Raw genomic sequence first — 56,059 nt, forward strand, 5'->3', positions numbered from 1 at the left:
GCGGTGAGCATCCCATTCATCGAGGTGCACCTATCCAACGTGCACAAGCGCGAACCCTTCCGCCACCACTCCTACTTTTCCGACGTGGCGGTCGGGGTCATCTGCGGGCTCGGCGCCAGTGGCTACCGCCTGGCGCTGGAAGCCGCCTGCGAACAGCTCGCCAACCGCAGCTGAGCGCGACCTGATTCTCTAGAACATCATCAAGAACCCGAGGGGAGAGCCAACGCCAATGGACATCCGTAAAGTCAAGAAACTGATCGAGCTGCTGGAAGAGTCCGGTATCGACGAGCTAGAAATCCGCGAAGGCGAAGAATCCGTCCGCATCAGCCGCAACACCGGCCGTGGCCAGGGCATGCAGACCGTCTACGCCGCCGCACCCGCTCCGGTCGCCGCCCCGGCTCCGGCTGCCGCTCCGGCCGCTGCTGCTCCCGCCGCCGAAGCCGCCGCTCCGCAACTGACCGGTAACGTGGCGCGTTCGCCCATGGTCGGCACCTTCTACCGTGCTTCCTCGCCCACCACCCCGCCCTTCGTCGAAGTCGGCCAGCAGGTGAAGAAAGGCGACATCCTGTGCATCGTCGAAGCCATGAAGATGATGAACCACATCGAAGCCGAAGCCAGCGGCACCATCGGCCAGGTGCTGGTCGAGAACGGTCAGCCCGTCGAATTCGACCAGCCGCTGTTCACCATTGTCTAAGCCCGTGGAGCCCACGATGCTGGAAAAAGTCCTGATCGCCAACCGCGGGGAAATCGCCCTGCGCGTGGTGCGTGCCTGCAAGGAGCTGGGCATCAAGACGGTGGCGGTTCATTCCACCGCCGACCGCGAACTGATGCATCTGTCCCTCGCCGACGAATCGGTGTGCATCGGCCCGGCCCCCTCGCCCCAGTCCTACCTGAACATCCCGGCCATCATCAGTGCCGCGGAAGTCACCGGCGCCACCGCCATCCACCCCGGCTACGGCTTCCTCGCCGAGAACGCCGACTTCGCCGAGCAGGTGGAGCAGTCTGGTTTCGCCTTCGTCGGCCCCACCGCCGACGTGATTCGCCTGATGGGCGACAAGGTGTCCGCCAAGAACGCCATGAAGCAGGCCGGCGTCCCCACCGTTCCGGGCTCCGACGGCGCCCTGCCGGATGACGAGGCCGAGTGCCTGCGCATTGGCCGCGAAGTCGGCTATCCGGTGATCATCAAGGCCGCCGGTGGCGGTGGTGGTCGCGGCATGCGCGTGGTCGAGGACGAGGCCGAGCTGATCAAGTCGATCAAGCTGACCCAGACCGAAGCCGGCGCCGCCTTCGGCAACTCCATGGTCTACATGGAGAAGTTCCTCGGCAATCCGCGTCACGTGGAAGTCCAGGTGCTCTCCGACGGCCAGGGCAACGCCGTGCACCTCTACGACCGCGACTGCTCGCTGCAGCGTCGTCACCAGAAGGTCATCGAGGAGGCGCCTGCGCCCCAGATCGACGAGAAGGCCCGCGAAGAAGTCCTGGCCCGCTGCGTCAAGGCCTGCATCGACATCGGCTACCGCGGCGCCGGCACCTTCGAGTTCCTCTACGAAGACGGCCGCTTCTACTTCATCGAGATGAACACCCGCGTGCAGGTGGAGCATCCGGTGACCGAGATGATCACGGGCGTCGACATCGTCAAGGAGATGCTCAGCATCGCTGCGGGCAACAAACTGTCGATCAAGCAGGAAGACATCAAGATCACCGGTCACGCCATCGAGTGCCGGATCAATGCCGAAGATCCCAAGACCTTCATGCCCTCCCCGGGCCTGGTCAAGCACTACCATGCACCGGGCGGCAATGGCGTGCGGGTGGATTCGCACCTGTACAGCGGCTACAAGGTTCCGCCGAACTACGATTCGCTGATCGCCAAGCTGATCACCTGGGGCAAGACCCGCGACGAGGCCATGGCCCGGATGCGCAACGCCCTGGACGAACTGATCGTCGACGGCATCAAGACCAACGCCGATCTGCACCGGATGCTGACCCGCGACCAGGCCTTCGGCCAGGGCGGCGTGAACATCCACTACCTGGAGAAGAAGCTCGGCCTGCGCCACTAAAAACGTGACGGCTGCGCGTCGGCCAGGCTGCGTTGGAAACCGCCTGGATCGCCAGCCCGGTCGGAATGCCCATTTACCCTAGGTGAAATGGGCTTCCTCGGCGATTTCCGCCTTGCCTGACCTATAGCTTGCTCGTCCCGCCGGCTTCTTACCCAAAAGACGGGCTGCCCTCGGGCAGCCCGTTTTCATTTACCCTCCCCGCTTTGATCCGATTCAGGTAGCCCACCATGTCCTGGCTGCAAGTCCGCCTCGCCCTCACCCCCGCCCAGGCGGAAACCTACGAAGACCTCATGCTCGAACTGGGCGCTGTCTCGGTGACCTTCATGGACGCCGAGGATCAGCCGATCTTCGAGCCGGACCTGGGCACCACGCCGCTGTGGTCCCAGACCCATCTGCTGGCCCTGTTCGAAGGCGACACCGACGCCGCGGCCCTGGAGCAGCGCGTGCAGCTACTGGCCAACGGCCTGACCTACGAAGTGGAACGCCTGGAAGACCAGGAATGGGAACGCAGCTGGATGGACAACTTCCAGCCCATGCGCTTCGGCCAGCGGCTGTGGATCGTGCCCAGCTGGCACGAAGCACCGGAGCCGGACGCGGTCAATCTGCTGCTGGACCCGGGCCTGGCCTTCGGCACCGGCACCCATCCAACCACCGCGCTGTGCCTGCAGTGGCTGGACGGCGAGCCGGTCGCGGGTCGCCAGGTACTGGACTTCGGCTGCGGCTCGGGGATTCTCGCCATCGCCGCCCTGCTGCTGGGCGCCGAGCGCGCGGTGGGCACCGACATCGACGTCCAAGCCTTGGAAGCCTCGCGGGAGAATGCCAACCGCAACGGCATCGATCCGGCACGCTTCCCCCTCTATCTGCCCGCCGACCTGCCGGCGGAACCGGCCGACGTGGTGGTAGCCAATATCCTCGCCGGTCCGCTGGTCGGCCTGGCCGAGCAGATCACCCGCCTCACCCGCATCGGCGGTCGCCTGGCTCTGTCCGGCATCCTTGCCGAGCAGGCCGAGGACGTCCGCGCCGCCTACGCCGGCTGCTTCGACCTGGAGCCCACCGCCACCCTCGACGGCTGGGTGCGCATCAGCGGTACCCGCCGCCGCTAAGCGGTTGTCCCACCGCCAAGCCGCTCACCCGGCGGCCTGGCGGAGGCGCTTCTTTCGCCAGGGCCTTCGGGTACACTAGCGCGCTTAAATTCCCTGGCTGTCGCCTCGCCATGACCGATTCTCTCGTCGCCCAGTGCCCGCATTGCCATACTCGCTTCCGCGTCACCCAGGAACATCTGGCCGCTGCGGACGGTGACGTGAGGTGCGGCGTCTGCCTGGAAGTGTTCAACGCCACCAACCAAGCAGCGCCCCTGACCGCGCCGGAAGCGACGCCTGCCAGAGGGGCGACGCCCGCGCCAACGGCGGCACCCTCCCCCCGCGAAGCCAACTGGCCGCACGACGAACTCGACCTGAGCCATCTGGAACTGGACGCCGAGGTCGCCCGCCTGGGTGCGCTGGAGGAGCAACGCCGGACGCCTCCGGCCGAGCCAGCACCCGCATCCGCACCCGCCGTGACGACCCCGCAGGAAGAGCCCGCGCCTGAGCCAGGCCTGGCCGCGCGGCGCCCGCAGGACGACGAAGAGCTGCTCGAGCTGCCCGCCCTGGGTGCGGTCACCGCCGAGCGGGAGCCCGAACCGGAACCCCTGGGCCTGCACGCGGAGCCCGAACGACTGCCCGCAGACGAGCCCTCTTTCGAAGCCACTCGCGAAACCGAGTCCCGGCGCGAACCCATCGGGGCGCCCGAGCCAATCGCCGAACCGGCAGTACTCGCCGCGCCTCGCGCCCCCTTGCGCCCTGCGCCCGCCCCACCGCCTGCCCCCCTGACCGCGCCGCCGCACGAACGCCAGGAGCCGGCGCTCGGACGGGTCGATGCCGACGAAGATGACCGGGCCGAGCCCGGACTGGGGCGCCTGGACGACTGGCAGGAGCCCGCCGTCGAGCCGCTCAGCGCCGATCGCGACGGCGAAGATGACACCGTGACAGCCAAGCCGGCGGCCGCCCTGCGCAGCGAACCGGAATGGCAGGACGATCCCCTGGTCGATCTGCACGACGACCCCTTGCAGCTGGATACGTATCGCGAACGCCCGCGCTGGGGCCGGCGCCTGCTGTGGATCTTCCTCTGCCTGCTGGCGCTGCTCGCCCTGGCCGGCCAGTACGTCTACTACCACTTCGACGAGCTGGCGCGGCAGGACGACTATCGACCGCTGTTCGTCCAGGCCTGCGCCAGCCTGGGCTGCAAGGTGCCCTCCAGGGTCGATGTCTCGCAGATCCGCAGCAGCAACCTGGTGGTGCGCAGTCATCCGCAATTCTCCGGCGCCCTGCGCGTCGATGCCATCCTCTACAACCGGGCGCCCTTTTCGCAGCCCTTTCCGCTGCTCGAATTGCGCTTCGCCGACCTCAATGGCCAACTGATCGCCAGCCGCCGCTTCAAGCCGAGCGAATACCTGAGCGGCGAGCTCAAGGGCCAGGACGAGATGCCGCCGCAGACGCCGATCCACATCGCCCTGGACATCCTCGACCCCGGTCCGCGAGCGGTGAACTACAGCCTGAGCTTCTTCTCGCCGGAGTGAGCCCAGGGGCGAATTGCTCATAAACTAGCCAACTCGCGCTTTATCCCGAGGCGGCGAGCGGGTATCATTCCCAACCCTTTTCAAGCACAGCAGCCCCTGTCCGCGGCCGGTTCCCGGCGCAGGCGGAACAGGCGCCTATTCGCCAGGGAAAAAGATATGTCGATGGTACGCATCGGCCCTTATACCTTGCCCAATCCGCTGATCCTCGCGCCCATGGCCGGGGTCACCGACCTGCCCTTCCGTCGACTGTGCCTGGCACTCGGCGCAGGCATGGCCGTGTCGGAAATGGTGACCAGCGACGTGCGTCTCTACGACAGCCGCAAATCCCGGCTGCGCCTGATCCACGCCAGCGAGCAGGAGCCGCGCTCGGTACAGATCGCCGGCGGCGATCCGGCGATGCTGGCCGAAGCGGCCCAGCGCAACGTCGAACTGGGTGCCCAGATCATCGACATCAACATGGGCTGCCCGGCCAAGAAGGTCTGCAACAAGGCCGCCGGCTCGGCGCTGATGAAGGATGAGACCCTGGTGGCCGAGATCCTCGCCGCCGTGGTGGCCGCGGTGGACGTGCCGGTGACGCTGAAGATCCGCACCGGCTGGAACCCCGAGAATCGCAATGGCCTGCGCATCGCGCAGCTGGCCGAAGCCGCCGGCATCCAGGCCCTGGCCGTGCATGGCCGGACCCGGGACGATAGATTCCTCGGCACGGCCGAGTACGACACCATCGCCGCCATCAAGCAGGCGGTCGGCATCCCGGTGTTCGCCAATGGCGACATCGACAGCCCGGAAAAGGCCCGCGCGGTGCTCGAGCATACCCGCTGCGACGGCCTGCTGATCGGCCGCGCGGCCCAGGGCCGCCCCTGGATCTTCCGCGAGATCGCCCACTACCTGGCGACCGGCGAACACCTGCCGGCTCCCAGCGATGCCGAGGTGGCAACCATCCTGCTGGAGCACCTGGACGCCCTGCACGCCTTCTATGGCCCGGAGATGGGTGTCCGCATCGCCCGCAAGCACGTCGGCTGGTACCTGGCCGATCGTCCCGGCGCAGCGGAATCGCGCGCCCTGTTCAATCGTTTGCAAGACGCGGACGCGCAGCACGCCAGCATTCGCGCCTTCTTCGCGCAGCCCCCGATCGGGAAGCAGGTGGCATGAATTCGATGACCGAGACCTCTTTGACTGGAATAGCGCCCGTGAGCGACAACGGCGATCTCAAGCAGCATCTGACCGCCCCCCTGCAGGAGGGCCAGACGCTGCGCGACAGCGTGGAAAAGGCGCTGCGCAACTACTTCGCCCATCTCGATGGGCAGCCGGTGACCGACGTCTACAACATGGTGCTCTGCGAAGTGGAAGCACCCCTGCTCGAAAGCGTGATGAATTACGTCAAGGGCAACCAGACCAAGGCCTCGGAAATGCTCGGGCTCAATCGCGGCACCCTGCGCAAGAAGCTCAAGCAGTACGACCTGCTCTGATCCGCCTCCTCGCCGGCGGGCCAGGAGGCTCGACCGGCGGTCTCTCTTCTCCTGATGGACATGACCATGACCGACCAGACCTCTCGCCTCCCCGTCCGCCGTGCGCTGATCAGCGTGTCCGACAAGACGGGCGTCGTCGACTTCGCCCGTGAACTCGCGGCCATCGGCGTGGAAATCCTGTCCACCGGCGGCACCTACAAGCTGCTGCGCGACGAAGGCATCCCGGCCGTGGAAGTCGCCGACTACACCGGCTTTCCGGAAATGATGGACGGTCGCGTCAAGACCCTGCACCCGAAGATCCATGGCGGCATCCTCGGCCGGCGTGGCGTCGACCATGAGGTGATGAGCGAGCACGGCATCCGTCCCATCGACCTGGTCGCGGTCAACCTCTACCCCTTCGCCGCCACCGTGGCCAAGCCCGGTTGTAGCCTGGCCGATGCCATCGAGAACATCGACATCGGCGGTCCGACCATGGTCCGCAGCGCGGCCAAGAACCACAAGGACGTCGCCATCGTGGTCAATGCCAGCGACTACGCGTCCATCATCGACGACCTCAAGGCCGGCGGCCTGACCTACGCCCAGCGTTTCGACCTGGCGCTCAAGGCCTTCGAGCACACCGCCGCCTACGACGGCATGATCGCCAACTACCTGGGCAGCATCGACCAGCAGGCCGAGACCCTGTCCACCGAGGGCCGCGCCGCCTTCCCGCGCACCTTCAGCGCCCAGTTCATCAAGGCGCAGGACATGCGCTATGGCGAGAACCCCCACCAGCAGGCGGCCTTCTACGTCGAGCACGCCAGCGAAGCCTGCGTGGCCACCGCCGTCCAGTTGCAGGGCAAGGAGCTGTCCTTCAACAACGTCGCCGACACCGACGCCGCCCTGGAAACCGTGAAGAGCTACGCGGAGCCGGCCTGCGTCATCGTCAAGCACGCCAACCCCTGTGGCGTGGCCGTGGCCGGCGACCTCCGCCAGGCCTACGAGCTGGCCTATGCCACCGACAGCGAATCGGCCTTCGGCGGCATCATCGCCTTCAACCGCGAGCTGGACGCCGAGACCGCCCGCGCCATCGTCGAGCGTCAGTTCGTCGAGGTGATCATCGCCCCGCGCGTCAGCGCCGAGGCCCGTGAAGTCGTCGCGGCCAAGGCCAACGTCCGTCTGCTGGAGTGCGGCGAGTGGCCCGCCGAGCGCAAGCCCGGCCTGGATCTCAAGCGCGTCAACGGCGGTCTGCTGGTGCAGAGCCGCGACATCGCCATGATCACCGCCGCCGACCTCAAGGTGGTGACCCAGCGCGCGCCCAGCGAGCAGGAGCTGCAGGACCTGATCTTCGCCTGGAAGGTGGCCAAGTTCGTCAAATCCAATGCCATCGTCTACGCCAAGGGCCAGCAGACCGTGGGCATCGGCGCCGGCCAGATGAGCCGCGTCAACTCGGCGCGTATCGCCGCCATCAAGGCCGAGCACGCCGGCCTCGCCGTGGCCGGTGCGGTCATGGCCTCGGACGCCTTCTTCCCCTTCCGTGACGGTATCGACAACGCTGCGGCCAACGGCATCACTGCGGTGATCCAGCCGGGCGGCTCCATGCGCGATGCCGAAGTCATCGCCGCCGCCGACGAAGCGGGCATCGCCATGGTCTTCACCGGCATGCGCCACTTCCGCCACTAAGGCCCGCCGCGGCGAGGGCCAGGGGGTCTTCGCCGTCGATACCACTTTGCGTGGCGGATGCTCCTGGTGTCCGCCCAGAGGAAAGCCTCATGAACGTACTCATCATCGGCAGCGGTGGTCGTGAACACGCCCTGGCCTGGAAGGTCGCCCAGGACACCCGGGTCACCAAGGTCTATGTTGCCCCCGGCAACGCCGGCACCGCCACCGAAGCCAAGTGCGAGAACGTCGCCCTCGACGTCCTGGCCCTGGAGCAACTGGCCGACTTCGCCGCCGCCAACGTCGAGCTGACCATCGTCGGTCCCGAGGCGCCCCTGGTGGCCGGGGTGGTCGACCTGTTCCGCAGTCGCGGTCTGCCCTGCTTCGGCCCCACCGCCGCCGCCGCGCAATTGGAAGGCTCCAAGGCCTTCACCAAGGATTTCCTGGCGCGCCACAACATCCCCACCGCCGCCTATGCCAACTTCACCGAGGTGGAGCCGGCCCTGGCCTACCTGCGCGAACAGGGTGCGCCCATCGTCATCAAGGCCGACGGCCTGGCCGCCGGCAAGGGCGTTATCGTCGCCATGACCCTGGCCGAAGCCGAGGACGCGGTACGCGACATGCTCTCCGGCAATGCCTTCGGCGACGCCGGCGCGCGGGTGGTGATCGAGGAATTCCTCGACGGCGAGGAAGCCAGCTTCATCGTCATGGTCGACGGCAAGAATGTGCTGCCCATGGCCACCAGCCAGGACCACAAGCGCGTCGGCGACGGCGACAGCGGCCCCAACACCGGCGGCATGGGCGCCTATTCGCCGGCGCCGGTGGTGACCCCCGAAGTCCACGACCGCGTCATGCGCGAAATCATCGAGCCCACCGTGGCCGGCATGGCCAGCGAAGGCAACGTCTATACCGGCTTCCTCTATGCCGGCCTGATGATCGATGCCAGCGGTGCGCCCAAGGTCATCGAATTCAACTGCCGTTTCGGCGATCCCGAGACCCAGCCGGTCATGCTGCGCCTGCAATCCAGCCTGGTATTGCTGGTGGAGGCCGCCCTGGCCGAGGCGCTGGACAAGATCGAAGCCTGCTGGGATCCGCGACCGAGCCTGGGCATCGTCCTGGCGGCCGGTGGCTACCCGGGCGACTACGCCAAGGGCGATGCCATTGGCGGACTCGACGCCGCCGCGGCCTTGCCGGGCAAGGTGTTCCATGCGGGCACCGCGCTGCGCGACGGTCAGGTGGTAACCGCCGGCGGTCGGGTGCTGTGCGCCACGGCATTAGGTGATACGGTTTCCGCTGCGCAGCAGAACGCCTATGCCCTGGCTCACGAAATTTCCTGGAATGGCTGTTTCTTCCGTAGCGACATCGGCTACCGTGCCATCGCCCGCGAACGACAGTGACGTTCGCCCAGCGGCAGGCCGCCTTGACGTAACGTTAACGACCCAGGCGGTCTGTTCTATACTCGATATCTGTATCCGCGAAGGGAACTCTCGTGCACAGGCTTTGGATCGCCCTAGGCTTTGTGGTCACCTGGCTAGCGTTGCTGCTGGTGGCCAATTCCGTGCAAGCCGAGAGTCCGCCGGATGCGGGTTGGGCGCAATACGAAGATGCCACAGGCGAATTCCGGCTCGACGACGTCCGTGATCGTCTCTCCGCCTTCAAGCCGCTGATCGCCAACAAGACCCACCGCCCCGCCGGGCCTGGTGCGCTCTGGCTGCACACCCGCATCCAGCCCGCCGCCCAGCAGCGCCTGCTGCGCATCGTTTCGCCCAATGTCGCCTATCTGGACTTCTACGCCTACAGCGACAATCAGCTCATCAGTGAGATTCGCGACGGCCTGGCCAGGCCGCTGCTGACGCCCCAGCAGATCAGCCGCGACTTCGTCTTTCCCGTGCCGCCCAGCAATGAGACGCTGGACCTGTTCCTCCGCTTCGAATCGCCCCAGCCGATGCGTATCTCGCTGACGCTGAGCAACAGTGCCGAAGCCGAGGTCACCCATCGCCTGGTGATGTTCGGCGTCCTGCTCGGCTGTCTCGCCATGCTGGCGCTGTACAACGGCGTACAGCTGTTCTACTACCGCAGCCGAGCCACCAGCGCCCTTACCCTGCTGCTGGTGATGCTGGTCTGCGTGGCCATGAACCTGTTCGGCCTGAGCAAATTCCTGCTCGGTGCCTTCAAGGGACAGGCGCCGCTGATGACCGATCTGTCCGTCCTCGCCTGTAGCGCCGCGGGCCTCAATCTGATCGGTGCCTTCTTCGGCTGGCTAAGGCTACCGGTCTGGACCCGCCGCCTGATCAAGGGGTTGCTGGTGCTGATCGGTCTGGCCGCCCTGGTGCGGATCGCCGCGGGCGACGTCTACCTGGGCGACTGGCTGATGGCGGTCAATGCTCTGGTCCTGCTCGCCTGCCTGGTCATCGCCGTCGAACGCTGGCACCAGGGGGCCCGCTATGCCCGCCTGCTGATGGCGAGCTGCGCCCTGCTGGGGCTGTCCTGCCTGATCGCCCTGCCGATCCTGGCCGGCTACGCCAACGCCCCCATCTGGCTGGGTCGCGCCCTGATCAGCAGCTGCATGCTCAGCGGCATCCTGCTGACCCTGGCGCTGGAAGAACGGCGCCGTTACCTGCGCGAAGAGCATTTCGCCAAGACCCGCGATCGCGCTGCCAACCACGCCGAACTCAAGGGCAAGGCCGAATTCCTCTCGCGCATCAGCCACGAGATCCGCACGCCCATGAACGGCGTGCTGGGCATGACCGAATTGCTGCAGGGCACGGCGCTGTCGGCCAAGCAGCGCGACTACGTGCAGACCATCCACAGCGCCGGCGCCGAACTGCTCAACCTGATCAACGAGATCATCGACATCACCCGCCTGGAAAGCGGCCAGATCGAACTCGAAGAGGTGACCTTCGACCTCAACGCCCTGCTCGACGACTGCCTGGACATCTTCCGACCCCGCGCCGAAGAGCACCGGGTCGAGTTGCTCAGCTTCATCCAGCCCCAGGTACCCCGCCGCTTCATCGGCGATCCCACGCGCCTGCGCCAGATCCTGCTCAACCTCTTGGAGAACGCCTTCCAACGCACCGAGGAAGGCGAGATCCTGCTGGTGATGTCCCTGGAAGAGGCCACCGGCCAGGCGCCCCGGCTGCGCATCGCGGTCCAGGACAGCGGTACGCCATTGGACGCGACCCTGAGTCGTCAATTGCTGTCCAGTCACCTCAACAGCCGGGACTTCCTCACCGGCGACACCGACAGCCTGGACTTCGGCCTGATCATCGCCCGCCAGCTGGTGCTCTTGATGCAGGGCGAATTCGGTATCCAGAACAACTCCGAAGGGGGTTCCAGCTTCTGGATCAGCCTGCCCATCCCGGCCCAGGCGCTGGTGCTCTCCCGCGGTGACAGCGACTATCCCCTGCAGGACGTGCGGGTGCTGGTGGTGGACGACAATGAACTCTGCCGCAAGGTCTTGCAGCAGCAGTGCAGCGCCTGGGGCATGCAGGTGGTCACCGCGGCCTCGGGTCGCGAGGCCCTGGCGCTGCTACGTACCCAGTCACACCTGCGCGAGTACTTCGACGTGGTGCTGCTCGATCAACAGATGCCGGGCATGACCGGCATGCAGCTCGCTGCCCGCATCAACGAAGACGAGAATCTCAACCACGACCTCTTGCTGATCATGCTCACCGGCCTGAGCAACGCCCCGAGCAAGGTCATCGCCCGCAACGCCGGCATCAAGCGCATCCTGGCCAAGCCCGTGGCTGGCTATACCCTGAGGGCGACCCTCGCCGACGAACTGTCCCGGCGCGGCCAGCGCATCAACGAGCCAGAGCCCCAGGAACAGCCCAGCGGCATCCCGGCCGATTTCCGGGTGCTGGTGGCCGAGGACAACAGCATCTCGGTCAAGGTGATCCGCGGCATGCTCAAGAAGCTTGGCGTGGACCCCGACACCGTGAGCAATGGCCTGGAAGCCTTCGAGAAGATCCAGCAGAACAGCTACGACCTCATCCTGATGGATTGCGAGATGCCCCTGCTGGACGGCTTCGGCGCCACCCGCCGGTTGCGGGCCTGGGAGCAGCAGAACCACAGGTCGCGTACCCCGGTGGTGGCCCTGACCGCGCACATCCTCGCCGAGCACAAGGATCGCGCCCAGGAGGCCGGCATGGATGGCCACATGGGCAAGCCGATCGAACTCTCGCAACTACGCGAACTACTGCTCTACTGGGCCGAGCGACGTCGTCTGGACGTGACCGCCACGGGACTCAGGGCGAATCCTTGAACCTGTCCTTGACGTAGGTGATCTCCGTCTTGCCATGCGGGACGGGATTGCCCGCTTCGTCCAGGTTGACGAAGACGATCTTGTCGATGGTGAGGATGCTCTTGCGGGTGATCTTGTTGCGCACCTCGCACCTCAGGGTGATGGAGGTACGCCCGAATTCGGTGGCCGTGATACCCAGTTCGATGATGTCGCCCTGGCGCGAGGCGCTGATGAAGTTGATCTCCGAGATGTACTTGGTCACCACCTTGGGATTTTCCAGCTGGACGATGGCGTAGATCGCCGCCTCTTCGTCGATCCACTTCAGCAGGCTGCCACCGAACAGGGTGCCATTGGCGTTGAGGTCCTCGGGTTTCACCCATTTGCGGGTATGGAAGTTCATCAGGACTCCTTGAGTATCCAAGCGGTTGGAACATCTGATCAGGGTACGCGCGGGAGATTCCGGTCGACATGAGGCACAGCGCCACCCTTTGGGTTTATCGCGATCCTCGTTATACTGCCCGCGCACCGCGGCCACCAGGCCGCCCCGCCTTCCGTTCGAGGGGCGCTGCAGCACGCTGCGTTATCCCATCCTAGCCGACCCGCCGCAGGCGCGGACAGTCGGCGGGCATGACGCCAGACGTTGTCAGGCTCGAGCGGAGCGTCATCAGAACGCATCAACGGCGCCCATTCGCACCTAACGAATGGAGACTCTTCAATGAGCGCTGTCCTCACGCCTGCCGCTTTCAACGATTTCAAGGTCGCCGACATCTCCCTGGCCGCCTGGGGTCGTCGCGAAGTCATCATCGCCGAATCGGAAATGCCCGCCCTGATGGGCCTGCGCCGCAAGTACGCCGGCGAGCAGCCCCTGGCTGGCGCCAAGATCCTCGGCTGCATCCACATGACCATCCAGACCGCCGTGCTGATCGAGACCCTGGTGGCCCTGGGCGCGGAAGTGCGCTGGTCCAGCTGCAACATCTTCTCCACCCAGGACCAGGCCGCCGCCGCCATCGCCGCCGCCGGCATCCCGGTGTTCGCCTGGAAGGGCGAGACCGAGGCCGAGTACGAGTGGTGCATCGAGCAGACCATCCTCAAGGACGGCCAGCCCTGGGACGCCAACATGGTGCTGGATGACGGCGGTGACCTGACCCAGATCCTGCACGACAAGTACCCCCAGGTACTGGAGCGCGTGCACGGCATCACCGAAGAGACCACCACCGGCGTGCATCGCCTGCTGGACATGCTCAAGGACGGTACCCTGAAGGTTCCGGCGATCAACGTCAACGACTCGGTCACCAAGAGCAAGAACGACAACAAGTACGGCTGCCGCCACAGCCTCAACGACGCCATCAAGCGCGCCACCGACCACCTGCTCTCCGGCAAGCAGGCGCTGGTGATCGGCTACGGCGACGTGGGCAAGGGCTCGGCCGCCTCGCTGCGCCAGGAAGGCATGATCGTCAAGGTCTCGGAAGTCGACCCGATCTGCGCCATGCAGGCCTGCATGGACGGCTACGAGCTGGTCTCGCCCTACGTCGACGGCCTGAACGACGGCAGCGAAGCCTCCGTCGACCGCGCCCTGCTGGGCAAGATCGACCTGATCGTGACCACCACCGGCAACGTCAACGTCTGCGACGCCAACATGCTCAAGGCGCTGAAGAAGCGCGCCGTGGTGTGCAACATCGGTCACTTCGACAACGAGATCGACACCGCCTTCATGCGCAAGCACTGGGGCTGGGAAGAGGTGAAGCCGCAGGTACACAAGATCCACCGTACCGGCGTGACCGTCGATCCGGCCAACGACGACTACCTGATCCTGCTGGCCGAAGGCCGGCTGGTGAACCTGGGCAACGCCACTGGCCACCCCAGCCGCATCATGGACGGCTCCTTCGCCAACCAGGTGCTGGCGCAGATTCACCTGTACCAGGAGAAGTTCGCCGACCTGCCGGTCGCCGAGAAGACCGCCAATGTCACCGTCATGGTCCTGCCGAAGAAGCTCGACGAAGAAGTGGCGCTGGAAATGGTGAAAGGCTTCGGTGGCGTCGTCACCCGTCTGACCCCGGCCCAGGCCAGCTACATCGGCGTGACCCAGGACGGCCCCTTCAAGCCGGACAGCTACCGCTACTGATGGCCAGCCCCGCCCGCGAGGGCGGGGCTGCTGACGAGAGAGACGACGTGAAACCCAGTCTGAGTTTCGAATTCTTTCCCTGCAAGACCGAGGCCGGGCACGAGAAGCTGATCGCCACGGCGCGGGAACTGGCGGGCCATGGGCCGGAGTTCTTCTCCTGCACCTACGGCGCTGGCGGCTCCACTCGCGATGGTACCTATCGCACCGTGCGCCAGCTCAACGACGAGGTCGGCGTACCGACCGCGCCGCACCTGTCCTGCGTGGGTGACAGCAAGGCCAAGCTGCGTGAACTGCTGCAGCAGTACCGCGAAGCCGGCATCAACCGCATCGTCGCCCTGCGTGGCGATCTGCCCTCTGGTATGGGCCTGTCGGGCGGTGGCGAGTTGCGCCATGCCAGCGACCTGGTCGCCTTCATCCGCGAGGAAACCGGCGATCACTTCCATATCGAGGTCGCCGCCTATCCGGAAACCCATCCGCAGGCGCGCAGCTTTACGGACGACGTGCGCAATTTCGTGTACAAGATGCAGGCCGGTGCTGACCGTGCGGTCACCCAGTATTTCTTCAACGCCGACTGCTACTTCCATTTTGTGGAACGTGTCCGCAAACTGGGAGTCGAAGCTCCAGTGATTCCTGGCATCATGCCGATCACCAACTACAGCAAGTTGGCACGTTTTTCCGACGCCTGCGGTGCAGAATTGCCTCGCTGGCTGCGGAAGCAACTGGAAGCCTATGGGGACGATACCCAGAGCATCCAGGCCTTCGGCGAAGAAGTCATGACCGCCCTGTGCGAGCGTCTGCTCGAAGGCGGGGCACCCGGTGTGCACTTCTATACCCTGAACCAAGCGGAGCCTTGTATCGCCATTTGGCGAAATCTTGGCTTTTGAGGCTCGTCATACCTAAGGGTGGCGGCTTCAACCAATCGTGATTACCGCTTCCGGTCATCGCCCGGCTCTTCATCCAGCGCAGGATGACGAGTGCGGGCGAGACGCTCGGATCTTCCGGGCGTCAACCAGGAGCGCAACCGCGCCCCCACGTCGGCGGGACGCCGACAGAGACAGGAACCCCGCATGTCCTTCATTTCCCTCGGTCTCTCCGAGGCCCTTGCCCGCGCCGTGGAAGACGCCGGCTATGTGACGCCTACCCCTGTTCAGCAACGTGCCATCCCGGCCGTCCTGCAGGGTCGTGACCTGATGGTGGCCGCCCAGACCGGCACCGGCAAGACCGGCGGCTTCGCCCTGCCGGTACTCGAGCGACTGTTTCCCAACGGCCATCCCGATGGTCGTGGCTACGCCGCCAAGCAGCCTCGCGTGCTGGTGCTGACGCCGACCCGCGAACTGGCCGCTCAGGTCCATGACAGCTTCAAGGTCTATGCCCGCGACCTGCCCATGCGCAGCGCCTGCGTCTTCGGCGGCGTCGGCCTCAAGCCGCAGGTCACCGCGCTGGCCAAGGGCGTCGACATCCTGGTCGCCTGCCCGGGCCGCCTGCTGGACCTCGCCGGTCAACAGAGCGTCGATCTGTCCGCCGTGGAAATCCTGGTGCTGGACGAAGCCGACCGCATGCTCGACATGGGCTTCATCCATGACGTGAAAAAGGTCCTGGCCCGCCTGCCGGCCCAGCGCCAGAACCTGCTGTTCTCGGCCACCTTCTCCAAGGACATCACCGACCTCGCCGGCAAGCTGCTGCAAGATCCCGAGCGAATCGAGGTCACCCCGCCGAACACCACCGTCGAGCGCATCGAGCAACGGCTGTTCCGCATTCCGGCCAACCAGAAGCGGGCCCTGCTCGCTCACCTGATCACCCTGGGTGCCTGGGAACAGGTGCTGGTGTTCACCCGCACCAAGCACGGTGCCAACCGCCTGGCCGAGTACCTGAACAAGCATGGCCTGCCGGCCGCGCCCATCCATGGCAACAAGAGCCAGAACGCGCGCACCAAGGCCCTGGCCGACTTCAAGAGCAACGACATCCGGGTGCTGGTGGCGACCGACATCGCCGCCCGCGGCCTGGACATCGATCAGCTACCCCATGTGGTCAACTTCGAGCTGCCCAACGTCGAAGAAGACTACGTGCACCGCATCGGCCGTACCGGCCGGGCCGGCCGTAACGGCGAGGCCATCTCGCTGGTGGCGCCGGACGAAGAGAAGCTGCTCAAGGCCATCGAGCGCCTGACCAAGCAGAGCATCCCCGACGGCGACATGCAGGGCTTCGACCCCGCCAGCGTGCCGCCGGAGCAACCGGAAGTGCGCGCGCCGCGCGAACCCCGTGGCAAGCCGCAGCAGAATCGCCAGAAGAAGGCTGACAAGCCGGCGCGCAGCGAAGGTCAGAGCCAGGGCGTAGGCCAGGGCAAGCCCAGCAACAAGGGTGACCAGGCCGCCGCGCAGCCCCAGGGCGAGCGCAAGGGCCGCACCCGCAACCGCCGTAATCGTCGTGACCGCGATGACGTGGGCCAGGACAAGGCCGCCGTGCAACCCGGCCAGGCCGTCGCCCAGCAGCCGCGCAATCGTGATCCGGAAGAATTCCTGGACGACGATTACGACAACTTCGGCAACAGCGTCGACTACGTCAGCCCCTACCAGGGCAAGGGCCGCAACGGTCAGCGTCGTGGCAACAGCGGCAATGGCGCCCGTCCGGCCGCTGCCGCCGGCAACGGCCAGCCCCGCCAGGGTCAAGGCCAGGGTGCCGGTGCCGCCCGTGGTCCTCGCGGTCAGCAACAGCAGCAGCCTGGCAAGCGCCGCGGCCAGAACGGTCAGCCCCGTGCCGCGCGTCCCTACGAAGCGGCACCGAACGAGGCGCGCTCCTATGCCGCCGAGGAGCGGGCACCGAGCAAGCCGCAGCCGAAGATCGTGCACAAGCCGTCGCGCGCCGATCGCCTGCCGACCCTGGAGCAGCTGGAAGAGCTGCCAAGCCGTCCGCGCAGCGAGAAGCCCGCGCTGCTGACGCGCAACCGCGAAGCCTGATGGATCACGGGCCGCTCCGGCGGCTCGTTTTCCAGGCAAAAATAAACCCCGCCATGGCGGGGTTTATTTTTGCCCTGTCGAAAAGCTCACCGACCAGGGCCGGCACCTTTCAGACAGTGCCAGAACTCAGGCATGAGCGGCGCGCAGGGCATCGATATACGGCTCGGCCTGGCGATGGCTGCGGATCAGTTCGATGAAATCTTCGCCGTCGGCATTGCGCGCATCGAGGTCATAGCCCGCTTCGACGAAGAAGCCGACGAAGCGCTCGAAGTCATCGGGGCGCAGCCCGCGATAGGCCTTGACCAGCTTGTGCAGAGACGCTGGGGTATCGTCGGCCGGCTCGACATCGAGGAACAGCTTGATCTGCTCGTCGCTGATCTCTTCACCGATGACCTGCTTTTTATCCTTGCGCATCCTTTAGCTACCTGTGCTGGGGGATTTTTTGAAAAAAAGACGAGGGCCGATTCTAACTCCGCCCTTCGCCAGGTAGCCAGTGACAATACCGTGTCGATACCGCGAAACCGACCGGAAGTTCAATCGAATTGAGCGCGCAGCCAGGCGTGATAGCGGGGGGCATCGGCCGTCCCTTCCAGCGGCGCCCACGCCGGTCGCTCGCCTTCGCCCAGGGGGACGAAAGGACCGGCCTTGCATTCGAAGAACAGGCAATCGCCGCCCAGGGCGACCAGGGCGTGGTAGTGCCCCGGCGCGAGATCGACGCCCAGGCAGCCGGCTGCCTGGGACAACTCCTGGCGCTGCAGCACGCCCCCCTGCTCATCGAAACTCAGCAGGCCCAGCCGGCCTTGCAGGACCAGCAGGCTCTCGGCCTTGTGCGGGTCCAGATGGCGATGGGGCGGCACGTAGCTGTCTGCGCACATGCCGACCACCAGGCGATGGCAGGGCTCGTCCATGGCGTGCAGGTTGTGATGGGCCCGTCGCCGTGGGCTGAGCGCCGCCTGCCGCAGCAGGTCGGCGAACAGCGCCTGATCGAACAGCCTCAGGCTCACAGGCCCTTCACGGCATAGATGCCGGGCGCGTTGCGCCAGTAGCCCTTGTAGTCCATGCCGTAGCCGAAGATGTAGCGATCGATGCAGGGCAGGCCCACGTAGGTGGCCTCCAGGCCCTTGACCTTGCGGTCATGGGTCTTGTCGATCAGCACCGCGGTATGCACCTGGCGGGCGCCGGCGTGGCGGCAGAAGTCGATGATGGCCTTGAGGGTATGGCCCTCGTCGAAGATGTCGTCGACGATCAGCACATCGCGGTCGATGAAGGACACCTCCGGCTTGGCCTTCCAGAACAGCTCGCCGCCGGTGGTCTCGTTGCGATAGCGGGTGGCGTGCAGGTAGGACATCTCCAGCGGGAAATTCAGCCGGGTGGCCAGCTTGCCGGTAAAGATCAGGCCGCCGTTCATCACGCAGAACACCACCGGATTGCGTTCGGCAAGATCAGCGGTGATCGCCGCGGCGACCTGGTCAATGGCCGCTTCGACCTGGGCTTCGTCATAGAGGCAGTCGGCCTCCTGCATGACCTGGCGGATATGGGCGAGATCGGCGGACATGGGGCTTCTCCGGGAATTGGGGCGCCAGCCTCGCGGGCGGCGCGGATAAAAGGCGGCAAAGGTACAGACACCGCCCGCCGATCTCAAGCGCCACCAGGCGGCTAGTCTGGTCAGACTACTGCCCAGTCGAGGTCGGATGCTTTAATGTACCGCGATTTTTTTGTGGCCCGCCCCTTGGCGGCCACCCTTGGGGCCGTCGGTCGTACCCCTGCATCCTCGTTCGCGGCGATCCGCTGCCCCACCGTCTTTGGAGAACCCCATGCCCGTCCATGAAATCCGCCATCCGCTCATCCGCCACAAGCTGGGTCTGATGCGTCGCGCCGACATCAGCACCAAGAATTTCCGCGAGCTGGCCCAGGAAGTGGGCGCCCTGCTTACCTACGAGGCGACCCAGGATCTGCCGGTGGAGACAGTGGACATCGAAGGCTGGTGCGGCACCGTGCAGGTGGAAAAGATCTCCGGCAAGAAGGTCACCGTGGTGCCCATCCTACGCGCCGGTATCGGCATGCTCGACGGCGTGCTCAGCCTGATCCCCAGTGCCCGGGTCAGCGTGGTGGGCCTCGCCCGCAACGAATCCACCCTGCAGGCCCACACCTATCTGGAAAAGCTGGTGGGTGAACTGGACCAGCGTCTGGCCATGATCATCGATCCGATGCTGGCCACCGGCGGCTCCATGATCGCTACCATCGATCTGCTGAAGAAGGCCGGCGCCAAGGAAATCCGCGCCCTGGTGCTGGTCGCCGCGCCCGAGGGCATCGCCGCGGTCGAGCAGGCTCATCCAGACGTGCGCCTCTATACCGCCTCCATCGACGAACGCCTCAACGAGCACGGCTACATCCTGCCGGGGCTGGGCGATGCCGGTGACAAGATCTTCGGCACCAAGCAGAAGGACGCCTGAGCGTGGTCGCCAAAGAACCCCTCTGGCGGGAAATCCTCGTCGGCGCCCAGATGCTCTTCGTGGCCTTCGGCGCCCTGGTGCTGATGCCGCTGATCACCGGCATGGATCCCAATGTGGCGCTGTTCACCGCGGGCTTCGGCACCCTGCTGTTCCATCTGGTCACCGGGCGCCAGGTACCGGTATTCCTGGCGTCGAGCTTCGCCTTCATCGCCCCCATCATCGCCGCCAAGGCCGAATTCGGCCTGCCGGCGGTGCTCGGCGGCGTGGTGGCGGCCGGCTTCGTCTACACCTTCCTGGGCCTGGCGGTGAAGCTACGCGGCGTGGGCTTCATCGACCGGCTGCTGCCGCCGGTGGTGATCGCCCCGGTGATCATCTCCATCGGCCTAGGCTTGTCGCCGGTGGCGGCCAACATGGCCATGGGCAAGGCCGGTGACGGCAGTGCCCAGCTGGTGCCCTACGCTACCGCCATGCTGATCTCCATGCCGGCGCTGATCACCACCCTGCTGGTGGCCATCTATGGCAAGGGCATGTTCCGCCTGGTGCCCATTCTCGCCGGGGTGTTCGTCGGCTACGCGCTGGCCTTCGTCTTCGGCATCGTCCATACCGAGAGCATAGGTGCCGCGCCCTGGCTGGCGATCCCGGCCTTCGTCGCCCCGGAATTCCACTGGGGCGCCATCCTGTTTATGGTCCCGGTGGCCCTGGCACCAGCCATCGAGCACGTCGGCGGGGTGATCGCGGTGGGCGGGGTGACCGGTAAGAATTACCTCAAGCAACCCGGTCTGCACCGCACCCTGCTGGGCGACGGCCTGGCCACCTCCTCCGCGGGGCTGTTCGGTGGTCCGCCCAACACCACCTACGCCGAGGTGACCGGCGCGGTGATGCTGACCAAGAACCACAATCCGCGGGTCATGCTGTGGGCGGCGGGCTTCGCCATGGTGCTGGCCTTCGTCGGCAAGTTCGGCGCGGCGCTGCAGACCATCCCGGTGCCGGTGATGGGCGGTATCCTCTGCCTGTTGTTCGGCTCCATCGCGGTGGTGGGCCTGAACATCCTGATCCGCCACCAGGTGGACCTGTCCGAGGCGCGCAACCTGGTGATCGTCTCGGTGACCCTGGTGTTCGGCATCGGTGGCATCGTCTTCGGCAACGGCGAGATCGGCCTCAAGGGCATCTCCCTCTGCGGCCTGATCGCCATCGGTCTCAACCTGGTCCTGCCCGGGCACAATGCCTGGAAGAAGGACGCCGAGCCGCCAGAGCGTCCGCTACTCTGACGGCACCGCTCAAGATGCCGGTCTAGGCCGGCATCTTGGGTTGCTCGATGGGCTGTGGCGGCCGCTCCGCCACCTCTTCGCACAGCTCCACCAGCGCCTCGACCCAGGCCGGATGGTCGTTGACGCAGGGGATCAGCACCAATTCCTCGCCCCCTGCTTCGATGAATTGCTCGCGCCCGCGATCGCCGATCTCTTCCAGCGTCTCGATGCAGTCGGCGACGAAGGCCGGGCACATCACCAGTAGCCGCTTGACCCCGGCCTTAGCGAGTTCGTCCAGCCGCGCCTCGGTGTAGGGCTCGATCCACTTGTCCTTGCCCAGCCGTGACTGGAAGGACACCGACCACTTGCCATCCGGAATACCCAGCCGCTTGGCGACCAATTCGGCGGTGCGCTGGCACTGGCTGCGATAGCACACCGCCAGGGCCTTGGCGCTGACCTTGCTGCTGTCGGGCGCGCGCAGGTCGTGGCTGCGATCCTTCACCAGCTTGCGAATGTGCCGTTCGGGCAGGCCATGGAAGGACAGCAGCAGGTGATCGTAGGGTTCCGCCAGATAGGGCTCGACGCTGGCCGCCAACGCCGCCTGGTATTCCGGACGATCATAGAAGGGCGGCAGGATCTTCAGCGTCAGCGGCAGCTGGTGTTCCTCGATCACCCGCCGGGCCTCGACGATGGCGGTGGTGGTGGTGCTGTCGGCGAATTGCGGATAGAGCGGCGCGTAGGTCACCTCACGGATACCCTGGCTGGCCAGGCGCTTGAGCACCGATTCCACCGAGGGCTCGCCGTATCTCATGCACAGCTCGACCGGCCCATGCGGCCAGTGCGGTCGCACCGCTTCCTGCAGCCGGCGGCTGAGCACGATCAGCGGCGAGCCGTCGTCCCACCAGATCGACTCATAGGCCTCGGCCGAGGCGGCGGGTCGCTTGATCAGCACCAGCGACACCAGCAGCCGGCGCAGCGGCCAGGGCAGATCGACCACGTAGGGGTCCATCAGGAACTGGTTCAGGTAGCGCTTCACGTCGGGGACATGGGGCGAATCGGGCGAACCCAGGTTAGCGAGCAGCAGAGCGTTGGCAGTCATCGTGAATCCTTGGCAGCGAGCAGATTGGCCAGGGCCGCATCCAGCTCGGGATAGCGAAAGACGTACCCGGCCGCGAGCAGGCGCTCGGGGCGGGCGCGCTGGCCACCCAGCAGCAGGATGGACAGCTCTCCCATCAGGCGCAGGGCGAAGGCTGGAATCAGCAGCCGCGCCGGGCGCCGCAAGGCCCGTCCCAGCGCCTCGGTGAAGTCTCTATTGCGCACGGGCTGGGGGGCACAGAGATTATAGGGACCCTGGGCATCGCTGCGGTTGAGAAGAAAATCGATGGCCCCGATTTGATCCTGCAAATGAATCCAGGGCATCCATTGGCGGCCACTGCCCAGGCGCGCGCCCAGGCCGAAACGGAAGGGTGGCAGCAGGCGCAGCAAGAAGCCATCGTCGGCGGCCAGGACCAGCCCGGTGCGCAGATTGACCACGCGGATACCCAGGGCCTCGGCTTCGTTGGCCACCTGCTCCCAGGCCAGGCACAGCTCGCCGGCGAAGTCCGGACCCGCAAGGTTGTCCATCTCGCTCACCGGTTTTTCGCCACTGTCGCCATAGAAGCCGGTCGCCGAGCCGGAGAGCAGTACCGCAGGTTTCTGGCTGCGCCCGCGCAGCCATTCGATCAGGCGCTCAGTGGTGCCGATCCGACTGCGCCAGAGTTCGGCCTTGCGCGCCCGGGTCCAGGGTTTGTCGGCGATGGGGGCGCCGGCCAGGTTGACCACGGCATCCAGATGCTCGTTATCCAGCGCCTCCAGTTGGGCAATGCCACGCACCTGGGGCCCGCATTCCCGGGCGACCCGCGCCGGATCGCGACTGAGGACGGTGAGTTGGTGTCCGGCAGCCGCCCATTGGTGGCACAGGGCGCGGCCGATGAGTCCGGTGCCACCCGTCAGCAGGATATGCATGTTGTCACTTCCTTCTCGTAATGCCCCGCCGCTCGTAGGCAACTGAACGAAGGGATGAGGATTGTTTGGTATGGTCGTGGGTCGAAAGATCCAGAACGGTTGCCAGTCGTAGCCGTAGAGCCCTTGCACAAGCAAACGTTCGACAAGGGCGATTCGTCAGATAAGCGAGGTCCATCATGACTGCCCCTATCGCCATCGTTGGCGCAGGAATAGCCGGACTTTCCGCCGCCCAGACGCTGATTCGCGCCGGGCAGCAGGTCCAGATCTTCGACAAGAGCCGCGGCAGCGGCGGCCGCATGGCCAGCAAGAGAAGCGAGGCCGGTGCCCTCGATCTGGGTGCCCAGTATTTCACGGCGCGCGATCGCCGCTTCATCGACGCCCTCAACGAATGGCGGCGTGCCGGTTGCGTGGCCGAATGGAATCCGCTGCTCTACCAGTATCGCGACGGCCGCCTGAGTCCGTCCCAGGACGAGCAGCCGCGCTGGGTCGGGGTGCCGCGCATGAGCGCCATCACCCGGCACCTGGTGGCCGACCTGCCCGCCACCTTCGACTGCCGCATCACTGAGGTCTTTCGCGGTGCGCGCCACTGGCACCTGCTGGATGCCAATGGCGAAACCCATGGTCCCTTCGCCCAGGTGATCATCGCCGTGCCGGCCCCCCAGGCGACCGCGCTGTTGTCCAGCGTGCCCAAGTTGGCGGCGACCGTGGCCGGCGTCGGCATGGAACCGACCTGGTCGGTGGCCCTGGCCTTCGCCACGCCGCTGCAAACGCCGGTGGAAGGTTGCTTCGTGCAGGGCAGCGAGCTGGACTGGCTGGCCCGTAATCGCTGCAAACCCGAGCGCGACGCCACCCTCGACACCTGGGTGCTGCATGCCACCAGTGCCTGGAGCAAGGCGCACATCGATGCCTCCAAGGAGGAAGTGATCGAGCGGCTGCACGGCGCCTTCGCCGAGCTGATCGGCTGCCCGCTGCCGGCCCCGAGCTTTACCCTGGCGCACCGCTGGCTCTATGCGCGCCCGGCGCAACCCCATCAATGGGGCGCCCTGGCCGATCCCGACATGGGTGTCTTCGCCTGTGGCGACTGGTGTTCCAGTGGGCGCGTGGAAGGTGCCTGGTTGAGTGGTCATGAGGCGGCGCAACAGCTCCTGGGCAGTCTGGAATAAACGACGAAGCGCACGCCGTCTGTAATCTGTGGCGAATCTTTTGGTGTAGACCCCTGTCGAAAGTTTCACGAAACTTGTACAAATAGACAAACCTTGTACAAGAAAATCCACGACAGGGGACTGCCATGCTCAACACCTCTCCTTCCAGCCTGCCGCGTCCGCGTCTGGGCATCAGTGCTTGCCTGCTGGGTGACGAGGTCCGCTACAACGGTGGGCACAAGGAATCCCGTCTGTGCAGCCAGACCTTCGCCGAACACTTCGACTTCGTCCGCGTCTGCCCGGAAATGGCCGTGGGTCTCGGCACGCCGCGCGAACCCATCCGCCTGGTGGGGGACGCCCAGGCGCCGCGCGCCGTAGGCACCGTCGATCCCAGTCTCGACGTGACCGCCGCCCTCACCGGCTATGGCGAGAAGATGGCCGCCGAACTCACCGACCTGTCCGGCTTCATCCTCATGCAGAAATCGCCCTCTTGCGGTATGGAGCGGGTCAAGGTCTATCACGCCAACGGCCAGGGCAGCGACAGCGATGGCCGCGGACTCTTCGCCGCCGCCATCATGCGGCTACGACCGGACCTGCCGGTCGAAGAGGCCGGTCGACTCAACGATCCCGTGCTGCGGGAAAACTTCGTCACCCGCGTGTTCGCCCATGCCCATTGGTTGCAACTGAAGCAACAAGGTCTGACGCCACGGGCGCTGCTGGCCTATCATTCCCGCTACAAGTACCAGCTCATGGCCCATGATCCGCATCGGGCCCGAGCCCTCGGCCAGTTGGTCGGCAGCCTCGGCCAGCGCAACCTGGACGAGCTGGGTCAGGAGTACTTCAGTGGCCTGATGACTGCCCTGAAAAAGTGCGCGACCCGTGGCACCCACTGCAATGTGCTCTATCATCTGTTCGGTTACCTGCGCCGCGCCTTGAGCGACAGTGAGAAGCAGGAGATGCAACAGTTGATCGAGCAGTACCACGAGGGGATCGTCCCGCTGGTCGTCCCCTTGACCCTGCTCAAGCATCACTTCCGCCAGCATCCGGATCGTTACGTGAACGAGCAGGCCTATCTACAACCGCATCCCGAACGTTTGAGTCTGCGAAATGCTATCTAGTGCTACCCCTTTGTCTTCGCCGCCTGGCAGTGAAGATCAGGACTATGACTCCGCCCTGCACGAAGGATGGCTCCCCATTCGCGAGATTGCCCGGCGGACCGGCGTGAACGCCGTGACCCTACGCGCCTGGGAGCGCCGCTATGGCCTGTTGGTACCCAAGCGCACGCCCAAGGGCCATCGGCTGTACAGCGAAGCCCATGTGGTGCGGGTGCAGCAGATCCTTGCCTGGATCGCTCGCGGGGTGGCGGTCAGCCAGGTCAAGGGGCTGCTCGACGAACAACGCCCCGCGGTGATTCCCAGTGACACGCCCTGGCAGGGCATCCACCAGGAAATGATGGACGCCATTGGCCGCCTCGCTTCCCGGGCCCTGGACGAAGCCTACAACCGTGCCGCCTCGCTCTATCCACCCCGCGTGTTGCTGGACCAGCTGCTATCACCGCTGCTGCGGGAGCTGGAACGCCTCTGCCAAGCCACCGACGATGGTCGTCTGCAACAGGTGTTCTTCCACTCCTGGCTGCGCAGCAAGCTGGGCGCCCGCATCTATCACAGCCAGCACAGTCTGCGCGGCTCGCCGCTGGTGCTGCTGAACCTCGACGAGACGCCGATGAACGTCTCGCTCTGGCTGTGCGCCTGGCTGATCAGCGCGGCGGATTGCCCGGTCGAACTAGTGGAGTGGTCGATCCCGGCCGCCAACCTGGATCGCCTGGTCGAGCAACTCGATCCCCGCGCCCTGGTCCTCTGCCGCGACAGCCGTCCCGACAGCGATCTGCGGCGCCAACTGCAGGCATTCGCCAATCGGCATGCCCGGCCCTGCCTCACCCTGGGCGCGCTGGGCGAGTCCCTGACCGCCGATGCCGCGCCGGCGCGCAGTCCGGGTGAAGCCTTCGATCGCCTGCAGAGTGCGGGGCTGTTGCGTCAGGAACGCTATGCATGAGTCAGCTCGTCTGGTTTCGCACCGACCTGCGCATTCATGACCACCCCGCCCTCCATGCCGCCGCCGAACACGGTCCGGTGACCGCCGTCTTCCTGCTGAGCCCGGCGCAGTGGCAGGAACACGATGAGGCAGCGGTCAAGGTCGACTTCTGGCTGCGCAACCTTGCCGAGCTGGGCAAGGCGCTACAGGCCCTGGGTATTCCACTGCTGATCCGCACCGCGGAGCGCTGGGCGCAGGCACCCCAGGTGTTGCTCGAGTTGGCCCAGGAACTGAGCCTCGACCAGCTGCATTTCAACGACGAATACGGCCTGAACGAAGCGGCGCGCGACGAGGCCACCGCTCAAGCCTTCGCCGAGGCCGGCCTGAAGGTCCATCGCTACCTGGACCAGACCCTGTTCGCCCCGGGTACCGTGCTGACCAAGAGCGGCGGCTATTTCAAGGTCTTCGGCCAGTTCAAGAAGACCTGCCTGAGCCGCTTGGAACTGGGTCTTCCCACGCCCCTGCCGGCACCGCGCAAACAGAAATCACCCAGCACTCCGGCGGACACCCTGCCAGACACTATCGACGGCTTTGCGGCGATCAGCGCCGAGCTGCAGAAACGCTGGCCAGCCGGTGAAACGGCGGCACGCGAGCGGCTACAGGCCTTTATCCGTGATGACCTGGACGACTACCACCAGGCCCGTGACATCCCGTCCGAGCCTGGGACCAGCCAGCTATCGGCCTACCTGAATGCTGGTGTGCTGTCGCCACGCCAATGCCTGCACGCGGCGGTCGAGGCCAATCAGGGGCAACTCAGCGGCGGCAGCCAGGGGGCAACCACCTGGATCACCGAATTGCTCTGGCGCGAATTCTATCGCCATGTGCTGGTGGGTTATCCCTGGGTCTCACGCAATCAGCCCTTCAACCGGGAACTCGCCGCCCTGCCCTGGCGCGACGACTCCGCCGGCCTCGAAGCCTGGCAACAGGGCCGTACCGGCATTCCCATCATCGACGCGGCCATGCGCCAGCTGTTGCAGACCGGCTGGATGCACAACCGTATGCGCATGCTGACCGCCATGTTCCTCTGCAAGAATCTGCTGATCGACTGGCGCGAAGGTGAACGCTGGTTCATGAGGCACCTGATCGATGGCGACCTGGCGTCCAACAATGGCGGCTGGCAGTGGAGCGCCTCCACCGGGACCGATTCGGTACCCTACTTCCGGGTGTTCAACCCCCACACCCAGGCCTTGAAGATCGATGCTCGGGGCGACTATGTGCGGACCTGGGTACCGGAGCTGGCCGACCTCAAGGGTAAGGCGGTGCATACCCCGGGTGCGCGCTACCTGACGCCGCTGGTGGATCTCGGTGAAAGCCGCCAACGCGCCCTGGCCGCCTACCGCGGCCTGGCAAAGCGGGCAGATACAAAAAAGCCGGACTAAGTCCGGCTTTCTTCGTCCCAGCTTCGCTTAGAGGCTGTGGCTGTAGAACAGCGCATAGGACTCGATGCCATCGTTGGGCTGCTTGATGCCTGCGTTGGAATAGTGAGTGGCGCGGATGCCGACGCGCTGGGTCTCACCGATCTTCAGACCCAGGCCGATGCGGTCCTCGAAGTTGAAGGCCGACCCCATGTCCTGCTCGCCGACCTTGGTGCTGGAGAACAGGGCGACGCCGATGCCAGCCTCGACGAAGGGCTTAACGTGACCCTTGCCGAATTCGTAGACGAAGACCGGAGCGAAGGACAGCGAGCTTTCGCCGGAAGAGTAGCCGCTCTTGCCTTCCCAATAGGTGTAGCCCGCATCCCAGTAACCGGTCAGGCGGCCCGTGGAGCTCTCCCACCAGCTCTTGTCCCAGTTCCAGCCGGCACCGATGCGGTAGGTCATGCCGCCCTGGCTGGTCGCTCCGACCGCGCCGGTGATCTCGGCGGCCTGTACCGACGCCACTCCACCCAGCGAAAGCGCGGTGGCTACTGCGAGGGAAAGTAATTTGTTCATGAGAGTGCCCTTGTGAGTGTTTCTAGTTTTTACGAACTGCCAGCATTGACCGTGAAGTCGTGAAGGGGTTCACAGGCTTCGACATTTTACCTACAGGGTTGGATGCTAGTCGCTGGCAAGGGCTTTGGCGAGCGAAACCCTACCAAAAAAGTCAGACGAACGCCTTTACCTCGGCACCTGCCGGCCACAGCTGGGGCAGCACTGCGACCAAGGCCTGGGGATCACCCGAGGTCCAGAAGCGCGTCGATCCCGCTGGCCCCGTCGCCAGGCGCTCGCTCGCCTCCAGCAGGCTGCGCAGTCGCCGCGCCACGGCGGCACCGGTGTCGACCAGGATGACCTCGGGCGGTACCAATTCGGCCAGCAGCGGCCGCAGGAAAGGATAATGGGTGCAGCCCAGGATGAGGGTGTCGCAGCCGGCAGCCAGTAACGGTTCGAGAAAGCCCTGCAGCAACAGGCGCGTCTCGGGGCCGTACAGATCGCCGCGCTCGACCTGCTCGACTAGCCCCGGGCAGGGCTGGGTGAGCACCTGAACGCCAAGGGCGAAGCGATCCAGCAGGGCGGCGAACTTGGCGCTCTGCAGCGTGCCGGTGGTCGCCAGCACCCCTACCACGCCATTGCGCGTAGCGGCCGCCGCCGGTTTCACCGCCGGCTCCATGCCGACGATGGGCCAATTGGGATAGCGCTCGCGCAGATCGGCGACCGCCGCCACCGTCGCGGTATTGCAGGCCACCACCAAGGCTTTGGCACCCTGCTCGCGCAGCCGTGCTGCGATCAGTTGGCAGCGCTCGCGAATGAAGGCGGGGGTTTTCTCGCCATAGGGAATATGGCCGCAATCGGCCACGTAATGCAGGGTTTCCGCCGGCAACAGCTGCCGGATCTCCGCCAGCACCGACAGGCCGCCGACGCCCGAGTCGAAGACCCCGACCGGTGCCTCGTCAGCCATGGCGCGCGCCGCATACCGGGCAGCCCGGATCGCGCCTGACCCGCAACTCGCGGAAGCGACTGCCGGCTGCGTCCACCAACAACAGGCGGCCCACCAGGGGCTCGCCGAATCCGGCCAGCAGTTTCAACGCTTCGAGCGCCTGCAGACTGCCCACCAGGCCCACCACAGGACCGAGCACCCCGGCTTCGCTGCAGCTGAGTTCCGCCTCGCTACCCTCGCCATAGAGGCAGTGGTAGCAGGGGCTATCGGCGCGGCGTGGATCGAAGACGCTGAGTTGGCCTTCCAGGCGGATGGCCGCACCACTCACCAGGGGGCGTCCCATTGCAACGCAGGCGGCGTTCACCGCGGCGCGGGTGGTGAAGTTGTCGGAGCAATCCAGCACCAGATCGACCGCCGCCACCCGCGCCGCCAGGCTGTCGGCATCCAGCGCCTCGCGCAGCGGCACCAGGCGCACCTCGGGATTGAGCGCCGTCAGACGTTGCAGCGCCGAATCCACCTTGCCCTGGCCGATCAGGGTTTCATCGTGCAGCACCTGGCGTTGCAGATTGCTCAGGTCGACGCGGTCGAAGTCGGCCAGGTGCAACTCGCCGACCCCGGCAGCGGCCAGGTAGAGCGCCACCGGCGAGCCCAGACCACCGAGGCCAACGATGAGCACCCTGGACTCCTTGAGTCGCAACTGCCCGGCGATGTCCACCTGGGCGAGCAGGATCTGCCGGCTGTAACGCAGCAGTTCGCCGTCGCTCAGCATGGCCAGCGACCTCCGCTGATGCGTTCGTGGCCGCCCAGGTCTTGGCGACTCTCGACCTCGGCGAAGCCCTGGCGCACCAGCAACTCGCGCACCGCGGCGGCCTGCTCGAAGCCATGCTCCAGCCACAACCAGCCACCGGGCTGCAGGTGCTCAGGCGCAGCGGCGATCAGTGCGCGGATGTCGTCCAGGCCGTCGGCACCGGCGACCAGGGCGCTGCGCGGTTCGAAGCGCACGTCACCTTGCTCCAGATGATGATCGCTACCGGCAATGTAGGGTGGATTGCTGACGATCAGCGCGAAACGTTGCCCAGAGAGGGTAGCGAACCAGTGACTCTCGGCGAACTGGACATTGCCCAGGCGCAGCCGCTCGGCATTGCGCTGCGCCAGGGCTACCGCCGCCGGGATGCGATCCACGCCGCTGACCTGCCAGCGCGGCCGCTCGTGGGCCAGGGCCAGGGCGATGGCCCCGGTGCCGGTGCCCAGGTCCAGGACCTGCGCATCTTCGGCCAAGGGCAGCGCCAGGGCGGTTTCCACCAAGACCTCGGTGTCGGGGCGGGGAATCAGGGTGTCGGGACTCACTTCCAGATCCAGCGACCAGAAGCCCTGGTACCCGAGGATATAGGCCACCGGTTCGCCCTGGCGGCGTCGTTCGAGATCGCTCTGGAAGCGCGCCAAGGCCTCGCGTGGCACCAGCTTTTCCGGCCAGGTGCGCAGGTAGCTGCGCGGCTTGTCCAGGGCGGCGGCCAGCAGCAACTCCACGTCGAGTCGCGCGCTGGGCGAATCCGGCAACTGGGTCTCGCGCAACAGGGCGCCGATGGTGGCCATGGCTCAGTCTCCCAGCGCGGCCAACTGATCGGCCTGGTATTCCTGCAGCAGCGGATCTATCACCTGCTGGACATCGCCATTCACCACCTCGCCCAGGGAATAGAGGGTCAGGTTGATGCGGTGATCGGTCACCCGGCCCTGGGGGAAGTTGTAGGTCCGGATACGCTCGGAGCGGTCGCCGGAACCCACCAGCAACCGGCGGGTGTCGGACATTTCCTTGTGCGCCGCCGCTTCCTGCTGGTCGTTGAGCTTGGCCGACAGCCAGGCCATGGCCTTGGCGCGATTCTTGTGCTGCGAGCGCTCTTCCTGGCACTCCACCACGATGCCGGTGGGCAGGTGGGTGATACGCACGGCGGAGTCGGTCTTGTTGACGTGCTGACCGCCCGCGCCGGAGGAGCGATAGGTGTCGACGCGCAGATCGGCCGGATTGATCTCGATGGTCTGCTGCTCATCGGGCTCGGGCAGTACCGCCACGGTACAGGCCGAGGTGTGGATGCGGCCCTGGGACTCGGTCTCCGGGACCCGCTGCACCCGGTGCGCACCGGATTCGAACTTGAGCTTGGCGTAGACGTTGTCGCCCTCGACCCGGGCGATGACTTCCTTGAAACCGCCGTGCTCACCCTCGTTCTCCGAGAGCACCTCGAGGCGCCAGCCCTGGCGCTCGGCGTAGCGCGAATACATGCGGAACAGATCGCCAGCGAAGATCGCCGCCTCGTCGCCACCGGTGCCGGCGCGGATCTCCAGGAAGACGTTGCGCCCATCGTTGGGGTCCTTGGGCAGCATCATCCGCTGCAGCTCGTCTTCCAGCTCCTGCAGGCGTGCCTTGGCGCTGGCCACCTCTTCCTCGGCCATCTCGCGCAGGTCCGGATCGCTGTCCTTGAGCAGCGCCTGGGCGCCCTCGAGGTCGGCCTGCACCTTGCGGTATTCGCTAAAGGCCTGGCTCACCGGCTCGAGTTCGGCGTACTCCTTGGAATAGGCGCGGAACTGGGTCTGGTCGCTGATGACATCGGCGTCGCCCAGCAGCGCGGTCAGCTCCTCGAAGCGGTCCTGCAGACCATCGAGCTTGTGCAACAGAGAGGTCTTCATGTCTTGTCCAAACCCTCGTCGAGGGCGAAGAGTTCCTGGGCCAGGGTCAGCGCATCGACGCGCCCCTCGGCGGATAGTTTCTTGAGCTGCACGCTGGGGGCGTGCATCAGCTTGTTGGTGAGGCTACGCGCCAGGGCCGCCAGGGCCTCCTGGGGATCGGCACCGTTGGCCAGTTGCCGCTGGGCGCGGGCCAGTTCATCGTCGCGGATCTGCTCGCCCTGCTGGCGATAGGCACGCACCACGTCGACCGCGGCGCGCTCGCGCAGCCGCTGCATGAAGTCCTCGACCCCGGCCAGCACCAGCTTTTCGGCGGCCTGGGCAGCGCCCTGGCGACTCTTGAGATTCTCGGCCACCACCTCGTGCAGGTCGTCCACCGTATAGAGGTAGACGTCCTCCAGCTCGCTCACCTCGGGCTCGATGTCGCGCGGTACGGCGATGTCGACCATGAAGATGGGCTTGTGCCGCCGCTGCTTGAGCGCGCGCTCCACCGCGCCCTTGCCGAGGATGGGCAACTGGCTGGCGGTGGAGCTGATGACGATGTCGCTGTTGACCAGTTCGTCGGGAATATCGGCCAGCAGCACGGTATGGGCGCCGAATTCCTCGGCCAGATGGCTGGCCCGCTCCAGGGTGCGGTTGGCGACGACGATGCGCCGCACGCCCTGCTCATGGAGATGACGGGCGACCAGGGTGATGGTCTCGCCGGCGCCGATCAGCAGCGCCTGGCTGCGGCTGAGGTCACTGAAGATCTGCTTGGCCAGGCTGACCGCGGCGAAGGCCACCGATACCGGGTTCTCGCCGATGGCCGTGTCGGTGCGCACCGCCTTGGCAGTGTTGAAGGTGGCTTGGAACAGCCGCCCCAGCAGCGGCCCGACGGTGCCCGCCTCGCGCGCCACGGCGTAGGCCGACTTCAACTGGCCGAGGATCTGCGGCTCGCCCAGCACCATGGAATCCAGGCCCGCCGCCACCCGCATCATGTGCCGCACCGCGGCCTCGTCCTGGTGCAGATAGATGCTGGCGCGCAGATCCTCCAGCGGCACTCGATGGTATTGGGCGAGCCAGGCCAGCACCGCTTCCGCCAGACTGGGCTCCACCTCCAGATAGAGCTCGCTGCGATTGCAGGTAGAGAGAATGGCCGCTTCGCGACTGTGGGTCGCCTGCTCGAGCTGACGCAGGGCCTCGACCGTTTGCTCCGGGGTAAAAGCCACGCGTTCGCGCACCTCAACCGAGGCGGTCTTGTGATTGATGCCGAGCGCGAGAAAGGCCATGGACGCAAGCAGTCGAGCGAATGGGAAAGCCGGACATTGTCCTACGCGCACGCGGTGGCGACAACCAGCAGCGACGAGCCGTCGGACAATGGCGCTCATAGCCTGGGCAAATGAATCTTGCCGGACAAAAGGCGTCAACAGCCTCGACCACCGCACGGCGTGGCCTGTCGCGACGCTTGCGAGACGCGGCCACGACCACTCTTGTGGCATGATGGACCGACTGTAAAAAGGCCGCCCCGACCCTATGACCAGATACCTTGCGCTGCTGACGACCGCCCTGCTGCTCGCCGGCTGCCAGAACCTCGGCCGTCAACCGACGCCCGCCGCCGCCATCCCGCCGCCCACCGCCAAGACGAGCACGCCGCAACCGGCCGGCTCCTTCCGCGAAGACACCCTCTACGACCTGCTGGTCGCCGAGCTCGCCGGCCAGCGCAACCGCTTCGACATCGCCCTGACCAACTACGTCGAACAGGCCAAGTCGACCCAGGACCCGGGCGTCGCCGAGCGCGCCTTCCGCATCGCCGAGTACCTCGGCGCCGATACCCCGGCGCTGGAAACCGCGCAGATCTGGGCCCGCAACGCGCCGGACAACCTCGATGCCCAGCGCGCCGCCGCCATCATGCTGGCCCGCGCCGGGCGCTACGACGAATCCATGGCCTATATGGAGAAGGTGCTCCAGGGCCAGGGCGATACCCACTTCGACTTCCTCGCCCTGTCCGCCGCGGAGACCGACGAGACCACTCGCGCCGGTCTGCTCAAGAGTTTCGACCGCCTGCTGACCAAGTACCCGCACAACGGCCAGTTGCTGTTCGGCAAGGCGCTGCTCCTGCAGCAGGACGGCCGCCCCGACGAGGCGCTGAAATTGCTGGAGCGCAATCCGGCGGCCAAGCGCGAAGTCGCCCCGCTGCTCCTGCGCGCACGCCTGCTGCAAAGCCAGGACCGTAGTGTCGAGGCCCTGCCTTTGCTGGAAGCCGGCATCCGCCAGCACCCGGAAGACCGTCGCCTGCGCCTGGCCCACGCCCGCCTGCTGGTCGAACTGGATCGCCTGGACCAGGCCAAGCGCGAATTCGCCGAACTGGTCAGCCAGTTCCCGGATGACGACGACCTCAGATTCTCCCTGGCACTGGTCTGCCTGGAAGCCCAGGCCTGGCAGGAAGCCCAGATCTATCTCAAGGAGTTGATCGCCCGCGGCAGCCATGTGGACGCCGCCCACCTCAACCTGGGGCGCAGCTACGAAGAACTCGACCAGCCCGAACAGGCCCTGGCCGAATACGCCCAGGTCGGTCCGGGCACCGACTACCTGGCCGCCCAGCAGCGCCAGACGGAAATCCTGCTGGAAGCCGGGCGCACCGCCGAGGCGCGCCAGCGCCTGGCCGAGGCCCGCAAGCGCCAGAGCGAATACGCCGTGCCCCTCTACCTGCTGGAGGTCGAGGGCCTGGCCGCCGTCGACCAGACCGCCCTCGCCGATCAGACCGTGCAACAGGCGCTGCAGCAGTATCCCAACGACCTCAACTTGCTCTACGTCCGCTCCATGCTGGCGGAAAAGCGCGGCGATCTCGGCCAGTTGGAAAGCGACCTGCGCTACATCATTGCCCACGATCCCGACAACGCCATGGCGCTCAATGCCCTGGGCTACACCCTGGCCGATCGCACGCCGCGCCTGGCCGAGGCACGCCAACTGATCGACAAGGCTCACCAACTGAGCCCGGACGATCCGGCCATCCTCGACAGCATGGGTTGGATCCGCTATCGCCAGGGCCAGTTGGCCGATGCCGAAAGCTACCTGCGCCAGGCCTTCGAACGCTTTCCCGATGCGGAAGTGGCGGCTCACCTGGGCGAAGTGCTCTGGGCCCAGGGCAAACGCAGCGAAGCGCGCAAGGTCTGGCGCGCCGGCCTCGAAGCCGATGCCGACAACCCCGTCCTGCGCAGTACCCTCAAACGCCTCACCGGAAGCGAAACCCTCAGATGATCCGCGTGCGCACTCTCTTCACCCTGTTCCTGCTCGCCCTGCTGGCCGGTTGCGCCACCTCTCGCCAGGAGGCCGTGGAAGGCCAGGGCAACGCCGCCCAGTGGCAGGCCCACAAGCAACGCGTCGCCGCCATCAACGGCTGGCAGATCGACGGCAAGGTCGGCATCCGCTCCCCGCGCGATTCCGGCAGCGGCACCCTGTTCTGGCTGCAGCGCCAGGATTATTACGATATCCGCCTCGCCGGCCCCCTGGGGCGTGGCGCCACCCGCCTCACCGGTCGCCCGGGCGCCGTGACCCTGGATGTCTCCGGCCAGGGCCGCTACGAGGCCGACTCGCCCGAGGCCCTGCTGGAACAGCAGCTCGGCTGGCGCCTGCCGGTCTCCCACCTGTTCTGGTGGGTGCGCGGCCTGCCCGCGCCGGACAGCCGCAGCCAACTGACCCTGGATGCCGACAGCCACCTGGCGCGCCTGGTACAGGACGGCTGGACCGTCGAATACACCCGCTATACCGAGCAGGACGGCTTCGCCCTGCCCGAGCGCCTGAAACTCACCGGCAAGGACCTGGAAGTCATCCTGGTGGTGAAGAGCTGGCAGCCACGCGAGCTGGGCAAATGACCGCCACGCCTGCCTTCACCCTGCCGGCACCGGCCAAGCTCAACTTGTTCCTGCACATCCTCGGTCGCCGGCCGGACGGCTATCACGAACTGCAGACGCTCTTTCAATTCCTCGACTGGGGCGACGACCTGGGCTTCGCCCGGCGTGACGATGGCGTTCTAAGCCTGCACGATGGCCTGCCCGGCGTCGCCCCCGAGCAGAATCTCATCCTGCGCGCCGCCCGCCTGCTGCAACAGGAAAGCGGTACCGCGCAAGGCGCCGACCTCTGGCTGACCAAGCGCCTGCCCATGGGTGGCGGGATCGGCGGCGGCAGTTCGGACGCTGCCACCACCCTGCTCGGCCTGAACCATCTCTGGGGCCTCGGCGCCAGTCTGGATGACCTGGCGGTCCTGGGCCTGCGCCTGGGCGCCGACGTCCCGGTGTTCGTCCGCGGCCAGGCCGCCTTCGCCGAGGGCGTGGGCGAAAAGCTCACGCCGGTTATGCCACCGGAACCCTGGTATCTCGTGGCCGTGCCGCAAGTCTCTGTAAGTACAGCAGAAATTTTTTCCGATCCGCTGTTGACACGTGACACTCCCGCCATTAAAGTTTGCGCCGTTCTCGAGTGGTCAGGTCGAAACGACTGCCAGAGTACGGTCGAGAAGCGTTACCCAGAAATTCGTAACGCTTTGATCTTGCTAAACAAATTTGTTTCAGCTAGATTAACCGGCACTGGAGGTTGCATATTTGGAAGCTTTCCAAATAAGACCGAAGCTGATACAGTAGCGAGCCAGCTACCAGCATCACTTCCAGGCTTCGTAGCCAAGGGCAGCAACGTTTCGATGTTGCACCGAGCGCTGGCAAGTCTGACCAGAGAATGAGTACAGCTAGTACTCTGCAAGATACAGGGGCGTCGCCAAGCGGTAAGGCAGCAGGTTTTGATCCTGCCATGCGTTGGTTCGAATCCAGCCGCCCCTGCCATTTTCCTTCCAAGACCCACCTCAAGCCGCAGGAACTGCAGCGTGTCCAAGATGATGGTCTTCACGGGGAACGCCAACCCCGATCTGGCACGGCGCATCGTGCGCCAGCTGCACATCCCTCTCGGTGACGTCTCCGTCGGAAAATTCTCCGATGGCGAGATCAGCGTCGAAATCAACGAGAACGTGCGCGGCAAGGATGTCTTCATCATCCAGCCCACCTGCGAGCCGACCAACGATAACCTGATGGAACTGGTGGTGATGGCCGATGCCTTCCGCCGCTCCTCGGCTACCCGTATCACCGCAGTCATCCCCTATTTCGGCTATGCGCGCCAGGATCGCCGTCCGCGTTCCGCGCGGGTCGCCATCAGCGCCAAAGTCGTGGCCGACATGCTGACCGTGGTGGGCATCAACCGGGTGCTCACCGTCGATCTGCACGCCGACCAGATCCAAGGCTTCTTCGATATTCCCGTGGACAACATCTACGGCTCCCCCGCCCTGGTGGATGACATCGAAGACCAGCGTTTCGAAAATCTGATGATCGTCTCCCCCGATATCGGCGGCGTGGTGCGTGCGCGTGCCGTGGCCAAGAGCCTGGGCGTGGACCTGGCGATCATCGACAAGCGTCGCCCCAAGGCCAACCAGTCGGAAGTGATGCACATCATCGGTGACATCCAGGACCGCACCTGCGTGCTGGTCGACGACATGGTCGATACCGCCGGCACCCTGTGCCATGCGGCCAAGGCGCTGAAAGAACATGGCGCCGCCAAGGTACTGGCCTATTGCACCCACCCGGTGCTGTCGGGTCGGGCCATCGAGAACATCGACAACTCCGTGCTGGACGAGCTGGTGGTGACCAACACCATTCCTTTGTCCGCCGCGGCCCAGGCCTGCAGCCGGATCCGCCAACTGGACATCGCGCCGGTAGTGGCCGAGGCCGTACGCCGGATCAGTAACGAAGAATCCATCAGCGCGATGTTCCGTTAAGGGACAGACGCTCTGGAAGCGCCCCGGAAGGCCCCTTAGGCCTACCGGGGCTTTTTAGTCGGTAGGGTCGCAGAACTGGTCGCAAGTTCTCTTCCCACCGATTCCTTATCCTGGAGATTCACAATGGTTGATTTCACTCTGAATGCCGAAGTGCGTTCCGACCTGGGGAAAGGTGCGAGCCGCCGCCTGCGTCGTAATGCCGGTAACGTTCCCGCCGTGATCTACGGTGGCGACAAGGCCCCGACTTCCATCACCCTGGTCGGCAAAGACCTGGCCAAGATGCTGGAAAGCGAAGCCGCCTACTCCAGCGTCATCACCCTGAAGGTCGATGGCAGCAACGAGAGCGTCCTGGTCAAGGCCCTGCAGCGTCACCCCTCCAAGGGCTACGTCCTGCACGCCGACTTCCTGCGCGTCGTCGCCGGCCAGAAGCTGACCGCCCATGTTCCGCTGCACTTCATGAACCAGGAAACCTCCGTGGGCGTGAAGCAGCAGGGTGGTGAGATCCTGCACACCATCAACGAAGTCGAAGTTTCCTGCCTGCCGAAAGACCTGCCGGAATTCATCGAAGTCGACATGACCAAGGTCGAGCTGGACCAGATCGTTCACCTGAGCGACCTGAAACTCCCGGCTGGCGTCGAGCTGGTGTCCCTGGCCCACGGCAGCGATCTGCCGGTTGCCAGCATCCACCTGCCGCGCATCCGTGAGGAAGCCGCCGGTGAAGAAGGCGCTGCCGAGTAAGTTCGCGCACGCCTGACCGAGAAGGGCCCCTGACATGACTGCCGTTCAACTGATCGTCGGCCTGGGTAATCCAGGCCCCGAATACGACCAGACCCGGCATAATGCAGGGGCCCTTTTCGTTGAGCGACTCGCCGCCGCCCAGGGCGCAAGCCTGGCGGTCGAGCGCAAGTATCACGGCCTCGTGGGGCGTTTTCGCCACGCGGGGAACGACGTTCGTCTGCTCATTCCCACCACCTACATGAACCGCAGCGGCCAGGCCGTGGCGGCGCTCGCCGGCTTCTTCCGCATTCCGCCGGCGGCCATCCTGGTGGCCCACGACGAACTCGACCTACCACCCGGCACCGCGCGCCTCAAGACCGGCGGCGGCCATGGCGGTCACAACGGGCTGCGCGACATCATCGCCCAACTCGGCAATCAGAACGGCTTCCAGCGCCTGCGCCTGGGTATCGGCCATCCCGGGCATGCCAGCCTGGTTTCCAATTTCGTGCTGGGTCGGGCGCCGCGCAGTGAGCAGGAACTGCTCGACAACAGTATCGACGCCGCGCTCGAAGTGGTACCGGAGCTGCTGGCCGGTGACCTGACCCGGGCCATGCAGCGCCTGCACAGTCGCAAGACCTGATCCACCCTACTCTCTTCCTTTTCTTCCGCGAGGACACACACCATGGGATTCAATTGCGGCATCGTCGGCCTGCCCAACGTTGGCAAGTCCACCCTGTTCAATGCCCTGACCCAATCCGGTATCGCGGCGGAAAACTTCCCTTTCTGCACCATCGAGCCCAATAGCGGCATCGTGCCCATGCCCGATGCGCGGCTGAATGCCCTGGCGGAGATCGTCAAGCCCGAGCGGGTGATCCCCACCACCATGGAATTCGTCGACATCGCAGGGCTAGTGGCCGGTGCCTCCAAGGGTGAGGGCCTGGGCAACAAGTTCCTCGCCAACATCCGCGAGACCGACGCCATCGCCCACGTGGTGCGCTGCTTCGAAGACGAGAACGTCATCCACGTGGCCAACTCGGTGGACCCGAAGCGGGATATCGAGGTCATCGACCTGGAACTGATCTTCGCCGACCTCGACAGCTGCGAGAAGCAACTGCAGCGCGTCACCCGCAACGCCAAGGGCGGCGACAAGGAAGCCCTGGCGCAGAAGGCCCTGCTGGAACAGCTCATCCCCCACTTCGAGGCCGGCAAGCCCGCCCGTAGCCTGATGAAGGGCCTGGACGACGAGCAAAAGCGCCTGGTGCGCAGCTTCCACCTGCTGACCAGCAAGCCGGTGATGTACATCGCCAACGTCGCCGAAGACGGCTTCGAAAATAACCCGCACCTGGACGTGGTCCGCGCCATCGCCGAAGAAGAAGGTGCCGTGGTGGTGCCGGTGTGCAACAAGATCGAGGCGGAAATCGCCGAACTGGACGACGACGAGGAAAAGCAGATGTTCCTCGAATCCATGGGCATGGAAGAGCCGGGCCTGAACCGGGTGATCCGCGCCGGCTATGAACTGCTCAACCTGCAGACCTACTTCACCGCCGGGGTGAAGGAAGTCCGCGCCTGGACCGTCCGCGTCGGCGCCACCGCGCCCCAGTCGGCCGCCGCCATCCACACCGACTTCGAGAAAGGCTTCATCCGCGCCGAAGTGGTGGCCTATGACGACTTCATCGCCTTCAAGGGCGAGAACGGCGCCAAGGAAGCCGGCAAATGGCGCCTGGAAGGCAAGGACTACATTGTCAAGGACGGTGACGTCATGCACTTCCGCTTCAACGTCTAAACAAGAATTTGGATCCTCGTGGATCCTAATGGACACAAAACCCCTTGAAGAAAGCCGCTTCAGGGGGTTTTTCTTTTCCACCAATGTCCATTAAGTCTTTTTGCCATCCATACCTTTAGCGGGTACGCTGCCGGGTATAGCATAATCATACCCGATCTAAAACCGGGTATAGCCAGCAAGGAGCTGCCATGCCACTCACCGACACCCAGTGCCGCACCGCAAAACCCAAGGAACGGCCCTACAAGCTCACGGATGGAAATGGCCTCTACCTAGAGGTGAAGCCTAATGGTGTTAAGGCCTGGCGCTATCGGTTCGAGCTAAGCGACGGCAAAGCTAGGAAGGAAAGTATCTTCGCCATTGGGGACTATGTGGTTGCCCCGAAGGGAGAGACGTCCGAGCAGGCCCAAGAGCGACGCAACGGACGTCGATTCACCCTTTCGGAAGCTCGTGACGAGCGAGTAAAAGCGCGCTCACTCGTCGTGCAAGGCATCAATCCAGCCCATCATAGGCAGCAAGAGCGGGTTAAACGTGACCACGAGAGAGCCATCACTTTCGAAGCGGTAAGCAAAGAGTGGCTAGCACTGAAGGACTGGGAGGAAATCACCAAGGCCAAGCGGCTAAAAATGCTGGAGCGGGTTGTGTTTCCGAGAATCGGGAAGATGCCGATCAAGACCATCACCTCCGCCCACATCCTTGAGGTGCTGAAGGGAGCCGCTCAGGACAATGGCCCATCAGTGGCTGCTGAAGCCAAGCGAAGCATGTCCGGTGTTTTCGACCTGGCAATCTCCACTCTACGTGCCAGTATTGACCCCGTTCACCCTGTTCGCAAGGCGCTGCCTGCAAACAAAACACAGCACAAACGACCACTTTCCAACGATGAAATTGGCCAGCTCCTGCGAGACATCGAGTCCCATGGCGGACGCTATGAAACCCTAGGCGCATTCCGCCTCATGTGGCTGACTCTATGCCGGCCAAATGAAGCAGTAGAAGCTCAATGGTCGGAGTTTGATCTGGGCAAAGCTCTCTGGCGCATTCCTGCCGAGCGGATGAAAAAGCGAAAGGAGCACACAGTCCCGCTCCCCAGGCAGGCGGTGGAATTGCTGCAGGCCCTACACGGCATCACTGGCAAGCACACCCATGTCTTTCCGCATCGAGACGTACGTACTCGGCCGATGGTCGCAGCTTCCTTCCGTCAGATGCTCAATGCCTTGGGCTGGGGTGGCAAGTACAGCCCACACGCCACGCGGACTACAGGTAGCACCAGGCTCAATGAAATGGGCTTTTCAGCAGACTGGATCGAAAGGCAATTGGCACATACCGAACAGAATGCCGTTCGCCGCACTTACAACCATGCAGAGTACCTAACTGATAGAGCCAAGATGATGCAGCAATGGGCTGACATGCTTGACACGTGGAAAATCAGTGACGTTGACACATCGAAAGCAGATACCAATTAAGCGGGAGCGAGAACAGATGATGAATTCGCACCTATGAAAGTCGTGTGTTAGGTTCTACAAAAGGGAAATTAAAACTAAATGAATGAAACAACTACACACGACAGCTCTCTCAATTTGATTTCACTGTATACAGGCGCTGGTGGCCTGGATCTGGGTTTTGAAGCAGCCGGTTTCGAGACGAAGGTAGCCGTCGAACTGGACAAGAACGCTCGAAATACCCTTTTTCAGAACCGACCGCACTGGGTGCAACCCCAAGAGGGAGATACGCTGAAACTGAAGGCCAGCGACCTACTAGAACTTGCCAGAATGAAATCGCGAGAGGTCGACGCACTGATCGGTGGCCCGCCCTGCCAACCCTTCTCAAAATCTGCCTTTTGGGCAGCAGGTAGCACTCGTCGCCTGAATGACCCTCGTGCACGAACGCTAGAGGTAATGCTCGATTTCGCCGAACAGATATTGCCGCGCGTGCTCGTTATCGAAAATGTCCGAGGGATCGCCTACCGCGAGAAAGATGAAGCAATGAAGCTCGTCGAGCAGCGTCTAAGTGAAATAAATGACCGCCACGGCACGTCTTATACGACAACAATCACCTATCTGCAGGCAACCGACTTCGGAGTTCCTCAAATTAGGGAGCGCGCCTTCCTTGTGTCATTCCGTGATGGGCAGCGCTTCGAAGCGCCTACTCCCATCACTGGCGAGAACGGAGCGCGATCAAACGCTACGGCATGGGATGCAATCGGGGACCTGCAACCAAGCAACGAGGAAATTGCAGCGCTTAAGGCGCGGGGTAAATGGGGCAAGCTGCTGGCCTCAATCCCAGAGGGTCAAAATTACCTCTGGCATACTGATCGTGGCGAAGGCCTGCCACTCTTTGGCTGGCGAACCCGTTACTGGTCTTTCCTGTTGAAGTTAGCGAAGGATCGGCCCGCATGGACAATTCAAGCAGATCCGGGACCTGCCACAGGTCCTTTCCACTGGGATAGCCGACTTCTTTCCATTGCCGAGATGGCACGTCTACAGAGTTTCCCTACGCACTACCTTTTCGCCGGTGACTATAGGGCCGCGCGGCGCCAGATTGGCAACGCCGTGCCACCGGCTCTCGCAGAGGCTATCGCAAAACGCATATCTGCCACGCTTCTAAATCGTGATTACTCTCCAGAGCTAAGCCTCGCAATCTCCTCGCGTGGAAAGCCACCTCCTCCGACGGTGCCCGGTATTGTTCCGGAATGCTACCGGCAGCTCGTCGGAGAGCACCCTTCACATCCTGGCACTGGGAAGGGGCCCGCAGCTATTCGCAGGGCTGCAGTGGATCAGTTAACTGCGTAGAGAGGGTGCGAGTACACGTACCCGCACACCGTCTACGTCGGTGACGAAAACTGTACGACGACATAGATTGCGGAGCGATTTCCACAACATTGCCGATTCATAATCTTCTAATTCAGACGGGATGTGGTCCAATAGTGTTTCCGCACACACAACAATGAGTCGCTCCTGCGTCCTGGAAAACGCAACATTTGCCCTATTCAGGTTCAGGATAAAGCTTGCAGCCGCTCCTATAGCGTGCGGATCGCTCTCCGTTCCAGAGACGATGATAATCGGGCGCTCCCCGCCCTGTACCTTCTCCACCGTATCAATGATTGACGCAGCCCGAGACATTGTGCCTAAGCGGGCCTTAAGTAAAGCGCGTTGGGCGCGATGCGGTGTGATTACTGCCACCGAATCGTCTGCAAGAGTACGTCGAGAACGAAGAATACTCTCGACGATATCCGCCTCAAGCGAATTACTCTGGCGAGACCCACGCTCTCCATGCACCACGAGGATCAAACCCTCCCCCTGGTGCCAAATGTCCGCCCAACTTCCGAGCAGAGCGGAGACTTCCTCGACGCCTTCGTTGTCGGGCCCCACTAAGACAATATCGTCGAGGTCACTATAAACCCGCGAAATTAGCTCGCGAATAATAGGTGGTAGGCGGAAGGTGTACGTCAGCGGAGACTGAAGGCATTCTGTGCGCCCTGGCCGGCTTTCGTTAACAATCCGGAGAATTGCTTCGTAGGCGCTTTTAAAAGGCTGATAATGCTGGGCAGGCGGTCGGTCCTCGTTCTCCCAATCGTGGGCCACGATTGGAGACAACTGCCGGTTATCGCCTGCTAGCATGATCTCGCCATCGTTCTTAACCAATGTCGCAAGCGCTAAGAAGTGGGGCAATACCATCATGCTTGCTTCGTCCACAACGAGCGCGTCAGCGAAAAAGCCCCCGGTAGAATCTTTATACGGTTGGCGTTCTGTTAGCTCGCGAGCCATCTTTAGCATGGCATTTGTGGTTCCGCCGATGACTAGAACCCCCTCTGCTCTCCATTTCTTAACGGCCGTCGCACACGGTTTCGACGAGAAGTTGCGTATTCCATCGGTGTCTAAAGGCGCGCCCCCACTATGGACGCGTGTGAGAGCTACCTCAGGCATAGTGAGCCCCTGTCGAGCCGCTTCGGCCCTGAAAGAGTCCCGATACCGGAGAAGGCGCTGCATCAAGGTGTCGACAGCAAGATTGGTATGCGCCGAAACGAGAACTACTCCACCTTGCCCCAATCGAGCCGCAATCCTTGCGTAGATTGACGCTGCGGTAGTTACAGTCTTCCCGGTGCCGGGAGGTCCCTTCAGCAATTGAACTCGCGTACTGAGCCCCTCAAGCACTGCTTGGGCCTGATCATTGATGAGCGACTGAGCAGCCGTAGCATGTGGAACCTGCCACGACGACAGGAGAGCCGCGATCCGCCCCATTCTAGCTGGCGGTATCGGAGGCATCGGAGGGATGCGCGGACGAGAGGGCTCAAACCATTCGTAGACATGGCTTCCCCTCGTGCTCGCAAGTCGCGTTTCTACATTTCCCGCAACGAAGTCAGACGGACTCTCGTCGATCGATGCGAAGTCGAAAACATCAACCTCCGGATCAGGGCAACCGCTCCTAAGAACATACGTTCCCTCTTTTCCGAAGATCGCATCAAGACGGATAACGCCTGCCCCCCAGTCAACGTCTCTGACGATGCATGTCGATCCACCATGTGTAAGTTGGCGTAGCGACTGGCCTCGCGTGATGTCGCCCGAGCGCGGACTCAGCCTGACAAAAGATCCCTCGTCGATCGACGTGCGCAGAGAAATCTCTTCAGCTGCAAGCCCGAACGGCGCCACGTCGAAATCAGCCACAATGGTCCGCCCTGAATCTGTGCGGACATTCCGCACGGGAATCGTGCGGCCCGATTGGACTCTGGAGGCTAGTGGCTTTATGTTCGATGTGAGCCAATCGGTCAGCCCAACGTGGTGATCGAGTCGCAGAAAATCGATTGCAGCACGCGCTGTGGTATCGACACCGAGATCAAACTCTTGGAGCTGTGCGACTACCAGCGGCGATTTCTCAATCTCAAGATTCTTGAACCGAATGCGCTCTTCCAACCACCTCAGCGCGTGAACGCGCGCATGGAGGTACGCACGAACCACGCCTGGCTTTTCCGCTTTGCGGTACCGTTCGATGGCAGCACGAGTCCGATGATCCTTGACGTTCCGAGGCAGCGAGCGCCAGACAGCGCGCCAGTATGGCGCGGTTAAGGTATCGTGGAAGCGACTGCGGATCTCAAAGCGACGACTAGTCGACCCAGGGGCCTTAGCGGCGGTCCAGTTGCCTTGTGCATCGACATCGAGCGTGCTTCGGAAGTCGAATACGTCCTGCTCGAACTCTCGGTCAAGTTCGACAGTATTTCCTGCCACTTGCCTGGTCCAATGATACCGCTGTCCAAACCAGGTCAGCGAAGTCGCAACGCACAGCCCCCTCCCCGTCCACCCGAGAGCAAAGCGATCATCGATCTCATCCTGTACACAGGAGAAAATCAATTGCTCCAGATTCTGACGGGAGCCAAGCAGCTCACGTAAACACGACAGCAACGTGGATCCCGCACGCGTGCAGGCCTCAACAAGCTGTGTCATTTCTGAGCGAGAGTAGACGTAAAAGTGGATCGGTACCGATGGAGCGTCAGCTACTTCCGCAATCGCCTCAATAACTTCAAATAGGAACTGCTGAAGCATCTGGCGCTCGGACCCCGTGTCCTGTTCGCCAATCCCAGACCAGGCCGCCGTTTGGAATGACATTACATCGCGTCCCACAACGGTTCTTTCAGTTGGCATGCCGCCCTCAACCGCCCCGTCCGGCGCAATTTCGACAATCCCGGAAAGCGGTCTACGGTCATCGCCGAACGGAGTGCGCAGCAGCCATTCGCTGCTCGTAACATGCGCAACTAACGCTCCGATCCGGTTCTCCGTGTAGTCGTAGTCCACCTCTAGGTAGATCCGAACTAGTCTTTGCCCATTAATCACATGATTAGGCAGTTGTCCTTGGCCAGAATGAGGCAGCGGCTGGACCTGAAACTCTGGCGTATTGCCAAGATACTGCGGCAGCGTGGACCGCCTCGCGCTTGCGAGAGCAACTAGTTGGTCCAGGTCCGCGTCAAAGCCAGCAGCACGGCGCACCAACTCCCCCTCCGGTGAACTTGGATCGAGGTCCGCAAGAGCGTCAAGGTTGGCCACCCCGGCCGTCCGGAGTATGCGACAAGTCGTCGGTGCGATACCCACCAACTCAAGCCGGCGCTGTCTAGCACTTTCCGGCAAACAGTGGACACTAAACACGCAGCCGTCACACTTGGAATCAAGTTGAAACTCCAGATGTTCCAGATCACGATCAACCACTGAGGCGAGGAGACCATTTTCGGATAGCAGACGCTCCACGTCGGCCATTTCGGTGTCAAGGTTCAGAGCAGGTCGGGCGAGCATGTCTTGAGGCTCGTTGGTCCACTCGTCGATTCGAACTACGGCACCTTCAACCGAATCCAGATCGAGAGGCTGGCCGGCTACTACGAGCGGTTTGAGCGCCATGCGTGCGCGAAGGAGCAGCACATAGGCGGCTAGTTGAATGCGATGGTAAGTGCGATCCTTCCGACTCGCCTTGCCCTCGATTATCCTTAGGCGGGGAACACCGTCGTCCCAGAGCAATACGACGAAATCCATCCGTCCACCGAGGTCGAAAGATCCGATCCGGTAGTCAATTCGAACCTCTCGGCAGTATACGGGCCGACCGGGCGTGGCAGCCGCCAGCGCGCGCTCGAACTCCTCCCAGGAGACGACGTCCTTTTCGTCTTTTGTCGCATCCAACAGAGCAACGCCCTTCTGAACAAGCGCTCGCTCCCAGGCATTCTCGGCCTCGCGCCCCACCTCTTGAAGCACCGGATCCAGGCTATTAAATAGCCGCTCTGAAAATGGGACGGAACGAGCGAGCGCACGATTAGAAAGGCCCAACTTGAATCGGCGCTCACACGACCGAAACCGAATGAACTCGCCGATCTCACTTACGCTGATCGTACTTGAAGAAACCGTCACTTCCTCGTCCTCGCGATTGCCCCACGATACGATGCTCGTCGTTCTCAGAACTGAGAGTTCGTTAAATAGGTTTTTCTTGTGCCGAGATCGTCGCATCCCAGCCGCTTGACTGCCGCACACCTTGAACACTCGGACACATCGCCTCCGCATGCTGCCCATTATGAACGAAACGATACAACAGAATCCAAGGGTCCACTTGACCGGCAGAGAAGCATCCGCGGACAAAAGAAAGAGTCAGTTCAACGCTAAATTTGTTAGATAGCATTGGCATGCTCACATCGTCGGAGGCCAAGCAATCATGCCCCAGCTAGATCATCGGGCCCTAAATAGACGACATCGATTTTGCTGACATCCCAGGCCACCTGAGCCCGCACCAACCCAGTTCGTGCAATATTCAGCCTGGCCTGCACCGTGCCTAATGGTGCACCGTCGGCCGCAAGCACACGTGGTTGACCAAGCCAGTCGTGAATATGGATAGGGGTGCCCGGATGCGGTGGTTCGCCAAGCCATTGCACGCTTGCCTGGCAGCGGCGCTCTGTCCAGGTACGGTTCTCCAGTGGAGTGAAGCTCTGCACGAACTCCATCCACATTTCCCTCGTCTCGACAGTTGGCCAATCATTCTGAGCGCCCCATACAGTAACGTCTGCCGAATTAAGCCATAGCCTGAGTTCCTGGCCAGTTCGAAACGCCGCCCCCGTGTCAGACACGACCTTGATAGCTGCGAGCCTGGAGTTGAAACCCGCCTGGATGAGGATCGACGCTGAACGACTCAGTGTTCCGGTCTCAACGGCGGACGCAGCCAAGCCAAGATCGAAGTCGTCCAGCAAGACATCACCGATGGCGTCACCATTCGCAACTGCACGAACGCGGATGGCCTCCATCGCCCAAGGCAGACGATAAACAAGGCCCCCCTCAATGAACTGTAGGGTCTCCGAAGCCTGTCCGGTAACGATATCAGCGACAGGCTGACCAAGGAGCCATGCGCGCAGAATATCGCGCCAATTCATAGGTATGGGGTCGGGGGTAAATGGGTAGAAAGCAAAAACACGCTCGGCGATGCCGGTGATAGCAGCTATGGCCTCCTCCAGCTCATCCAAGAGAATTGCACCATTCGCCCGCACAAGCAGGAGGTTTGCATCTGCTGCGATGGCATCGAGCGCGTGACCTGTTGCCAATCCGACACCCGCAAGAAAGTACCCACGACGCTGCTCCGCCGTAGATTGGTTCCAAATGAGTCGGGTACGTGAAAGTAGTGCTGCCTTGAGCGCATACTGAACAGGCTCGTTTTGTCGAAGTAGGCGACGGTGCCAGAGAGAGGACTGAAGAATGTTGTCCAGTGCCACCTCAATATCGTCGTCGGGGATATCGTTTTCCCCAATGAGGCTAAGGATGGCTGTATCAAGCGTCGCGACGTGACGTTCCCAGTTGGCTAAGGCGATTTCGCGGTCCGCGGGCTTTTCATTCGTGACCTCGGGGAAAGTCCACGCTACGGCGTTGTTGACGACATATTCAGTGAGCTGATTCAGATCGCCACCAATATGGGCGTGCATACGCGAAAGTAGCGCTCCGACAAGCTGAACTAGGCCGCTCTCCATATCACGCGCACCGAGGTCGCTGATCAGTTCTACCCAATTACGTCGCTTTTTAGCGATGCTGTCGAAAATGGGGAAAAGCACAATCCCCTCGACATCGACGTAGGCACGCCCAGCACGTCCGATCACGTTCTTGAACTCAGAAATTTCAATTCTTTCGCCTGCGCGGTGAAGGGAGTGCATGACGACAGCTGTGGCTGATAGGTTAAGACCCTGCGCCAGCGTTGGAGACGAAACAGTGACCTTTAGGATGTTGTCGCGAAGTAGCCGCTCCACCTCCTTGCGATAGGCGGTTGGTAACGCCCCATGATGCAAGGCAACACCGATGCGAAGGCATTTGAGGATGGTGCTGTCTGGTCCGAGCCATTCCTCGCCGAGTGCGATAGCGACGCTGAGAACGACGGGGTCAGCTTCAAGTAGTGAGCGAAGCGCACCTCGCTCATGTAGATCGACGATTACATCTGCGTACGGCTCAACACTACGACGCTCAGGACAGAATATCAGGACAGTTTGCCCGTCCTCGACAAGCCGCCATGCTGTCGCGATACACAACTCACGCTGATCGCACGGGAACAGCTTGGTTCGACGTCGTTTTGGCGGCACCCAGTTAGGCGGTACTGCTCCTGTGAGAAATCGTTGAACCCAGGGACGTTCATCGCCAATGCGTAAGTCAAGCCGCGCTGTGGACGTGGCGGAAGACCACGTAACTTCGCCGAACCGCAGCCGTGTAGGCCGCCAGTCATGTTTGATTAGTCCACCCGGATGATCCCGACGCAGCCATCCAGCGAAGTCATTGAGTTGATCACCATCTGGCAAGATGGCCGATAAACAGACGATTCGCCGCCCATGCGCATCAGGGCGACGCAGTAGTCGCTGAATCTGTACTTCATAGCGAACTTCGCGTTCGTTGGAACCGATCATGTGTCCTTCGTCAAAGACGAGCAGACCGACGTCATCGAGAAGGGAGGGATCATTGCGTAGCGCAAAGTCGAGCTTTTCCGGTGTTGCGACGACGATATCGCGTTCTCGGATCGCGTCCTCATCGAAACCGCTTACCCCAATGCTTCCGTATAGCGCTGAGATCGTCTTTCCAAGCGGACCAAAAGTCCTCTGCAGAGTCGCTTCGGTCTGGGCCGATAGCGCACGCAACGGTGTGATAAATGCTACGCGCTTGCCGCTGGCTAAACAGCGCAAGATGCACAGTTCGGCGATACGCGTCTTGCCGGCGCTGGTGGGTAACGAAACCACAAGATCATCAGTTTGATCTACCGCGCGAGCCGCCGCCTCGATTTGAGATGGCCACAAATCGACCTCCGCTTTAGGACGCCGTTGTAATAGCGCAATGAATAGTTCACGAAGCTGCGGCCAGTCCGCTGCCTCGCCTCCAGTGGGTTGGAGCGGTACTTTTTCGTGGAAGGTGTTCGACCAGAAGTCCGTGAGGAGGTGAATCGCAACTCGATGCCCCCACCACTGCGGCAGCATATTCAGCTCACTGCAAATGGAGTGGCTTATCCGGAGCCGTTCCAGCGCCTGGTTGAGTAGCGCTCGCTCGCCGTGCTCTAGTGCGAGGAGGAACATTGACATGGCTGCCATGAAGGCATCGGTCAGCGCAGTGTCCAGCCCGTTGTATAGGAAGTCGTTTCCACCGTTGTCGAAATCTTCCGCTGCCTCCCCTTGATCTAAATTCTCCTTGATTTCGGCAGCGATGCGAGCATCGCCACCCTGCTCAGAGGCTCGATAGTCGAGGACACCTGAGCGAAACGCGTTAAGGTTTCGCCGCATTAAAAAAGCGAGCACCCGCTCTGTAAGCGAGAAATTTTCGTCTGCTTCGACAATCGCTAGGAGTGAGTATGCGCGAGCGGAGAGGTGCGCGAGATGATAGCTCGCCGCAGCCATTATGAAATGGAAATCACGATCGACTTCCTGGCGATTTCCCTTGGTAATGACTGCCTCAAGAGCAGTGCCTGCCTGCTCAAATGCGATACGGGCCTGTGCAGGATCGCCTCCGATTTCGCGTAGGCGAAGGCCAAGCCCGAGTAGTGCGTAGCCGTAGGAATGTAGGTCATAGCTTAGCTGCGGCGCAAACGCAGGCGCGTCCGGTGGTAGTTCACCATCACGCCAAATGATCGCGCGCGCTTGTCCGCGAGCGATTAGGCGACCACGAAAACCGGCGGTCGCTGCATCTACAATGTCGGCAGCAATTGCTTCAGGCGTTGTTGACATTGTCAATTACTCGATCATAGACCGCGGCGATGAAGGCGGCGTGGTCATCCACATGGAGGCCGATTCCCCATTGAATGATGGTGCCTGCATACGTCTGGAGAGAGGCAGTTAGCAGGGCCTCCGGCGCATTACCTGAAAATGTGAATAACAGATGCTGCACGTTCTGCGCAGGTATGCCGTGCTTGAGCAGCGCGTCATCGATCGCATCGGCGAGAGGCAATTCGTTCAGCTCGAGCAGGCGCTCCGAGATGAAGGTCAGCGCGTGGGCCGAGGGTAGTCCTCCATCTTTATCCAAGCCGGCTCGGGCTTCAGTAAAGACTTGCGCGGTGAGCTTGGCGCGGCTCTTGGCTTCGGTCTTCAAAAAATGAAGCTGCTGAGTACGGGCATCTTGGCGAATACCGATGACATCGTCTCCGCGCATTGCCATATTGCGGTGGTCCTTCCAGCGCAAACGCTTAATCGGCGCGCGATATCCACCGCTACACGCATCGATCCATTCCGTCGCAAAGATCTCACCCAGATCGCCGGATCGGATCGTTTTGGTGGTCGGTAACTTGCCTTGTATAAGTGCGGCCGCTGCAGGTTTGCCGAGACGGGCGAGCGCACGAGCGACGTGCTCCTCTGAAGCATAATGCCCCGGCACGATAGCTGCCGTTACCTCGACCCCTGTGTGAAGGTTGGCGGGCTGGCCGGTCATCACTCGACGGAAGTGGCCCCCTACTGGCTGATCGAGCGAATCGCACCAATTGTTGAACTGCGCCACGCTCCTCCCCCCAACCGATAGTGAAAAAAGATTTCGGACGCGAACGAATGGTGTACCAGTGTTAAGGTACGACGAACCTCGCGTTTACGAACCTGCTAAGACGGAAGATCTATTACCTAATAGAGATCAACTCAGTCAGTGCGGATCACGCACTTGCCTTTCCCGAAGGCAGCAAGACGATTATCGGTGCCCCTACCGCTGACGAGCAAGTCACGATGCCTCCTGCTAGATAATGCCATAGACGGTAAACGCCTACAGTAAGGTATTCAGGTAATCAATTATCTACTACGCCGCCCCCAGGTACTAAAGGTGGAGAAAACACTCGAATAGCTCCGAAAGAAGGTCAACTCGAAAATATCTCAGTCCTACATAACTGCCATGACACCACTACAAAGGAGGTTCTCCCCATGTCATTGCAGTGCCCTCGCTGTCACTCCTCAAAAGTCGCATCCCTCCATCCCGCCATGAAAGCCGGCGCTGCCATCGGCACCGTCGGTGGTGTAGCACGCGGTGTCAGCGCGGCCCTAGCCGGCGGCCAGACAGGAGCAGCCCTGGGCGCTATTGCTGGGCCAGCCGGTATCACCCTTGGCTCCGTATCAGGCGCCATCCTCGGCGGCCTCGTTGCCGGCGTAGGCGGCTGTGCCCTTGGCGCCCAGCTCGGTGAATCGCTCGATCGCCACGTCCTGGCCAACAACCTCTGCCTGCTCTGCGGTCACCGCTTCAACCTGCCGACCTGATCGGCGCTCTCCCCTTTCATCTCACTAACCCGGTCGGTGCTGCGCCTCGCGCAGCGCCTTATGCCGGCGTGCACCCAAAGGAATCGCTCACATGGCACATCTCGTCGACACCATGGCCTACGCTGGCACCACCCCGTGGCATGGCCTGGGCAACCCACTCACTCAAAAACAGCCCATCGAAGTCTGGCAACGCGAAGCCGGCATGGACTGGCAAATCCTCGAAAGCCCTGTGCACTTCAAATCGGACGCGGTCGGTCACCTGGGTGCGATCCACTCGTTCCCCGAGCAGAAGGTGCTGTTCCGCTCCGACACCAAGGCGCCGCTCTCTGTCGTCTCCCACCGCTATCAGACGGTGCAGCCGCGCGAGGTTCTGGAGTTCTACCGCGACCTGACCGAAGTCTCCGGCTACCAGTTGGAAACTGCGGGCGTGCTCAAAGAGGGCCGCAAGTTCTGGGCCCTGGCGCGGACGGGACAAGGTATGACCCTGAAAGGCCATGACCAAGTCAACGGCTATCTACTCTTGGCCACCTCTTGCGATGGCACCCTGGCGACGACTGCGACACCCACCACGGTCAGGGTGGTATGCAACAACACGCTCAGCATTGCGGTGAATGGCGCTACTCAGGCGATCAAGGTTCCCCACAGCACGCGATTCGACCCTATAGCCGTGAAGAAACAGCTCGGCATTGCCGTCGCTGGCTGGGATAAATTCATGTATCGCCTGCGGCTGCTAGCCGATCGCAAGGTAGGCGATGCCGAGTCGACGGGCTTCTTCATCCGGGTGCTCTGTGATTCAGCAGGGAGCGGTCATACCCAGGGCGTGCTTCCCAATGAGCGGGCCCTGAGAACGGTGCAAGCCCTGTACGAGGGACGAGGTCGCGGCGCGGTCCTTGAGTCCGCACAAGGGACTGCCTGGGGCCTGCTCAACGCAGTCACCGAGTTCGTTGATCACGAACGGCGGGCGCGGAGCGCTGAGTATCGACTCGACTCGGCCTGGTTTGGCCAAGGCAGTCAGCTCAAGCAACGGGCACTGTCGGCCGCACTCGACCTGGTGGCCTGACGGCATTCTCCCCTCGCTACTGGTCATGGCATTCCTTATGGCTGAGCCAACGCCACTCCAGCTTCGAAGCGCTACTACTACTTTCTGACACCTCGCTCAGGCGGCTTCGTGCCGGCTGAGCGTTCTATGCCGCACAGGAGACTGCTCATGCGTCGTTCATCCCTGATCACCACACAGCAACACCCTCGTCCACTCCTCCACCTCGTCACCACCGCTGCGGCTTCTCGCCTGGCAGCTCCTGAAGCTCGACCTGTGAGGCTCTTCAGCCAAGACGCCTTAGCGGCCTTGGGGCTGGATCCGGACAAATCTCAGCTGGAGCTCTGGCTCGAGAAAACTGGACGGCAAACGGCCGCTCTGGAGAACGATCCGCGGGACGAAAGAACGCCCGCATTCTGGCAAAGCGTGCTCGAACCCATTATCGCCTGGCGTTACAGCAGGAGCACCGGCCGCAAGGTTCGGCGCTACAGCCGGGAGGTGTCCCATGCCTCGTCTGATCTGCCCTGGATGGTTGCCCGCGTTGAACGCGAAGTGCTGGATGACGAAGAGGTCCAGTTGCTCGTGTGCAGGGCCGTGGGCGCCAGCGAAGTCCACCGCTGGCAGGAAGGCGTGCCCGTAGCCATGCGTCTGCAGGTCATGCACCTACTGGCAGTGACAGGCAAACACGCGGCCGACGTGGCCGTACTGCTGGGTGGTCAACAGTGGCAGATCCACCGCATCGAACGCGATGAAGATAGCATCGCGCAGCTGATCGAAGGAGAGCGGCAGTTCTGGCACTACGTGGACACGGATCGTCCGCCGCCAGCCGATGGCTCCGCCTCTGCAGGTAAGGCACTCGCGCGCCTGTATCCACAGGACTCAGGCGCGCGGCGTGACTTTCGCCAGCAAGCCGGTCTCCTTGCCATCTATCTGGAGCTGAAGGTGTTGCGCCAAGCACTCCAGGCCAAGCAAGCGCGAGCAGCAGAACTCCAGCAGCGTCTCCAGCAGGCCCTGGGCGACGCCACCTATGGGGATTTCCCGCATGGATCTATTCGATGGCAACGGGGCCAGGACCGCACGGCGCTCGATGTCGAGCGCCTGCTACAGGACCAGCCAGAGCTGCTGGAGCGCTACGCCAAACACCTGCCAGGAGAGCGGCAGTTCTTCATCAGTTGAAGTCGGCAGCCGTGCCCTCTCCGCCTCAGCTTCCCCTTTTTGAAACCTAACCTTTGTCGCGAGACCTCTCATGATTGCGAGCAAACTCAAGGCTGGCGAAACCGCTGGCAGCTATCTCATCGACTCTCCGGTAACTGAAGCCGACATTCTCGGTATCGCGAGGCAACTCGCTGCCCAGCGATTGAGCAAGGGCAGCAGTTTGACCGAGCCCCAACAGGTCATTGCCCATCTGCAGACGCTGCTTATCCAGCAGGAGCGAGAGGTTTTCGCCCTTCTGCTGCTCGACAGCAAGCATCGCGTGATCTGCTACGAGGAGTTGTTTCAAGGCACCCTAGATGCGGCGAGTGTCTATCCACGTGAGGTGGTGAAAACCGTGCTGCGCCACAACGCGGCGGCGGTGATCCTGGTGCACAACCATCCTTCGGGAGATCCGGAGCCAAGCCAGGCGGATCGCCGTCTCACCCAGACGCTCAAGGAGCTGCTGAACCTGGTGGGTACCCGTACCCTGGACCACATCATCGCGGGACACGAGGGCTGCGTCTCGATGGCGGAACTGGGCCTGGTCTAGCCTTCGATCTGCTCCGCCCGCCTCACAGCCTCCCCTGCTGACACCTGGCGCTCCCCGCGCTTTACCAGCACGTTTCCTCCCCTTCCCTCATGACGACTATTGGCTCGACCGCCAAGGCACGCGCTCGCGTCCTGGTTGCTCGGCCAATCGATAACCGACTGGAGATTCCGCCATGCCGCTTTTGCGCTTTCTCGCCTCGCTATTCGTGTTCGTCGGGCTACTGGCCAGCAGCCTGCTCGCCGTCGGCCTCTTGGTACTGATGCTGCGCTTCTGGCCGCTGGCCTTAGCCATCGCTCTGGCCTTGGCGCTCTTCGGCGAGCTGCTTCGCCGTTCCGGTACCGCGTTCAGCACCCCATCCACGACGGCATAGAAGCAGGCCCCTTGGCCTGCCCTTTCTCATTCCTGATAGCCGTTCTGCCCCTCTCTTCTGACAGGAGCTTTAGCCATGCCACACCTTGCTTGATCTGTAATTCATCGGTCGTGCTGTCCAAGGAGGCCGCACAGGTGATCGCCAGCCTCATCGGCAGCTTGGACGCCTTTCTAAGGGGTATTCAGCTGCCGACTGAGCCGGGGGCTCCCACTCAACAGGGACAGTGCGGTCCGCTGGAACAGGCGTTCAATCGCATGCTTCAGGGCATGTCCGCCGTTCACACGAGCTGGCCCGATACCCATGCCTTCATCAAGGACGTTAACCGCCATCAGTTCATGGAGTATCAGTGCCTGTGTCTACGCTGTGGCGCCAAGTATGACGAGCCAACGACGTCTGCCGGCCAGGAGACGGCGACCTGATCGTAGGTGACCAACCGTCATCCCTGGCGCAAGCGCTCACCCAACCCCTGCACCAGACCTAGCACTAGTTGCCGGTCCGCCTCGGTCAGGGCGTCCAACAGGCGGCTGATCTGGCGCGCCTGATCATCGCTACGCGGGCTGGCCTCGCTGAGTAGCTCTGCCGCCTCACAGTGAAAGATGGACGCGAAGTCGTAGAGCCGGGCGATGTTGGGAATGACCACGCCTCGCTCGATCCGGGAGACGGCCTCGTTGCCGATCCCCAGGCGCTCCGCGACCTCCTCCTGCGTCAGGCCCACTCGCAGCCGGTGACGCGCGATCGCCCGCCCAACCGACTCCGCCAAATTCTTCTGATCGATACCGCTCATGCCAAGGCTCCAACCGTCCACCCGGATGGTTGGGTATCCACTCGTTGACATGAAGTGCGTCACAAGTTGAAATCCAACCTAATAGGTTGC

Annotated in this window: 50 protein-coding genes, 1 tRNA gene and 1 riboswitch (1 of these 52 only partly in view); of the genes, 35 read left to right on the plus strand and 16 right to left on the minus strand. The window is 63.3% G+C overall.

Annotated features, from left to right (window positions below; translation table 11 throughout):
- The 10 genes from aroQ to FAZ11_RS04355 form a co-directional block, all read left to right on the plus strand.
- Nucleotides 1-174: the final stretch of a type II 3-dehydroquinate dehydratase gene (gene aroQ / locus FAZ11_RS04310; RefSeq protein WP_058782980.1), read on the plus strand. It extends 273 nt beyond the left edge of the window; 174 of the gene's 447 nt are visible here — the last part of the coding sequence; its start codon lies beyond the left edge, outside the window; its stop codon occupies nt 172-174.
- Between the two features lie 55 nt (nt 175-229).
- Complete coding sequence (gene accB / locus FAZ11_RS04315; protein ID WP_058764986.1) at nt 230-694, plus strand: acetyl-CoA carboxylase biotin carboxyl carrier protein; 465 nt, start codon at nt 230-232, stop codon at nt 692-694.
- Nucleotides 695-710: 16 nt separating this feature from the next.
- Complete coding sequence (gene accC, locus FAZ11_RS04320; RefSeq protein WP_058764988.1) at nt 711-2,057, plus strand: acetyl-CoA carboxylase biotin carboxylase subunit; 1,347 nt, start codon at nt 711-713, stop codon at nt 2,055-2,057.
- Between the two features lie 227 nt (nt 2,058-2,284).
- A complete protein-coding gene (prmA, locus tag FAZ11_RS04325; RefSeq protein WP_058782979.1) occupies nt 2,285-3,160 on the plus strand; it encodes a 50S ribosomal protein L11 methyltransferase in 876 nt (291 codons plus the stop codon).
- A gap of 110 nt (nt 3,161-3,270) precedes the next feature.
- Complete coding sequence (locus FAZ11_RS04330) at nt 3,271-4,671, plus strand: DUF3426 domain-containing protein (RefSeq protein ID WP_137279059.1); 1,401 nt, start codon at nt 3,271-3,273, stop codon at nt 4,669-4,671.
- 156 nt (nt 4,672-4,827) lie between these two features.
- Nucleotides 4,828-5,820, plus strand: a complete 993-nt coding sequence (dusB, locus tag FAZ11_RS04335; RefSeq protein ID WP_058782977.1) for a tRNA dihydrouridine synthase DusB — start codon at nt 4,828-4,830, stop codon at nt 5,818-5,820.
- Nucleotides 5,817-6,137, plus strand: coding sequence for a DNA-binding transcriptional regulator Fis (fis, locus tag FAZ11_RS04340; RefSeq protein WP_058764995.1), 321 nt, complete (start codon nt 5,817-5,819; stop codon nt 6,135-6,137). Before dusB ends, fis begins: the two co-directional genes overlap by 4 nt.
- Nucleotides 6,138-6,203: 66 nt before the next feature.
- Nucleotides 6,204-7,796: a bifunctional phosphoribosylaminoimidazolecarboxamide formyltransferase/IMP cyclohydrolase gene (gene purH / locus FAZ11_RS04345; RefSeq protein WP_058782998.1), complete on the plus strand. Its 1,593-nt coding sequence runs from the start codon at nt 6,204-6,206 to the stop codon at nt 7,794-7,796.
- A gap of 89 nt (nt 7,797-7,885) precedes the next feature.
- Nucleotides 7,886-9,169 (plus strand): phosphoribosylamine--glycine ligase, encoded by a 1,284-nt coding sequence (gene purD, locus FAZ11_RS04350; RefSeq protein ID WP_058766226.1) that lies wholly within the window; start codon nt 7,886-7,888, stop codon nt 9,167-9,169.
- Between the two features lie 92 nt (nt 9,170-9,261).
- Entirely contained in the window at nt 9,262-12,036 is a 2,775-nt protein-coding gene (locus FAZ11_RS04355) for a hybrid sensor histidine kinase/response regulator (RefSeq protein WP_058782976.1), read from the plus strand.
- Here FAZ11_RS04355 and FAZ11_RS04360 read toward each other — a convergent pair.
- Nucleotides 12,020-12,415: an acyl-CoA thioesterase gene (locus FAZ11_RS04360; RefSeq protein ID WP_058765611.1), complete on the minus strand. Its 396-nt coding sequence runs from the start codon at nt 12,413-12,415 to the stop codon at nt 12,020-12,022. The two genes, FAZ11_RS04355 and FAZ11_RS04360, sit on opposite strands and share 17 nt — an antisense overlap.
- A 151-nt stretch (nt 12,416-12,566) precedes the next feature.
- A riboswitch (S-adenosyl-L-homocysteine riboswitch) is annotated at nt 12,567-12,708 on the plus strand.
- Between the two features lie 22 nt (nt 12,709-12,730).
- On the opposite strand from FAZ11_RS04360, the gene ahcY reads away from it, so the two are divergent.
- The 3 genes from ahcY (at nt 12,731) to FAZ11_RS04375 (ending at nt 17,091) form a co-directional block, all read left to right on the plus strand.
- Nucleotides 12,731-14,137: an adenosylhomocysteinase gene (ahcY, locus tag FAZ11_RS04365; RefSeq protein ID WP_058766228.1), complete on the plus strand. Its 1,407-nt coding sequence runs from the start codon at nt 12,731-12,733 to the stop codon at nt 14,135-14,137.
- Nucleotides 14,137-15,021, plus strand: a complete 885-nt coding sequence (gene metF, locus FAZ11_RS04370) for a methylenetetrahydrofolate reductase [NAD(P)H] (protein ID WP_241493235.1) — start codon at nt 14,137-14,139, stop codon at nt 15,019-15,021. The genes ahcY and metF overlap by 1 nt, the downstream gene beginning before the upstream one ends.
- Before the next feature lie 183 nt (nt 15,022-15,204).
- Nucleotides 15,205-17,091 (plus strand): RNA helicase RhlE2, encoded by a 1,887-nt coding sequence (locus FAZ11_RS04375; protein ID WP_058782975.1) that lies wholly within the window; start codon nt 15,205-15,207, stop codon nt 17,089-17,091.
- Between the two features lie 126 nt (nt 17,092-17,217).
- Here the strand turns inward: FAZ11_RS04375 and FAZ11_RS04380 are convergent, their stop codons facing one another.
- The 3 genes from FAZ11_RS04380 to FAZ11_RS04390 all read right to left on the minus strand — a co-directional run bounded on the left by FAZ11_RS04380 (nt 17,218) and on the right by FAZ11_RS04390 (nt 18,646).
- Nucleotides 17,218-17,505: a PA4642 family protein gene (locus tag FAZ11_RS04380; protein ID WP_058760688.1), complete on the minus strand. Its 288-nt coding sequence runs from the start codon at nt 17,503-17,505 to the stop codon at nt 17,218-17,220.
- A 119-nt stretch (nt 17,506-17,624) separates the two neighbouring features.
- Nucleotides 17,625-18,095: a WbuC family cupin fold metalloprotein gene (locus tag FAZ11_RS04385; RefSeq protein ID WP_058773258.1), complete on the minus strand. Its 471-nt coding sequence runs from the start codon at nt 18,093-18,095 to the stop codon at nt 17,625-17,627.
- Complete coding sequence (locus FAZ11_RS04390) at nt 18,092-18,646, minus strand: hypoxanthine-guanine phosphoribosyltransferase (RefSeq protein ID WP_058760686.1); 555 nt, start codon at nt 18,644-18,646, stop codon at nt 18,092-18,094. The genes FAZ11_RS04385 and FAZ11_RS04390 overlap by 4 nt, the downstream gene beginning before the upstream one ends.
- A gap of 259 nt (nt 18,647-18,905) precedes the next feature.
- Between FAZ11_RS04390 and upp the strand changes: the two genes are divergently transcribed.
- The gene (gene upp, locus FAZ11_RS04395; RefSeq protein ID WP_058766230.1) at nt 18,906-19,544 is read left to right on the plus strand and encodes a uracil phosphoribosyltransferase; all 639 of its coding nucleotides are present in this window, start codon (nt 18,906-18,908) and stop codon (nt 19,542-19,544) included.
- 2 nt (nt 19,545-19,546) lie between these two features.
- Nucleotides 19,547-20,812: a uracil-xanthine permease family protein gene (locus tag FAZ11_RS04400; protein ID WP_081318419.1), complete on the plus strand. Its 1,266-nt coding sequence runs from the start codon at nt 19,547-19,549 to the stop codon at nt 20,810-20,812.
- 22 nt (nt 20,813-20,834) lie between these two features.
- On the opposite strand, the gene hemH is transcribed toward FAZ11_RS04400, so the two are convergent.
- Complete coding sequence (gene hemH / locus FAZ11_RS04405) at nt 20,835-21,890, minus strand: ferrochelatase (protein WP_058773257.1); 1,056 nt, start codon at nt 21,888-21,890, stop codon at nt 20,835-20,837.
- Entirely contained in the window at nt 21,887-22,795 is a 909-nt protein-coding gene (locus FAZ11_RS04410; protein WP_058766232.1) for a TIGR01777 family oxidoreductase, read from the minus strand. The genes hemH and FAZ11_RS04410 overlap by 4 nt, the downstream gene beginning before the upstream one ends.
- 176 nt (nt 22,796-22,971) lie before the next feature.
- On the opposite strand from FAZ11_RS04410, the gene FAZ11_RS04415 reads away from it, so the two are divergent.
- The 4 genes from FAZ11_RS04415 (at nt 22,972) to FAZ11_RS04430 (ending at nt 27,407) form a co-directional block, all read left to right on the plus strand.
- Entirely contained in the window at nt 22,972-23,958 is a 987-nt protein-coding gene (locus FAZ11_RS04415; protein ID WP_058766233.1) for an NAD(P)/FAD-dependent oxidoreductase, read from the plus strand.
- Nucleotides 23,959-24,083: 125 nt separating this feature from the next.
- Entirely contained in the window at nt 24,084-25,055 is a 972-nt protein-coding gene (locus FAZ11_RS04420) for a YbgA family protein (protein ID WP_058773256.1), read from the plus strand.
- Nucleotides 25,056-25,065: 10 nt separating this feature from the next.
- On the plus strand, nt 25,066-25,989 hold the full coding sequence (locus FAZ11_RS04425; protein WP_058766235.1) for a MerR family transcriptional regulator: 924 nt from the start codon (nt 25,066-25,068) through the stop codon (nt 25,987-25,989).
- On the plus strand, nt 25,986-27,407 hold the full coding sequence (locus FAZ11_RS04430; RefSeq protein ID WP_058773255.1) for a cryptochrome/photolyase family protein: 1,422 nt from the start codon (nt 25,986-25,988) through the stop codon (nt 27,405-27,407). Before FAZ11_RS04425 ends, FAZ11_RS04430 begins: the two co-directional genes overlap by 4 nt.
- A 27-nt stretch (nt 27,408-27,434) precedes the next feature.
- On the opposite strand, the gene FAZ11_RS04435 is transcribed toward FAZ11_RS04430, so the two are convergent.
- The 6 genes from FAZ11_RS04435 to hemA all read right to left on the minus strand — a co-directional run bounded on the left by FAZ11_RS04435 (nt 27,435) and on the right by hemA (nt 32,825).
- Entirely contained in the window at nt 27,435-27,959 is a 525-nt protein-coding gene (locus FAZ11_RS04435) for an acyloxyacyl hydrolase (RefSeq protein WP_058760678.1), read from the minus strand.
- A gap of 151 nt (nt 27,960-28,110) precedes the next feature.
- Nucleotides 28,111-28,902: a glutamate racemase gene (gene murI / locus FAZ11_RS04440; RefSeq protein WP_058773254.1), complete on the minus strand. Its 792-nt coding sequence runs from the start codon at nt 28,900-28,902 to the stop codon at nt 28,111-28,113.
- Nucleotides 28,895-29,650, minus strand: a complete 756-nt coding sequence (locus FAZ11_RS04445) for a molybdopterin-synthase adenylyltransferase MoeB (RefSeq protein ID WP_058773253.1) — start codon at nt 29,648-29,650, stop codon at nt 28,895-28,897. Before FAZ11_RS04445 ends, murI begins: the two co-directional genes overlap by 8 nt.
- Nucleotides 29,644-30,474 carry a peptide chain release factor N(5)-glutamine methyltransferase gene (prmC, locus tag FAZ11_RS04450; RefSeq protein WP_058760675.1) on the minus strand — a complete coding sequence of 277 codons (831 nt, stop codon included), beginning with the start codon at nt 30,472-30,474 and terminating at the stop codon, nt 29,644-29,646. The genes FAZ11_RS04445 and prmC overlap by 7 nt, the downstream gene beginning before the upstream one ends.
- Before the next feature lie 3 nt (nt 30,475-30,477).
- Nucleotides 30,478-31,560, minus strand: coding sequence for a peptide chain release factor 1 (gene prfA, locus FAZ11_RS04455; protein ID WP_058773252.1), 1,083 nt, complete (start codon nt 31,558-31,560; stop codon nt 30,478-30,480).
- Entirely contained in the window at nt 31,557-32,825 is a 1,269-nt protein-coding gene (gene hemA, locus FAZ11_RS04460) for a glutamyl-tRNA reductase (RefSeq protein WP_058760673.1), read from the minus strand. Before hemA ends, prfA begins: the two co-directional genes overlap by 4 nt.
- Before the next feature lie 244 nt (nt 32,826-33,069).
- Between hemA and FAZ11_RS04465 the strand changes: the two genes are divergently transcribed.
- The 10 genes from FAZ11_RS04465 (at nt 33,070) to FAZ11_RS04510 (ending at nt 42,631) form a co-directional block, all read left to right on the plus strand.
- Nucleotides 33,070-34,794 (plus strand): tetratricopeptide repeat protein, encoded by a 1,725-nt coding sequence (locus tag FAZ11_RS04465; protein ID WP_058773251.1) that lies wholly within the window; start codon nt 33,070-33,072, stop codon nt 34,792-34,794.
- Nucleotides 34,794-35,408: a lipoprotein insertase outer membrane protein LolB gene (gene lolB / locus FAZ11_RS04470; RefSeq protein WP_420849615.1), complete on the plus strand. Its 615-nt coding sequence runs from the start codon at nt 34,794-34,796 to the stop codon at nt 35,406-35,408. The genes FAZ11_RS04465 and lolB overlap by 1 nt, the downstream gene beginning before the upstream one ends.
- Nucleotides 35,405-36,265, plus strand: coding sequence for a 4-(cytidine 5'-diphospho)-2-C-methyl-D-erythritol kinase (gene ispE / locus FAZ11_RS04475; RefSeq protein WP_058766242.1), 861 nt, complete (start codon nt 35,405-35,407; stop codon nt 36,263-36,265). The genes lolB and ispE overlap by 4 nt, the downstream gene beginning before the upstream one ends.
- Nucleotides 36,266-36,290: 25 nt before the next feature.
- Nucleotides 36,291-36,365: transfer RNA gene (locus tag FAZ11_RS04480), tRNA-Gln, on the plus strand.
- A gap of 41 nt (nt 36,366-36,406) precedes the next feature.
- Nucleotides 36,407-37,348, plus strand: coding sequence for a ribose-phosphate pyrophosphokinase (locus FAZ11_RS04485; protein ID WP_017641089.1), 942 nt, complete (start codon nt 36,407-36,409; stop codon nt 37,346-37,348).
- A gap of 123 nt (nt 37,349-37,471) precedes the next feature.
- Nucleotides 37,472-38,086, plus strand: a complete 615-nt coding sequence (locus FAZ11_RS04490; RefSeq protein ID WP_058773249.1) for a 50S ribosomal protein L25/general stress protein Ctc — start codon at nt 37,472-37,474, stop codon at nt 38,084-38,086.
- Nucleotides 38,087-38,120: 34 nt separating this feature from the next.
- Nucleotides 38,121-38,705, plus strand: a complete 585-nt coding sequence (pth, locus tag FAZ11_RS04495; RefSeq protein ID WP_058766244.1) for an aminoacyl-tRNA hydrolase — start codon at nt 38,121-38,123, stop codon at nt 38,703-38,705.
- Nucleotides 38,706-38,747: 42 nt separating this feature from the next.
- Nucleotides 38,748-39,848, plus strand: coding sequence for a redox-regulated ATPase YchF (gene ychF / locus FAZ11_RS04500; protein ID WP_058773248.1), 1,101 nt, complete (start codon nt 38,748-38,750; stop codon nt 39,846-39,848).
- A 188-nt stretch (nt 39,849-40,036) separates the two neighbouring features.
- Nucleotides 40,037-41,305: a tyrosine-type recombinase/integrase gene (locus FAZ11_RS04505; protein ID WP_058766245.1), complete on the plus strand. Its 1,269-nt coding sequence runs from the start codon at nt 40,037-40,039 to the stop codon at nt 41,303-41,305.
- 78 nt (nt 41,306-41,383) lie between these two features.
- Entirely contained in the window at nt 41,384-42,631 is a 1,248-nt protein-coding gene (locus tag FAZ11_RS04510) for a DNA cytosine methyltransferase (protein ID WP_081049737.1), read from the plus strand.
- On the opposite strand, the gene FAZ11_RS04515 is transcribed toward FAZ11_RS04510, so the two are convergent.
- The 3 genes from FAZ11_RS04515 to FAZ11_RS04525 all read right to left on the minus strand — a co-directional run bounded on the left by FAZ11_RS04515 (nt 42,620) and on the right by FAZ11_RS04525 (nt 51,298).
- Entirely contained in the window at nt 42,620-46,849 is a 4,230-nt protein-coding gene (locus tag FAZ11_RS04515; RefSeq protein WP_158295271.1) for a bifunctional RecB family nuclease/DEAD/DEAH box helicase, read from the minus strand. The genes FAZ11_RS04510 and FAZ11_RS04515 overlap by 12 nt on opposite strands.
- Before the next feature lie 167 nt (nt 46,850-47,016).
- A complete protein-coding gene (locus FAZ11_RS04520) occupies nt 47,017-50,535 on the minus strand; it encodes a DEAD/DEAH box helicase (RefSeq protein ID WP_058766247.1) in 3,519 nt (1,172 codons plus the stop codon).
- Entirely contained in the window at nt 50,519-51,298 is a 780-nt protein-coding gene (locus FAZ11_RS04525) for a Hachiman antiphage defense system protein HamA (RefSeq protein WP_058766248.1), read from the minus strand. The genes FAZ11_RS04520 and FAZ11_RS04525 overlap by 17 nt, the downstream gene beginning before the upstream one ends.
- 464 nt (nt 51,299-51,762) lie before the next feature.
- Between FAZ11_RS04525 and FAZ11_RS04530 the strand changes: the two genes are divergently transcribed.
- The 6 genes from FAZ11_RS04530 to FAZ11_RS04555 all read left to right on the plus strand — a co-directional run bounded on the left by FAZ11_RS04530 (nt 51,763) and on the right by FAZ11_RS04555 (nt 55,604).
- Nucleotides 51,763-52,035 carry a hypothetical protein gene (locus tag FAZ11_RS04530; RefSeq protein ID WP_169854728.1) on the plus strand — a complete coding sequence of 91 codons (273 nt, stop codon included), beginning with the start codon at nt 51,763-51,765 and terminating at the stop codon, nt 52,033-52,035.
- Nucleotides 52,036-52,126: 91 nt separating this feature from the next.
- Nucleotides 52,127-53,095 (plus strand): DUF932 domain-containing protein, encoded by a 969-nt coding sequence (locus tag FAZ11_RS04535; protein ID WP_058766249.1) that lies wholly within the window; start codon nt 52,127-52,129, stop codon nt 53,093-53,095.
- 147 nt (nt 53,096-53,242) lie between these two features.
- Nucleotides 53,243-54,247, plus strand: a complete 1,005-nt coding sequence (locus FAZ11_RS04540; RefSeq protein ID WP_137279058.1) for a YqaJ viral recombinase family nuclease — start codon at nt 53,243-53,245, stop codon at nt 54,245-54,247.
- 70 nt (nt 54,248-54,317) lie between these two features.
- A complete protein-coding gene (gene radC / locus FAZ11_RS04545) occupies nt 54,318-54,815 on the plus strand; it encodes a RadC family protein (protein WP_137279057.1) in 498 nt (165 codons plus the stop codon).
- A 172-nt stretch (nt 54,816-54,987) separates the two neighbouring features.
- Nucleotides 54,988-55,185, plus strand: a complete 198-nt coding sequence (locus FAZ11_RS04550; protein ID WP_058766252.1) for a hypothetical protein — start codon at nt 54,988-54,990, stop codon at nt 55,183-55,185.
- Between the two features lie 134 nt (nt 55,186-55,319).
- Entirely contained in the window at nt 55,320-55,604 is a 285-nt protein-coding gene (locus FAZ11_RS04555; protein WP_193557123.1) for a hypothetical protein, read from the plus strand.
- A gap of 17 nt (nt 55,605-55,621) precedes the next feature.
- On the opposite strand, the gene FAZ11_RS04560 is transcribed toward FAZ11_RS04555, so the two are convergent.
- On the minus strand, nt 55,622-55,969 hold the full coding sequence (locus FAZ11_RS04560; protein WP_058760831.1) for a helix-turn-helix domain-containing protein: 348 nt from the start codon (nt 55,967-55,969) through the stop codon (nt 55,622-55,624).
- Between the last annotated feature and the right edge of the window lie 90 nt (nt 55,970-56,059).

Origin of the sequence: Pseudomonas rhizoryzae (assembly GCF_005250615.1) — a bacterium.
Lineage (GTDB): Bacteria > Pseudomonadota > Gammaproteobacteria > Pseudomonadales > Pseudomonadaceae > Chryseomonas > Chryseomonas rhizoryzae.

What these genes read in the sequence shown, in the direction of transcription:
- FAZ11_RS04540 (WP_137279058.1), top strand. Translation starts at nt 53,243, where the DNA reads ATGCGTCGTTCATCCCTGATCACCACACAGCAACACCCTCGTCCACTC.
- dusB (WP_058782977.1), top strand. Translation starts at nt 4,828, where the DNA reads ATGTCGATGGTACGCATCGGCCCTTATACCTTGCCCAATCCGCTGATC.
- prmA (WP_058782979.1), top strand. Translation starts at nt 2,285, where the DNA reads ATGTCCTGGCTGCAAGTCCGCCTCGCCCTCACCCCCGCCCAGGCGGAA.
- FAZ11_RS04520 (WP_058766247.1), bottom strand. Translation starts at nt 50,535, where the DNA reads ATGTCAACAACGCCTGAAGCAATTGCTGCCGACATTGTAGATGCAGCG.
- FAZ11_RS04550 (WP_058766252.1), top strand. Translation starts at nt 54,988, where the DNA reads ATGCCGCTTTTGCGCTTTCTCGCCTCGCTATTCGTGTTCGTCGGGCTA.
- FAZ11_RS04490 (WP_058773249.1), top strand. Translation starts at nt 37,472, where the DNA reads ATGGTTGATTTCACTCTGAATGCCGAAGTGCGTTCCGACCTGGGGAAA.
- ychF (WP_058773248.1), top strand. Translation starts at nt 38,748, where the DNA reads ATGGGATTCAATTGCGGCATCGTCGGCCTGCCCAACGTTGGCAAGTCC.
- fis (WP_058764995.1), top strand. Translation starts at nt 5,817, where the DNA reads ATGAATTCGATGACCGAGACCTCTTTGACTGGAATAGCGCCCGTGAGC.
- ahcY (WP_058766228.1), top strand. Translation starts at nt 12,731, where the DNA reads ATGAGCGCTGTCCTCACGCCTGCCGCTTTCAACGATTTCAAGGTCGCC.
- FAZ11_RS04410 (WP_058766232.1), bottom strand. Translation starts at nt 22,795, where the DNA reads ATGCATATCCTGCTGACGGGTGGCACCGGACTCATCGGCCGCGCCCTG.
- FAZ11_RS04380 (WP_058760688.1), bottom strand. Translation starts at nt 17,505, where the DNA reads ATGCGCAAGGATAAAAAGCAGGTCATCGGTGAAGAGATCAGCGACGAG.
- FAZ11_RS04560 (WP_058760831.1), bottom strand. Translation starts at nt 55,969, where the DNA reads ATGAGCGGTATCGATCAGAAGAATTTGGCGGAGTCGGTTGGGCGGGCG.
- FAZ11_RS04430 (WP_058773255.1), top strand. Translation starts at nt 25,986, where the DNA reads ATGAGTCAGCTCGTCTGGTTTCGCACCGACCTGCGCATTCATGACCAC.
- FAZ11_RS04510 (WP_081049737.1), top strand. Translation starts at nt 41,384, where the DNA reads ATGAATGAAACAACTACACACGACAGCTCTCTCAATTTGATTTCACTG.
- FAZ11_RS04535 (WP_058766249.1), top strand. Translation starts at nt 52,127, where the DNA reads ATGGCACATCTCGTCGACACCATGGCCTACGCTGGCACCACCCCGTGG.
- hemA (WP_058760673.1), bottom strand. Translation starts at nt 32,825, where the DNA reads ATGGCCTTTCTCGCGCTCGGCATCAATCACAAGACCGCCTCGGTTGAG.
- FAZ11_RS04445 (WP_058773253.1), bottom strand. Translation starts at nt 29,650, where the DNA reads ATGCTGAGCGACGGCGAACTGCTGCGTTACAGCCGGCAGATCCTGCTC.
- FAZ11_RS04530 (WP_169854728.1), top strand. Translation starts at nt 51,763, where the DNA reads ATGAAAGCCGGCGCTGCCATCGGCACCGTCGGTGGTGTAGCACGCGGT.
- ispE (WP_058766242.1), top strand. Translation starts at nt 35,405, where the DNA reads ATGACCGCCACGCCTGCCTTCACCCTGCCGGCACCGGCCAAGCTCAAC.
- FAZ11_RS04390 (WP_058760686.1), bottom strand. Translation starts at nt 18,646, where the DNA reads ATGTCCGCCGATCTCGCCCATATCCGCCAGGTCATGCAGGAGGCCGAC.
- purD (WP_058766226.1), top strand. Translation starts at nt 7,886, where the DNA reads ATGAACGTACTCATCATCGGCAGCGGTGGTCGTGAACACGCCCTGGCC.
- prmC (WP_058760675.1), bottom strand. Translation starts at nt 30,474, where the DNA reads ATGGCCACCATCGGCGCCCTGTTGCGCGAGACCCAGTTGCCGGATTCG.
- FAZ11_RS04420 (WP_058773256.1), top strand. Translation starts at nt 24,084, where the DNA reads ATGCTCAACACCTCTCCTTCCAGCCTGCCGCGTCCGCGTCTGGGCATC.
- upp (WP_058766230.1), top strand. Translation starts at nt 18,906, where the DNA reads ATGCCCGTCCATGAAATCCGCCATCCGCTCATCCGCCACAAGCTGGGT.
- FAZ11_RS04415 (WP_058766233.1), top strand. Translation starts at nt 22,972, where the DNA reads ATGACTGCCCCTATCGCCATCGTTGGCGCAGGAATAGCCGGACTTTCC.
- prfA (WP_058773252.1), bottom strand. Translation starts at nt 31,560, where the DNA reads ATGAAGACCTCTCTGTTGCACAAGCTCGATGGTCTGCAGGACCGCTTC.
- purH (WP_058782998.1), top strand. Translation starts at nt 6,204, where the DNA reads ATGACCGACCAGACCTCTCGCCTCCCCGTCCGCCGTGCGCTGATCAGC.
- FAZ11_RS04435 (WP_058760678.1), bottom strand. Translation starts at nt 27,959, where the DNA reads ATGAACAAATTACTTTCCCTCGCAGTAGCCACCGCGCTTTCGCTGGGT.
- FAZ11_RS04375 (WP_058782975.1), top strand. Translation starts at nt 15,205, where the DNA reads ATGTCCTTCATTTCCCTCGGTCTCTCCGAGGCCCTTGCCCGCGCCGTG.
- FAZ11_RS04505 (WP_058766245.1), top strand. Translation starts at nt 40,037, where the DNA reads ATGCCACTCACCGACACCCAGTGCCGCACCGCAAAACCCAAGGAACGG.
- FAZ11_RS04330 (WP_137279059.1), top strand. Translation starts at nt 3,271, where the DNA reads ATGACCGATTCTCTCGTCGCCCAGTGCCCGCATTGCCATACTCGCTTC.
- accC (WP_058764988.1), top strand. Translation starts at nt 711, where the DNA reads ATGCTGGAAAAAGTCCTGATCGCCAACCGCGGGGAAATCGCCCTGCGC.
- FAZ11_RS04360 (WP_058765611.1), bottom strand. Translation starts at nt 12,415, where the DNA reads ATGAACTTCCATACCCGCAAATGGGTGAAACCCGAGGACCTCAACGCC.
- pth (WP_058766244.1), top strand. Translation starts at nt 38,121, where the DNA reads ATGACTGCCGTTCAACTGATCGTCGGCCTGGGTAATCCAGGCCCCGAA.
- FAZ11_RS04465 (WP_058773251.1), top strand. Translation starts at nt 33,070, where the DNA reads ATGACCAGATACCTTGCGCTGCTGACGACCGCCCTGCTGCTCGCCGGC.
- radC (WP_137279057.1), top strand. Translation starts at nt 54,318, where the DNA reads ATGATTGCGAGCAAACTCAAGGCTGGCGAAACCGCTGGCAGCTATCTC.
- hemH (WP_058773257.1), bottom strand. Translation starts at nt 21,890, where the DNA reads ATGACTGCCAACGCTCTGCTGCTCGCTAACCTGGGTTCGCCCGATTCG.
- accB (WP_058764986.1), top strand. Translation starts at nt 230, where the DNA reads ATGGACATCCGTAAAGTCAAGAAACTGATCGAGCTGCTGGAAGAGTCC.
- metF (WP_241493235.1), top strand. Translation starts at nt 14,137, where the DNA reads ATGGCCAGCCCCGCCCGCGAGGGCGGGGCTGCTGACGAGAGAGACGAC.
- murI (WP_058773254.1), bottom strand. Translation starts at nt 28,902, where the DNA reads ATGGCTGACGAGGCACCGGTCGGGGTCTTCGACTCGGGCGTCGGCGGC.